57 protein-coding genes (2 of these 57 only partly in view) are annotated in these 54,753 nt (G+C 65.2%); 18 read left to right on the top strand and 39 right to left on the bottom strand.

Going from position 1 to position 54,753, the window contains the following annotated elements:
• Positions 1-124: the beginning of a quinone oxidoreductase family protein gene (locus ACEWPM_RS08980; RefSeq protein ID WP_393961332.1), read on the bottom strand. Its footprint begins 851 nt before the window's first position; 124 of the gene's 975 nt are visible here — the first part of the coding sequence; it begins with the start codon at positions 122-124; its stop codon lies off the left edge, out of view.
• A gap of 136 nt (positions 125-260) precedes the next feature.
• Complete coding sequence (locus tag ACEWPM_RS08975) at positions 261-914, bottom strand: peroxiredoxin (protein ID WP_393961331.1); 654 nt, start codon at positions 912-914, stop codon at positions 261-263.
• Positions 915-1,095: 181 nt separating this feature from the next.
• On the opposite strand from ACEWPM_RS08975, the gene ACEWPM_RS08970 reads away from it, so the two are divergent.
• The 3 genes from ACEWPM_RS08970 (at position 1,096) to ACEWPM_RS08960 (ending at position 4,374) form a co-directional block, all read left to right on the top strand.
• Entirely contained in the window at positions 1,096-2,541 is a 1,446-nt protein-coding gene (locus tag ACEWPM_RS08970; protein ID WP_393961330.1) for an aldehyde dehydrogenase family protein, read from the top strand.
• A gap of 185 nt (positions 2,542-2,726) precedes the next feature.
• Positions 2,727-3,203, top strand: coding sequence for a GNAT family N-acetyltransferase (locus ACEWPM_RS08965; RefSeq protein ID WP_393961329.1), 477 nt, complete (start codon positions 2,727-2,729; stop codon positions 3,201-3,203).
• Positions 3,204-3,318: 115 nt separating this feature from the next.
• Positions 3,319-4,374, top strand: coding sequence for a serine/threonine protein kinase (locus tag ACEWPM_RS08960; protein WP_393961328.1), 1,056 nt, complete (start codon positions 3,319-3,321; stop codon positions 4,372-4,374).
• Here the strand turns inward: ACEWPM_RS08960 and ACEWPM_RS08955 are convergent.
• Positions 4,371-5,012 carry a pseudouridine synthase gene (locus tag ACEWPM_RS08955; RefSeq protein ID WP_393961327.1) on the bottom strand — a complete coding sequence of 214 codons (642 nt, stop codon included), beginning with the start codon at positions 5,010-5,012 and terminating at the stop codon, positions 4,371-4,373. The genes ACEWPM_RS08960 and ACEWPM_RS08955 overlap by 4 nt on opposite strands.
• Positions 5,013-5,108: 96 nt before the next feature.
• Positions 5,109-5,696, bottom strand: coding sequence for a YqgE/AlgH family protein (locus ACEWPM_RS08950; protein ID WP_393961455.1), 588 nt, complete (start codon positions 5,694-5,696; stop codon positions 5,109-5,111).
• Between the two features lie 125 nt (positions 5,697-5,821).
• Between ACEWPM_RS08950 and ACEWPM_RS08945 the strand changes: the two genes are divergently transcribed.
• Positions 5,822-6,634, top strand: a complete 813-nt coding sequence (locus tag ACEWPM_RS08945) for a protein-disulfide reductase DsbD domain-containing protein (protein WP_393961326.1) — start codon at positions 5,822-5,824, stop codon at positions 6,632-6,634.
• On the opposite strand, the gene ACEWPM_RS08940 is transcribed toward ACEWPM_RS08945, so the two are convergent.
• From ACEWPM_RS08940 to ACEWPM_RS08920, 5 genes are all read right to left on the bottom strand, one after another.
• A complete protein-coding gene (locus ACEWPM_RS08940) occupies positions 6,635-10,027 on the bottom strand; it encodes an efflux RND transporter permease subunit (RefSeq protein ID WP_393961325.1) in 3,393 nt (1,130 codons plus the stop codon). It lies immediately after the preceding gene.
• A 3-nt stretch (positions 10,028-10,030) separates the two neighbouring features.
• Positions 10,031-11,500, bottom strand: coding sequence for an efflux RND transporter periplasmic adaptor subunit (locus ACEWPM_RS08935; RefSeq protein WP_393961324.1), 1,470 nt, complete (start codon positions 11,498-11,500; stop codon positions 10,031-10,033).
• 72 nt (positions 11,501-11,572) lie between these two features.
• Positions 11,573-12,115 carry a molybdenum cofactor biosynthesis protein B gene (moaB, locus tag ACEWPM_RS08930; protein WP_393961323.1) on the bottom strand — a complete coding sequence of 181 codons (543 nt, stop codon included), beginning with the start codon at positions 12,113-12,115 and terminating at the stop codon, positions 11,573-11,575.
• Positions 12,116-12,118: 3 nt separating this feature from the next.
• The gene (locus tag ACEWPM_RS08925) at positions 12,119-12,736 is read right to left on the bottom strand and encodes a LysE family translocator (protein ID WP_393961322.1); all 618 of its coding nucleotides are present in this window, start codon (positions 12,734-12,736) and stop codon (positions 12,119-12,121) included.
• A complete protein-coding gene (locus tag ACEWPM_RS08920; protein ID WP_393961321.1) occupies positions 12,736-13,500 on the bottom strand; it encodes a uracil-DNA glycosylase in 765 nt (254 codons plus the stop codon). The genes ACEWPM_RS08925 and ACEWPM_RS08920 overlap by 1 nt, the downstream gene beginning before the upstream one ends.
• 168 nt (positions 13,501-13,668) lie before the next feature.
• Between ACEWPM_RS08920 and ACEWPM_RS08915 the strand changes: the two genes are divergently transcribed.
• From ACEWPM_RS08915 to ACEWPM_RS08890, 6 genes are read left to right on the top strand one after another with little or no spacing between them, the layout of a single operon-like run.
• A complete protein-coding gene (locus ACEWPM_RS08915; RefSeq protein ID WP_393961320.1) occupies positions 13,669-14,625 on the top strand; it encodes an aspartate carbamoyltransferase catalytic subunit in 957 nt (318 codons plus the stop codon).
• 12 nt (positions 14,626-14,637) lie between these two features.
• Positions 14,638-15,186, top strand: coding sequence for a hypothetical protein (locus ACEWPM_RS08910; RefSeq protein ID WP_393961319.1), 549 nt, complete (start codon positions 14,638-14,640; stop codon positions 15,184-15,186).
• Positions 15,183-15,635 (top strand): hypothetical protein, encoded by a 453-nt coding sequence (locus ACEWPM_RS08905; RefSeq protein WP_393961318.1) that lies wholly within the window; start codon positions 15,183-15,185, stop codon positions 15,633-15,635. Before ACEWPM_RS08910 ends, ACEWPM_RS08905 begins: the two co-directional genes overlap by 4 nt.
• Positions 15,632-16,921, top strand: a complete 1,290-nt coding sequence (pyrC, locus tag ACEWPM_RS08900; RefSeq protein WP_393961316.1) for a dihydroorotase — start codon at positions 15,632-15,634, stop codon at positions 16,919-16,921. The genes ACEWPM_RS08905 and pyrC overlap by 4 nt, the downstream gene beginning before the upstream one ends.
• Positions 16,922-17,527, top strand: coding sequence for a glycerol-3-phosphate 1-O-acyltransferase PlsY (gene plsY, locus ACEWPM_RS08895; protein WP_393961315.1), 606 nt, complete (start codon positions 16,922-16,924; stop codon positions 17,525-17,527).
• The gene (locus ACEWPM_RS08890; protein WP_393961314.1) at positions 17,524-17,778 is read left to right on the top strand and encodes a hypothetical protein; all 255 of its coding nucleotides are present in this window, start codon (positions 17,524-17,526) and stop codon (positions 17,776-17,778) included. The genes plsY and ACEWPM_RS08890 overlap by 4 nt, the downstream gene beginning before the upstream one ends.
• Positions 17,779-17,788: 10 nt before the next feature.
• Here ACEWPM_RS08890 and ACEWPM_RS08885 read toward each other — a convergent pair whose 3' ends face one another.
• The 3 genes from ACEWPM_RS08885 to ACEWPM_RS08875 form a co-directional block, all read right to left on the bottom strand.
• A complete protein-coding gene (locus ACEWPM_RS08885) occupies positions 17,789-18,562 on the bottom strand; it encodes a 3'(2'),5'-bisphosphate nucleotidase CysQ (RefSeq protein WP_393961313.1) in 774 nt (257 codons plus the stop codon).
• Positions 18,549-19,895: a TldD/PmbA family protein gene (locus tag ACEWPM_RS08880; RefSeq protein ID WP_393961311.1), complete on the bottom strand. Its 1,347-nt coding sequence runs from the start codon at positions 19,893-19,895 to the stop codon at positions 18,549-18,551. Before ACEWPM_RS08880 ends, ACEWPM_RS08885 begins: the two co-directional genes overlap by 14 nt.
• A 124-nt stretch (positions 19,896-20,019) precedes the next feature.
• A complete protein-coding gene (locus tag ACEWPM_RS08875) occupies positions 20,020-21,510 on the bottom strand; it encodes a DUF2125 domain-containing protein (protein ID WP_393961310.1) in 1,491 nt (496 codons plus the stop codon).
• A gap of 164 nt (positions 21,511-21,674) precedes the next feature.
• Between ACEWPM_RS08875 and ACEWPM_RS08870 the strand changes: the two genes are divergently transcribed.
• Together ACEWPM_RS08870 and ACEWPM_RS08865 are read left to right on the top strand one after the other, a co-directional pair.
• On the top strand, positions 21,675-22,427 hold the full coding sequence (locus ACEWPM_RS08870) for an SDR family oxidoreductase (protein WP_393961309.1): 753 nt from the start codon (positions 21,675-21,677) through the stop codon (positions 22,425-22,427).
• Positions 22,428-22,435: 8 nt separating this feature from the next.
• Positions 22,436-23,053: an enoyl-CoA hydratase/isomerase family protein gene (locus ACEWPM_RS08865; protein ID WP_393961308.1), complete on the top strand. Its 618-nt coding sequence runs from the start codon at positions 22,436-22,438 to the stop codon at positions 23,051-23,053.
• A gap of 4 nt (positions 23,054-23,057) precedes the next feature.
• Here ACEWPM_RS08865 and ACEWPM_RS08860 read toward each other — a convergent pair whose 3' ends face one another.
• From ACEWPM_RS08860 to ACEWPM_RS08810, 11 genes are all read right to left on the bottom strand, one after another.
• Positions 23,058-23,444 carry an ExbD/TolR family protein gene (locus tag ACEWPM_RS08860; RefSeq protein WP_393961307.1) on the bottom strand — a complete coding sequence of 129 codons (387 nt, stop codon included), beginning with the start codon at positions 23,442-23,444 and terminating at the stop codon, positions 23,058-23,060.
• Positions 23,441-23,845 carry an ExbD/TolR family protein gene (locus ACEWPM_RS08855; protein WP_393961306.1) on the bottom strand — a complete coding sequence of 135 codons (405 nt, stop codon included), beginning with the start codon at positions 23,843-23,845 and terminating at the stop codon, positions 23,441-23,443. The genes ACEWPM_RS08860 and ACEWPM_RS08855 overlap by 4 nt, the downstream gene beginning before the upstream one ends.
• On the bottom strand, positions 23,820-24,494 hold the full coding sequence (locus ACEWPM_RS08850) for a MotA/TolQ/ExbB proton channel family protein (RefSeq protein WP_393961305.1): 675 nt from the start codon (positions 24,492-24,494) through the stop codon (positions 23,820-23,822). The genes ACEWPM_RS08855 and ACEWPM_RS08850 overlap by 26 nt, the downstream gene beginning before the upstream one ends.
• The gene (locus tag ACEWPM_RS08845; RefSeq protein ID WP_393961304.1) at positions 24,491-24,913 is read right to left on the bottom strand and encodes a hypothetical protein; all 423 of its coding nucleotides are present in this window, start codon (positions 24,911-24,913) and stop codon (positions 24,491-24,493) included. The genes ACEWPM_RS08850 and ACEWPM_RS08845 overlap by 4 nt, the downstream gene beginning before the upstream one ends.
• 96 nt (positions 24,914-25,009) lie before the next feature.
• Positions 25,010-27,457 (bottom strand): GcvT family protein, encoded by a 2,448-nt coding sequence (locus ACEWPM_RS08840; protein WP_393961303.1) that lies wholly within the window; start codon positions 27,455-27,457, stop codon positions 25,010-25,012.
• A gap of 16 nt (positions 27,458-27,473) precedes the next feature.
• Entirely contained in the window at positions 27,474-28,370 is an 897-nt protein-coding gene (locus ACEWPM_RS08835; protein ID WP_393961302.1) for a homocysteine S-methyltransferase family protein, read from the bottom strand.
• Positions 28,367-28,822, bottom strand: a complete 456-nt coding sequence (locus ACEWPM_RS08830; RefSeq protein WP_393961301.1) for a pyridoxamine 5'-phosphate oxidase family protein — start codon at positions 28,820-28,822, stop codon at positions 28,367-28,369. Before ACEWPM_RS08830 ends, ACEWPM_RS08835 begins: the two co-directional genes overlap by 4 nt.
• Positions 28,822-31,263, bottom strand: a complete 2,442-nt coding sequence (locus ACEWPM_RS08825; protein ID WP_393961300.1) for a GcvT family protein — start codon at positions 31,261-31,263, stop codon at positions 28,822-28,824. The genes ACEWPM_RS08830 and ACEWPM_RS08825 overlap by 1 nt, the downstream gene beginning before the upstream one ends.
• 21 nt (positions 31,264-31,284) lie before the next feature.
• Entirely contained in the window at positions 31,285-31,662 is a 378-nt protein-coding gene (locus ACEWPM_RS08820; RefSeq protein ID WP_393961454.1) for a GFA family protein, read from the bottom strand.
• A gap of 82 nt (positions 31,663-31,744) precedes the next feature.
• A complete protein-coding gene (locus ACEWPM_RS08815; protein ID WP_393961299.1) occupies positions 31,745-32,317 on the bottom strand; it encodes a helix-turn-helix domain-containing protein in 573 nt (190 codons plus the stop codon).
• 92 nt (positions 32,318-32,409) lie between these two features.
• Positions 32,410-32,862: a GAF domain-containing protein gene (locus ACEWPM_RS08810; RefSeq protein ID WP_393961298.1), complete on the bottom strand. Its 453-nt coding sequence runs from the start codon at positions 32,860-32,862 to the stop codon at positions 32,410-32,412.
• A gap of 123 nt (positions 32,863-32,985) precedes the next feature.
• Here ACEWPM_RS08810 and ACEWPM_RS08805 point away from each other — a divergent pair, with 123 nt between their 5' ends.
• The 3 genes from ACEWPM_RS08805 to ACEWPM_RS08795 all read left to right on the top strand — a co-directional run bounded on the left by ACEWPM_RS08805 (position 32,986) and on the right by ACEWPM_RS08795 (position 35,720).
• Positions 32,986-33,324 carry an STAS domain-containing protein gene (locus ACEWPM_RS08805; protein WP_393961297.1) on the top strand — a complete coding sequence of 113 codons (339 nt, stop codon included), beginning with the start codon at positions 32,986-32,988 and terminating at the stop codon, positions 33,322-33,324.
• A 20-nt stretch (positions 33,325-33,344) separates the two neighbouring features.
• A complete protein-coding gene (locus ACEWPM_RS08800; protein WP_393961296.1) occupies positions 33,345-33,821 on the top strand; it encodes an ATP-binding protein in 477 nt (158 codons plus the stop codon).
• A gap of 321 nt (positions 33,822-34,142) precedes the next feature.
• Positions 34,143-35,720 carry a gamma-glutamyltransferase family protein gene (locus tag ACEWPM_RS08795; protein WP_393961294.1) on the top strand — a complete coding sequence of 526 codons (1,578 nt, stop codon included), beginning with the start codon at positions 34,143-34,145 and terminating at the stop codon, positions 35,718-35,720.
• 36 nt (positions 35,721-35,756) lie between these two features.
• Here ACEWPM_RS08795 and hspQ read toward each other — a convergent pair whose 3' ends face one another.
• Positions 35,757-36,083: a heat shock protein HspQ gene (gene hspQ / locus ACEWPM_RS08790; protein WP_393961293.1), complete on the bottom strand. Its 327-nt coding sequence runs from the start codon at positions 36,081-36,083 to the stop codon at positions 35,757-35,759.
• 221 nt (positions 36,084-36,304) lie between these two features.
• On the opposite strand from hspQ, the gene ACEWPM_RS08785 reads away from it, so the two are divergent.
• Positions 36,305-36,889 carry a transglycosylase SLT domain-containing protein gene (locus tag ACEWPM_RS08785; protein ID WP_393961292.1) on the top strand — a complete coding sequence of 195 codons (585 nt, stop codon included), beginning with the start codon at positions 36,305-36,307 and terminating at the stop codon, positions 36,887-36,889.
• A gap of 74 nt (positions 36,890-36,963) precedes the next feature.
• On the opposite strand, the gene ACEWPM_RS08780 is transcribed toward ACEWPM_RS08785, so the two are convergent.
• The 4 genes from ACEWPM_RS08780 to ACEWPM_RS08765 all read right to left on the bottom strand — a co-directional run bounded on the left by ACEWPM_RS08780 (position 36,964) and on the right by ACEWPM_RS08765 (position 43,030).
• Positions 36,964-37,575 (bottom strand): LolA family protein, encoded by a 612-nt coding sequence (locus ACEWPM_RS08780; protein WP_393961291.1) that lies wholly within the window; start codon positions 37,573-37,575, stop codon positions 36,964-36,966.
• A gap of 74 nt (positions 37,576-37,649) precedes the next feature.
• Positions 37,650-38,264 (bottom strand): exopolysaccharide biosynthesis protein, encoded by a 615-nt coding sequence (locus ACEWPM_RS08775; RefSeq protein WP_393961290.1) that lies wholly within the window; start codon positions 38,262-38,264, stop codon positions 37,650-37,652.
• An 88-nt stretch (positions 38,265-38,352) separates the two neighbouring features.
• The gene (locus ACEWPM_RS08770) at positions 38,353-41,334 is read right to left on the bottom strand and encodes a DNA translocase FtsK 4TM domain-containing protein (protein WP_393961289.1); all 2,982 of its coding nucleotides are present in this window, start codon (positions 41,332-41,334) and stop codon (positions 38,353-38,355) included.
• Positions 41,335-41,701: 367 nt separating this feature from the next.
• Positions 41,702-43,030 carry an amidase gene (locus ACEWPM_RS08765; RefSeq protein ID WP_393961288.1) on the bottom strand — a complete coding sequence of 443 codons (1,329 nt, stop codon included), beginning with the start codon at positions 43,028-43,030 and terminating at the stop codon, positions 41,702-41,704.
• Between the two features lie 57 nt (positions 43,031-43,087).
• On the opposite strand from ACEWPM_RS08765, the gene ACEWPM_RS08760 reads away from it, so the two are divergent.
• Complete coding sequence (locus ACEWPM_RS08760; RefSeq protein ID WP_393961287.1) at positions 43,088-44,341, top strand: UbiH/UbiF/VisC/COQ6 family ubiquinone biosynthesis hydroxylase; 1,254 nt, start codon at positions 43,088-43,090, stop codon at positions 44,339-44,341.
• A 120-nt stretch (positions 44,342-44,461) separates the two neighbouring features.
• Here ACEWPM_RS08760 and ACEWPM_RS08755 read toward each other — a convergent pair whose 3' ends face one another.
• From ACEWPM_RS08755 to ACEWPM_RS08715, 9 genes are all read right to left on the bottom strand, one after another.
• Complete coding sequence (locus ACEWPM_RS08755; RefSeq protein WP_393961286.1) at positions 44,462-44,905, bottom strand: molybdenum cofactor biosynthesis protein MoaE; 444 nt, start codon at positions 44,903-44,905, stop codon at positions 44,462-44,464.
• Between the two features lie 4 nt (positions 44,906-44,909).
• Positions 44,910-45,158 carry a molybdopterin converting factor subunit 1 gene (gene moaD, locus ACEWPM_RS08750; protein WP_393961453.1) on the bottom strand — a complete coding sequence of 83 codons (249 nt, stop codon included), beginning with the start codon at positions 45,156-45,158 and terminating at the stop codon, positions 44,910-44,912.
• Positions 45,155-45,820 (bottom strand): CDP-diacylglycerol--glycerol-3-phosphate 3-phosphatidyltransferase, encoded by a 666-nt coding sequence (gene pgsA / locus ACEWPM_RS08745; protein WP_393961285.1) that lies wholly within the window; start codon positions 45,818-45,820, stop codon positions 45,155-45,157. The genes moaD and pgsA overlap by 4 nt, the downstream gene beginning before the upstream one ends.
• 106 nt (positions 45,821-45,926) lie before the next feature.
• Positions 45,927-47,801: an excinuclease ABC subunit UvrC gene (uvrC, locus tag ACEWPM_RS08740; protein ID WP_393961283.1), complete on the bottom strand. Its 1,875-nt coding sequence runs from the start codon at positions 47,799-47,801 to the stop codon at positions 45,927-45,929.
• A 302-nt stretch (positions 47,802-48,103) separates the two neighbouring features.
• Positions 48,104-48,883 carry an SDR family oxidoreductase gene (locus tag ACEWPM_RS08735; protein ID WP_393961282.1) on the bottom strand — a complete coding sequence of 260 codons (780 nt, stop codon included), beginning with the start codon at positions 48,881-48,883 and terminating at the stop codon, positions 48,104-48,106.
• A gap of 17 nt (positions 48,884-48,900) precedes the next feature.
• Positions 48,901-49,851 (bottom strand): calcium/sodium antiporter, encoded by a 951-nt coding sequence (locus ACEWPM_RS08730; protein ID WP_393961281.1) that lies wholly within the window; start codon positions 49,849-49,851, stop codon positions 48,901-48,903.
• A gap of 170 nt (positions 49,852-50,021) precedes the next feature.
• Complete coding sequence (locus tag ACEWPM_RS08725; RefSeq protein ID WP_393961280.1) at positions 50,022-50,834, bottom strand: S49 family peptidase; 813 nt, start codon at positions 50,832-50,834, stop codon at positions 50,022-50,024.
• A gap of 88 nt (positions 50,835-50,922) precedes the next feature.
• Positions 50,923-51,684 carry an ABC transporter permease gene (locus ACEWPM_RS08720; RefSeq protein ID WP_393961279.1) on the bottom strand — a complete coding sequence of 254 codons (762 nt, stop codon included), beginning with the start codon at positions 51,682-51,684 and terminating at the stop codon, positions 50,923-50,925.
• Positions 51,681-52,610, bottom strand: coding sequence for an ABC transporter ATP-binding protein (locus ACEWPM_RS08715; protein ID WP_393961278.1), 930 nt, complete (start codon positions 52,608-52,610; stop codon positions 51,681-51,683). Before ACEWPM_RS08715 ends, ACEWPM_RS08720 begins: the two co-directional genes overlap by 4 nt.
• A gap of 149 nt (positions 52,611-52,759) precedes the next feature.
• Here ACEWPM_RS08715 and ACEWPM_RS08710 point away from each other — a divergent pair, with 149 nt between their 5' ends.
• Positions 52,760-53,998 carry a flavin monoamine oxidase family protein gene (locus ACEWPM_RS08710; protein WP_393961277.1) on the top strand — a complete coding sequence of 413 codons (1,239 nt, stop codon included), beginning with the start codon at positions 52,760-52,762 and terminating at the stop codon, positions 53,996-53,998.
• On the opposite strand, the gene ACEWPM_RS08705 is transcribed toward ACEWPM_RS08710, so the two are convergent.
• Positions 53,991-54,494: an SRPBCC family protein gene (locus tag ACEWPM_RS08705; protein WP_393961276.1), complete on the bottom strand. Its 504-nt coding sequence runs from the start codon at positions 54,492-54,494 to the stop codon at positions 53,991-53,993. The genes ACEWPM_RS08710 and ACEWPM_RS08705 overlap by 8 nt on opposite strands.
• Before the next feature lie 240 nt (positions 54,495-54,734).
• Positions 54,735-54,753 carry the 3' end of a hypothetical protein gene (locus ACEWPM_RS08700; RefSeq protein ID WP_393961275.1) on the bottom strand. It continues 215 nt past the right edge of the window, so only the last 19 of its 234 coding nucleotides appear in the window; the start codon falls outside the window, past its right edge; the stop codon is at positions 54,735-54,737.

Genomic DNA, 54,753 nt, shown 5'->3' with positions numbered 1-54,753 from the left:
AATTCAGGCCCACGGCCTTGTGCGCGATGCGCACCTCACCTTTGCCGGGCTCGCCCACCTCGCGGTCGACCAGCTTGAACTCTTCGGGTCCGCCATGCGCTTCGATGATTGCCGTCAGTGCCATTTCTTCCTCCTCGCGGTGATTTGGCCGCAGTGAGGAGGAAATTACCGGCGCTGTCCACCACTTCCTTGGCGGCGCAGCCCCGGACGGTATGGCCCGCCGCCCAGTCATGCGCGGCGGGCGGCAGGCCTGGCTGTCCTCAGCCTTTCAGCTTGGTCATGCGCAGATAGGGCAGAACGGTATCGAACTCACCGAACTTGTCCTTGGCATCGGCATCGTTGAGAGCGGTCGGAATGACCACATCCTGACCCACCTGCCAGTCAGCGGGGGTCGCCACCCCGGCCTTCGCCGCTGTCTGCAGACCATCGAGCGCGCGCAGCACCTCTGCAAAGTTGCGGCCAACATTCATGGGATAGGTCATCGACAGCTTCAGCTTCTTGTCCGGCCCGACGATGAACACGCTGCGCACCGTGGCGCTGTCATTGGGGGTGCGGCCATCGGGCAGATAGGCCTCGGCGGGCAGCATGTCGAAGGCTTTCGAGACCTCCAGCTCCTCATCCGCGATGATTGGAAAACCGGCGGATGTGCCCGCGACCTTCTCGATATCGCCCTTCCATTTCTTGTGCTCCTCGACCCCATCGACCGACACACCGATGACCTTGGTATCGCGTTTCTTCCACTCGTCGGCCAGTTTCGCAACGGCGCCGAACTCGGTGGTGCAAACGGGGGTGAAATCCTTGGGATGCGAGAACAGGATAGCCCAGCTATCGCCGATGAAATCGTGAAAGCTGATCTTGCCCTGATCGGTCTCGGCGGTGAAATCGGGGACGGTGTCGTTGATACGAAGTGCCATGTCGGCTGTCCTTTCCTTGTTGCGTAAACGGGACTTGCACCGCGCAAGATAGGATGCGTCCGGGTGGATTGCACCCCCTCGCCAAAGCGCGGGTGACCTTGCAGGTCCGAGGGGCCGGGTCTATGTCTTGGGGCAAGGCGCGTTGGCGCCAGCAGACCACATAAAGCACGGGAGACACGACATGATCGAGAAGCGCCAATTCTACATCAACGGAAAATGGTGCGACCCTGCGTCGCCCAGCGACCACGAGGTCATCAACCCCTCCAATGAGGAGGCCTGCGCCGTTATCAGCCTCGGCGGTCAGGCCGATACCGATGCTGCCGTCGCCGCAGCCAAGGCCGCCTTCCCTGCATGGATGAACACCCCCCCGGCCGAGCGTATCGCGCTGGTCGAAAAGCTGCAGAAGGTCTACGATTCCCGCGCCGAGGACATGGCGCAGGCGATCAGCCTCGAGATGGGCGCGCCCATCGATCTCGCGCGCCAGCAGCAGGCCGCCGCCGGATCGGGCCATATCGGCGCCTTCATCAAAGCCGCCAAGGAGTATGAGTTCGAGCATGCGCACGACCCCAACACCCCCGGCAGCTATATCCGCAACGAGCCGATCGGCGTCACCGCCCTGATCACACCGTGGAACTGGCCGATGAATCAAGTCACGCTGAAGGTGATCGCCGCCGCCGTCGCAGGCTGCACGATGGTGCTCAAGCCCAGCGAGGAATCGCCTTTGTCCTCGATCGTCTTTGCCGAGATGATGGACGAGGCGGGCTTCCCGCCCGGCGTCTTCAACCTGGTCAATGGCGACGGCCCCGGTGTCGGCACTCAACTGACCGAGCATCCCGATGTCGACATGATCAGCTTCACCGGCTCTTCCCGCGCGGGCAAGCTGATCTCCAAGGGCGCTGCCGACACGCTCAAGCGCGTTTCGCTGGAACTGGGCGGAAAGGGCGCCAACCTTGTCTTTGCCGATGCCGACGCGGATGCGGTCGAGCGCGGCGTGCGCCACTGCATGAACAACTCGGGCCAGTCCTGCAACGCACCGACCCGCATGATCGTTCAGCGCGAGGTCTATGACGCCGCTGTTGAGAAGGCCGCCGCGATCGCCAATTCGATCAAGGTCGGCCCCGCCGATCAGGAGGGCGATCACATCGGCCCCGTCGTCAACAAGGTGCAGTTCGACAAGATCCAGGACCTGATCCAGCAGGGTATCGACGAGGGCGCGCGCCTTGTCGCCGGTGGCGTGGGCCGCCCCGACGGCCTCAACCGCGGCTTCTACGTCAAGCCGACGGTCTTTGCGGATGTGAACAACAACATGGTTGTCGCGCGTGAAGAAATCTTTGGCCCCGTCCTGTCGATCATCCCCTTCGACACCGAAGAAGAGGGCATCCAGATCGCCAACAACACGCCCTACGGCCTCACCGACTATCTGCAGACGCAGGACAAGGGCCGCGCCGCCCGCGTCGCCCGCGCCCTGCGTGCCGGCATGGTCGAGGTCAACGGCGAGAGCCGCGGCGAGGGCGCGCCCTTCGGCGGCATGAAGCAGTCCGGCAACGGGCGCGAGGGCGGTGCTTGGGGCATTGAGGATTTCATCGAGGTGAAATCCGTCTCGGGCTACGATCCCAAGGCGGCCTGATACCGCGCGACATGGCATTCCAAGGGGCTGGAGCGATCCGGCCCCTTTTGCATTTGTTTTTCGCGATTATCGTCTCGCGCAAATTGGTTTAGACCAGAGGGAATTGAGCCAGTATTCCACTTAGGGACTTCCGCGACTGCGAAACTCGACCTACGCTTATCTGGAAACTTGAAAGGCGCATCGAGATGTACAAGATCGTGGAGTTACCGGCGGATAAAGCAAGCATTCTGCTGCCTCTTCTCGGTCAGGTTCAACAACTCCATGTTGAAGCTCATCCCGATATCTTTCGGGACGATACGCAGCCCTCTGATCTGCGGGAATTCCTTCGGCAATTCATATCCAAGAAAGAGGTCCAGGCCTTGGCCTGTCTTTCGGATGAGGAAAATGCCATAGGATATTTGATTTACGAGGTTCAGGAGCACGGCCCGACCGCACTAAAATCGGCCTATCGCATCGGTTTTCTCCATCAGGTAGCTGTCGACGAAGCATACCGCGGCCAAGGAGTCGCATCGGATCTCATTGAGGAGATGACGCTCCGCTTGCGCACCACCGGCGTCTCGAAAATCCGTTCAGAACACTTCGCCTTCAACTTGCCGTCGGCGGCTCTAATGAACGCCGCCGGCATGCGGCCACTCAGGATCACCGTAGAAGGCGACACCTGAGAGAGCCCTCCTGTTCGGCGCGCTCCAACACATCGGGTAAGATGACAGAGTGATCCGGCCCCTTTCGCGTCTCGAAGGGCTGGGCGCACCCGCCGAAACGCTTTAGAAGGGCGCCATGAGCCTGCCCGAAACCTCCCCCGAAAGTATCGCCAACGCCGCCTTCGTTCCGAAGACGGTGCACAAGCGCGACATCTTCTCCGAGACGATTTCGGGCGATCTAGAGGGTATCCCCGACTACCCCGTGGTCCTGCGCAAGCTCGACACCGTGCCGTGGTATGCGCGGCCGATTGCCTGGGCACTGGCGCGCAAGGAAATTCGCGGCCTGCGCGCCGTGCAGGGGATCGAGGGTTGCCCCGCCCTCGTGCGCGTCGACAAGACCGGCCTTTTGCGCAGCTGGACACGCGGCACGCCCTTGCAACTGGCGCAACCATCGGATGCTGCCTGGTATCAAGACGCCAAGCGCCTCCTGCGCGAGATGCGGCGCAAAGGCGTCACCCATAACGACATCGCCAAACCGCAAAACTGGCTGATGACACCCGAGGGCCGCGCGGCCGTGATCGACTTCCAACTCGCCTCGGTCCACCGCCGGCGCGGGCGCCTTTTCCGGGTGATGGCGCGCGAGGATCTGCGCCACCTGCTGAAACAGAAACGCGCCTATGCGCCGGATCTGCTGACCCCGTCCGAGTCGAGGATGCTGGCGCAAAAAGCCCTGCCCTCGCGCATCTGGATGGCGACAGGCAAGCGCGCCTACAACTTCATCACGCGCCGCCTGATGAACTGGTCCGATGGCGAGGGCACCGAGGACCGCATCCAGCGTGATGGCCCTGCCCTGACGGCGGCGCTGATGGCGCATCCAGAGGTGACAGATGTGGCGCTCGCCACCTACGCGCTCCCGGCCAAGGGCGTCGGGCTTTACGCCTTTGTAGAAACCACGCTCCGCGCCGATGCGCTCGCAGACCTCGCGCCCCAGCCGAAGCCCGAGGCGATTCAGCCCGTCACCGCCCTGCCGCGCCACGCCGATGGCAGCGTCAGGGACGATGCGCTTGCCCTCATCGCCGCCAATCGGCTCGATGAATTGGCGCAACTGCAAGCGCGCGAGCCTGAATTGGCGGGCGCCCTCGCCCCTATCATCGCGAGCCGGCTCAACCTGACAGACCGCGTGCTGCGCTAGAACGGCGTCTTGGCGCGAAATGACATGCCGCGCCCGCTCTCGGGATGGTTGATGCGCAACTCCTCGGCATGCAGCATCATGCGCGGGTAGGCCGCGTCCGAAGCATAGAGCGGATCTCCCAGAATGGGATGCCCCATCGCCAGCATATGCACCCGCAGCTGATGCGTGCGCCCCGTCTTGGGCCAGAGCCGCACACGGCTCTCCTCGCCACTTGCCTTCAACACGCGATACTCGGTCAGCGACGGCTTGCCCGTCTCATGGCACACCATCTGGCGAGGCCGGTTTGGCCAATCCACGATCAGCGGCAGATCGACCTCACCCTTCTTGCCCTCCATGCGCCCCGCCACACGCGCCACATAGGTCTTGCGCGCCTTTCGCTCGCGGAACTGCTCGGACAGGAACCGCTGCGCATGGCCGGTAAGGCCGAACACCATCACCCCCGAGGTATCGCGGTCCAGCCGGTGCACCAGCAGCGCGGTCGGAAAGGCCGCCTGCACCCGCGTCAGAAGGCAATCGGCCAGATGATCGCCCTTGCCGGGCACCGACAGAAGGCCGTCGGGCTTCGTCACGGCCAGAACCTCGTGGTCCTCGTGGACAACGTCCAGCGGTGTCATGGGCGGATCATAAGGTGTCTGCATGGCGCCCGCTCTACCCTGCGCAGCACGGGCCGTCCAGCGCGCGCAGCCTGATTCGTCTTGGCAAGAATACTCCCGTGGGGAGCGCGGCCCGCGCTCTCAGGCCGTGCCGTGATCCGCCGAAAGGGCCAGCGGGCTGATCCCGAGCGTGGCCAGCGCCGACGCCCATTTATCGGGCGTACGCGTGCCGAAGACCAGCTTGGCGCTCGCATCGCAGATCAGCCAGCCATTCTCGGCGATCTCGCCCTCCAGCTGCCCTGGCCCCCAGCCGGCATAACCCAGCGCGATCAGGGCGCTGTCCGGCCCCTCGCCCGCCGCCATGTCCTCGAGGATATCCAGCGTTGCGGTCATGGCGAAAGCCTCGCTGACCTCCAGCGTCGAAATGGATGAGGCATATCCGGCATCGTGCAGCACGAAACCGCGTCCCGGCTCGACCGGGCCGCCGAAATGGATGGGCAGGCGACGCGCGCGGGGCCCGGCCTCGATATCCAGCTGTTCCAGTAGTTCGCTCAGCTTCAGGTCATCGGCCATCTTGTTGATCACAAGACCCATCGCGCCCTCATCCGAATGTGCACAGACGAAAATCACCGATTGGTCGAATCGCGGATCGGCCATGCCCGGCATCGCGATCAGCATACGGCCCGTCAAGTCCATGCCCGTCAGCGAGGCAGTATCGGGGGTGGTCATCATATTTTTGACAATGGCGGCTCGCCCCGGCCATTACAAGGGGCCGGGCATGCAGTCATGCGCCAAAGGCGCATCTGACCCGATTGTGAATTGGCTTTCGCCCCGGTTTCGCGCAAAGGAGAGGGATGAAACGTCTTGCCTCACGCCTCCTTGCCGCCGCGCTCTGCCTTGCCGCGCTGCCCGCCGCCGCGCAATCGCTGGATGCCGTCCAATCGGCGCGGCTGCTGCCGGGCTGGCGCATGGATGACGGCACACACATGGCCGCGCTCGAGTTGCGCCTCGCGCCGGGATGGAAGACCTATTGGCGCGCGCCCGGTGATCTTGGTATCCCGCCACGCTTCGACTGGCGCGGCTCGCGCAATCTCGCGGGTGTAGAGGTGGCCTGGCCCACGCCCGAGCGCATCGATCAGGGCGGCCTGTCCAGCATCGGATATCATGGCACGGTCATCCTGCCGCTGCATGTGCTGGCCAAATCGGGCGGGCGCAACATCACGCTCGACGGATCAGTCGATATCGGGGTCTGCCGCGACGTCTGCATCCCGCTTACGCTGGATCTTGGCGCCGATCTGCCCGCTGCCGATGCAAAGCGCGATCCGCGGATCATCGCGGCTCTAGCCGACCGCCCGATGAGCGCGGATGAAGCGGGCGTGGCGCAGGTGCGCTGCTCCGTCGCGCCGGGCAAGAAGAACGGCCTGACCCTGCGCGCCGAGTTCAGCATGCCGCCCATCGCAGCGTCCGAGATGCTTGTGATCGAGACGAGCGATCCCAACATCTGGATTGCCCCGCCCCGCACCACCCGTCAGGGCAACAGGATGGTGGCGGATACGCGGCTGGCGCATGTCGAAGGCCGGCCCTTTGCGCTCGACCGCTCGGGATTGCGGATAACTGTTCTTGGCGCCGGCCGCGCGGTCGATATCCAGGGCTGCCCCGGCGGCTGATCAGGCCCGCGCGCGAAGCGCTTGCCCAACGGCCAGCACCGCGTAGAGCAGAAATACCAGCACCACCGCGCCAAGCGAAAAGGCCAGCAGAGCGCCCGGCACCGCGCCCATTCCCGCCGCAAAGGGCACAAGAGCGGCCACCGCGCCGGGCAGAGCGCCCGCCCAGATCGCCCAGCCCATCGTCGCCGCGAACCACGCGGCAATTAGCGCCGCACCGGCCAGCATCGCGGCGCGCACACGTCCCTCCCGAAAGCGCATCCCGCGCCGCAGCGCCGCCATCTGCCGCGCGACGTCATGCTGAACCGCCATCAACGCAGGCACGACCAGCAGCACCAGGATCATGCCAAAGCCGAGGCCATAGACCAGCGTGATCACCGTGGGTTTCAGGAATTGCGCCTGCTGGCTCCGCTCGAACAAGAGCGGGGTGAGGCCCAGAACGGTCGTCAGCGTGGTCAGCAGCACAGGGCGCAGCCGGTCAGCAGCCCCGTCGATGATCGACGGGATCAGGCCACGGGTGCGGGCATGCTCGTCGATCGTGGTGACCAGCACGATCGAGTCGTTGATGATGATCCCCGTCATGCCCAGAAGGCCGACCACCGTGAACATGCTCAGCGGCACGTCCCAGGCGTGATGGCCATAGATCGTGCCCACCAGGCCGAAAGGAATGATTGCCATCACCACCATAGGCCGCGTCCAGCTGCCGAAGACCAGCGACAGCACCAGATAGATGCCGATCAGGGTCAGCATCAGGCCCAGAAGCGCGTCGTTCAGAAAATCGCTTTCCTGCTCGGCAAGGCCGGACATGGCCCAGTCGACTTGAAGCTCGGCAGCGATGCGGGGCAGGATGTCGCCGCGCACCAGCTCCTGTATCTCGGACGCGCGGGCGGGATCATCCTCCGAGATGTCGCCCGTCACGCTGATCACGCGCACGCCATTCTCGCGCCGCACGGTCGAGAAGCCGTCGCGCGTCTCGGCCGAGACGATCTCCGCCAGCGGGACATAGGCGCCGCCGGGGGTGCGCAGCTGCGTTTCTTCCAGAAAATCTGCGGTCAGGCTGCCGTCGGGCAACTCCACCCGGATCTCTGCGCTGCGGGGCCCGACAGGGTATGTTGCGGCCTCGATCCCGTTCAGCCGCGCGCGCAGCTCACGGCCCAGATCGTCAATGCCAAAGCCGAGCGCGGCGCCCTGTGGCGTCAGGTCCAGCACCAGCTCCTGCTTGTCATAGGCCAGGTCGTCCTCGACTCCGCTGACCTCGGGAAAGGCCGACAGCGCCTCTTTCAACCGCTGTGATGCGGCCTTGAGCGTCTGCGCGTCCGCGCCCGAGAATTGCACGTCCAGCGCATCGCCCCCCGGTCCGCTGCGCCAACCCCGAAAGCTGACCGTTTCGGCCAGCGGGTGGGGCACGATCCGCTCCTGCAGGTCTCCGGCGAAGGCAAAGCTGCTATAGGGACGCAAGTCCGAATCGATCAGCTCGATGGAAATGCCGCCCAGCTGATCGGGCTCTTTCATCTCGGCGCCCGAGAGGCCGCGGCCGGCATTGCCGCCGATCTCGGCGATCACATAGTCCAGCGGGCTCGCGCCATGCTCGGCCTCGTATTCCTCGGCCAATTCCTGCGTTGCGCGCTGCATCTCGCGCAGCATTTCCAGCGAATCCGCGCGCGTGGCCCCCGGCGCCATGGCGAAATTGCCGGTGACGCTGCCCTGCTCGGGCGCATTGAAGAAGCGCCATGTCACGTCGCCGCGCACGAAAAGCGCAGCCTGTGACGCAAGGATCAGGATGACCCCCGCCAGCACCGGGTAGCGCGCCCAGATGATGCCCGCCATGGCGGGGCGGAACACCCGTTCACGCGCCCATTCAAAGCCGCGATTGACCGTCCGCGATGGCGCATCATACCAGTGCCTGCGGCTGGATGCGGTCAGCGCATGGCTCATGTGGTGGGGCAGAATCAGAAAGCATTCGGCCAGCGATGCAATCAGCACCACGATCACCGTAAAGGGAATATCGGCGATCAGATCGCCGAACCGGCCCGCGATGGTGATCAGTCCACCGAAGGCGATGATCGTCGTCGCGGTGGCGGAAAAGACCGGCATCGCCATGCGGCGCGCGGCATTCTCGGCGGCGACGACGGGCGACTCGCCAAGGTTTCGCGCACGCGCATCCGCATGCTCGCCCACCACGATGGCATCATCGACGACGATGCCAAGCGTGATGATCAGCGCGAAAAGCGAGATCATGTTGATCGTGATCCCCGCCGCATACATCAGCGCGACAGCGGCCAGAAGGGCCACGGGTATCCCCGCCGCCACCCAGAAGGCCGTGCGCGCGTTGAGGAAAAGGAAGAGCAGCGTCACCACCAGCGCCAGACCCGTCGCCGCATTGTCAAGTAGCGTGGTCAGGCGGCTCGAAATCGCCTCGGACCGGGTGCGGATCAGATCGACGCTGACCCCCTCGGGCAGGGTGTTGGCCATTTCGGCGGCGACCTCTTCCACCGTTTCCTGAATGCCGATGGCATCGCCGCCTTCCGAGCGGTCGACGCGCAGGGAAATCGCCGGGTTGTCGCCCACGAAATACGCCCGCTCGCGCGCGGCGCCCAGAACGCGCACCTCTGCGACGTCGCCCACGGTGAGGCGGGTATCGCCGATGCCGCCGCGCAGGGTGATGGCGGCGATCTGCTCGGGGTCGCGCTTTTCGCTGCCGGTGCGCACGCGGGTGCCTGCGCCCTCGACATCGCCCGCAGGGTTGGCATCGACCTCGGCGGCGATGACGGCGGCGATCTCGGTGAGGGTGATATCGTGCTGTATCAGCTGCGTGGCCGGCACCTCGACGATGACCTGCGGCGCGGCAACGCCCCTCAGCGTGGTGCGCGTGACGCCCTCGGCAAAGAGGCGCGTCACCAGCTCATCGGCATAGAGCGCCAGCTGATCGGCGCCGACGGGGCCGGTAATCACCACATCCGTCACCCGGTCGGACCACGTCCCGCGCCGCACCTCGGGCTCTTCGGCAGCCTCGGAAAGGGTCGTCACCGCATCGACGGCGGCCTGCACGTCGGTGGCCGCGCGCGACATGTCCCAGCCGGGCTGGAATTCGATCGCGATGGTGCCGAAATTCTCGCGGGATGAGCCATTCGTGCTCTCGACGCCCTCGATGGCCAAGAGGTCAGGCTCCAGAACCTGCACAATGGCGGCGTCGATATCCTCGGCCCCGGCGCCATCCCACTCTACTGAAACCGTGACGCTCTGGATGATCACGTCAGGGAAGAACTGCGCGCGCATGTTGGGCACGGCGGCAAGGCCCAGCACGACCATGACGACCAGCAAGAGGTTCGCCGCCGTCGGGTGACGCGTGAACCATGACAGGATACCGCCCGTGCGCTCGCCGATCCCGCGCGCCACGCCCTAGCCGCCCATCCGGTTTTCCAGCCGTGCGACGACGCTCGCCGGCACGCGGGCCTGCGCCAACTGGTTCAGAAGGCGGGTGCGCATGGCATCGGGCATGTCGCGGCTGCCCTCGACATAGGCAATCAGGCGCGCCCGGCGCTCTGCGCTGAGGTCCATCATTTCGGAGTTCTCATCCGCAGCCTCGGCAGCATCGCCAAGGGCGCGCACCTTGATCCCCGCCCCCAGAAGCGGCGAGCGCTGGGTGACGACCCGCCTGCCCGCCAGCGTGGGCGCACCTTCGGCGGCACGGATCAGCACATCATCGCCCTGCCGGCGCAGCAGCGTCACGGCAACCGGCTGCAGCCGCCCATCTTCGCCCAGCGCAAGCACCGCGCCGTCGTTGCCCAGCGCGCTGGCGGGCAGGCGCACGACGCGCTCCAGCGGCGGCTCGGCCACCTCGACTGTGACGAAATCGCCGGGTTTCAGCCCCCGCGCTGCTTCCAGCCGAGCAAAGACCAGACGACCCGTCTGCCCCTCGCCCACCGCGGCGCTGGCGCGGGTGATCGCGCCGGGCGCGGTCAGCCGCGCGCCGGAGGCCTCGAGAACGGCGGTGACCGGAGCGCGGCGCAACTGGCCATCCTCGTCCAGCAGCCGGGCAAATTGCGCGGTCGAGACGCGGAACGCGACCTCAAGTGCATTGCGGTCGATCAGTGTGCCCAGCTGCTCGCCATTCGAGACCAGCGCGCCTTGATCCACGGTGACATCCGACAGCGCTCCCGCAAATTCGGCCCGGATCTCGGTCTCGGCCAGCCTCCGCTCGGCCTCGGCCAGTGCGATCTCGGCGCGCGCGGTCGCGGTCGCGGCCTGGTCTATGCGCGCCTCAGCGCCCAGCGCGGCCTGCCTGCGGGTCAGCACCGCCCCGCGCGCGGCGGCGGCTGCCAATTCGGCGGTTTCAACGGTAGCCGCGGTGCCCACCCCGCGCTCGGCCAGATCGCGCTGACGCTGCAGGGCGCGCTCCTGCAGATCGGCCTGATCGCGCGCGGCGGTCAGTTCGTCCTGGGCCAATTCCAACGCACGCTCCGCCTCGCGCGCCTCGGCGCGGGCATCCATCAGGTCGCTCTCCGCACGGTCGCGCGCCGCCCGCGTATCCGCCGGGTCGATCCGCACCAGGAGCTGACCGGCCTCGACCTGCCCGCCTTCCTCAAAGTCTTCGGCCAGCTCGATCACCGTGCCCGCCGCCTTGGCGCGCAGTTCCAGAGCGCGGCGGCTCTGCACCTCGCCATAGGCGGTGAGCGTGGGTGCGATGGTCTGGGGCGTGGCCAGCGCCACCTTGACGGCAAACTCGCGCTCCTCGCGCGCGCCTGCGCCCGGGGTGCGCTCCATCCGGGCCTGCACCGATGCGCTCAGGATATAGCCCGCATAGACCAGCAGACCTAATGTCAGCGACATCAGGATCAGGCCGGTCAGGCTGCGGCGCAGAAAATGCATGGCAGAGCGGTCCTCGCGGGGGTGTCATAGAGCGCTCTATATATAAGGCAGCGCGCCCGAATACCAAGCGCGCTACTTGCGGCGCCGGTGCTCGTCCAGGCGCGGCATGATCTCGACAAAGTTGCAGGGGCGGTGCCGGTAATCCAGCTGTAGCGACAGGATCTCGTCCCAAGCATCCTTGCAGGCGCCCGGACTGCCCGGCAGCGCAAAAAGGTAGGTACCATGCGCCACGCCCGCCGTTGCGCGGCTCTGGACGGCGCTGGTGCCGATCTTGGCCATGCTGACATGGGTAAAGACGGTGCCGAAGGCGTCGATTTCCTTCTCATAGACATCGCGGTGCGCCTCGACGGTCACGTCGCGGCCCGTCAGGCCCGTGCCCCCGGTCGAAATGATGGCGTCGATGCCCTCATCCTTGCACCATGCGCGCAGCTGCGCCGCGATGGCGTCCCGCTCGTCCTTCACAATGTTGCGAGCGGCCAGGACATGCCCTGCCGCCTCCAGTCGCTGCACCAGCGTATCGCCCGAGCGGTCATTCGCCTCGGCGCGCGTATCACTGACGGTGAGGACGGCGATGCGCACGGGGATGAATTCGCGGCTCTCGTCGATGCGGCTCATGGCTCAGACCCTTTCCAGAATGGCTAGTCGCGCGGCCAGCGCGGTAAAAATCGCGGCGCAGGCCCAGCCAAGGCTCCGCGCAAAGCGTGGCGATGCGGCCATGCGCCGGCCCAGCCCACCGGCAAAGACGCCAACCGCGCCATTGATGATCAACCCGCCGACGCCCATGATGGCGCCGAGGACCAAGAATTGCGGCAGAAGCGTGCGCGCCGGATCGGCGAATTGCGGCAGGAAGGCGAGGACGAAGAGGATCACCTTGGGGTTGGTCAGGTTCACCACCAGCCCCTCGCGAAAGGCACGGGCGGCGCTCATCGGGCGGCCCTTGGCCTTCATCGGCCCGGCCCGCATCGCGCCCAGCGCCAGCCACATCAGGTAGGCCGCCCCCACCCAACGGATCACGTCGAAGAGCCAGGGCGCCGCCGCCACCGCCGCGCCGAGGCCCAGCGCGGCGACCGCCGCATGCGCCAGCGAGCCGAGCGCGATCCCCGCGCTCGCAGCGATCGCCGGACGCGGTCCCGCCCGCAGACCCTGGCCGAGGCAGAACATCATGTCCGCCCCCGGCGTCAGGTTCAGCGCCATCGCGGCAGGCAAAAAGGCCAGCAAGAGCCACGGATCGATCATTACTTCCCCTCCCTCAACTTCGCCTGCACCGCCAGCAGATCGGCCCATGCCGCCCGCTTGGCGGTCGGCAGGCGCAAGAGATAGGCCGGGTGGAACATCGGCATCACCGGCTTGCCCCAGGCCTCGTGCCACTGCCCCCGCAGCTTGGTGATGCCGCGCGTGTCCAGCACGGTCTGGCAGCTGATATTGCCCATGAGGATCACGATTTCGGGCGCGGCCAGCTCGACATGGCGCTGCACGAAAGGCCGCATCATGTCGATCTCGTCCGGCTTCGGGTCCGCATTCTGGGGCGGGCGCCAAGGCATGATATTGGTGATGTAAACGCTCTCTTCGCGGCTCAGCCCGATGGCGGCCAGCATCCGGTCCAGCATCTGGCCCGCCCGCCCGACGAAAGGCCGCCCCTCGCGGTCCTCGTCCCGCCCCGGCGCCTCGCCAATGACCATCACGCGCGCGCCCGGCACCCCGTCAGAGAAGACCAGATTGCGCGCCCCGCGCTTCAGCTCGCAATGCTCAAAGGCCGCAAGCGCCGCACGCAAGCCGTCCAGATCCTGCGCAGCGCCCGCCGCCTGACGCGCGGCTTCCACCGCATCCGGCCCATCCGCCGGACGGGCGGGCGCGACAGCAGCAGCCGGCGCCGCCTTGGGCGCAGCTTCAGGCGCTTCGTAGCGATTGACCGGTGCATCACCAATCGCCTCGTCGACGCCCAATTCGACCTGCCATTGCAGGAGCGCGCGCAACCCGTGAAAATCCAATGCCGAATCCATGCCGCCAAACTACCCCCACCGTCCCACCGGCGAAAGCACCGAAAGCGCCGCAGCTTCATCTTGGCGAAGATACTCAAATTCCCGCACGCGCCCTTCGCGCCTCCGGCTTGCCGATTGAACGCCGCCCCCGCCCATGCGATAACGCGCACAGCTTATCAGGAGATGCCGGTGACCTTTGCCCACACCCACCTTCTGGGGATCGAGCCTTTGGCCCCCCATGACATCCGCGCGGTGCTCGACCTCGCCGATATCTATGCCGAGCAGGGCCGCAGCGGCGCCAAGCATGGCGATGCGCTGGCCGGTCTCACGCAGATCAACATGTTCTTCGAGAATTCCACCCGCACCCAGGCCAGTTTCGAGCTGGCGGGCAAGCGTCTGGGCGCGGATGTCATGTCGATGGCGATGCAGGCGAGCAGTATCAAGAAGGGAGAGACGCTGATCGACACCGCCATGACGCTGAACGCGATGCATCCCGACCTTCTGGTCGTGCGCCATCCGCATTCGGGCGCGGTAGACCTTTTGGCGCAAAAGGTGAATTGTGCGGTCCTGAATGCGGGCGACGGGCGGCACGAGCATCCCACGCAGGCCCTGCTGGATGCGCTGACGATCCGGCGCGCCAAGGGGCGGCTGCACCGGCTGAGCATCGCCATTTGCGGCGATATCGCCCATAGCCGCGTCGCCCGCTCGAACATCATCCTTCTGGGCAAGATGGAGAACCGCATCCGCCTCATTGGCCCGCCAACGCTGATGCCCGCAGGCATCGGCGAGTTCGGGGTCGAGGTCTATGACGATATGCAGGCGGGCCTCGAGGGGGTCGACGTGGTGATGATGCTGCGCCTTCAGCGCGAGCGGATGGATGGCGGCTTCATCCCGTCCGAGCGCGAATATTACCACCGCTACGGCCTCGACGCCGAGAAGCTGGCCCATGCTGCGCCCGATGCCATCGTCATGCATCCCGGCCCGATGAATCGCGGCGTCGAGATCGACGGCGAGTTGGCAGACGATATCCGCCGCAGCGTCATTCAGCAGCAGGTGGAGATGGGCGTCGCCGTGCGCATGGCGGCGATGGACCTTCTGGCGCGCAACCTGCGCGCCCGCGCTACCCCGACAACGGTAATGGTCTGAAAAGGTGCTGACATGAGCGACAAGATGGACATCAAGGCAAGCGAGACCGGGGTCGTGCGTGTCTTTGCCGTCGATATCCCGGCGGACCAGATCGCGGCGTTCACCGCCCGCAACGGTCGATGGCCCCTGCGCGAGGCGCTGGGGGCCGAGACGCTGGATGCCGACCATATCGAGGTGTTTGACGCCTCGGACCTTACCGGGGTGGGCCTTGCCGGCTATCTTTCCGACGGGCACGCCATTCCGGACGACCAGATCGAGCCGATGCGCGCCCAGCTCGCGGCGCAGGAGGGCACGCTAATGGTCATCACCTCGCGCGCCTTCCAGGGCACCGCGCAGGTGCTGACGCCCCGCGCGCCGCTCAACCTGATCGCCACCTTTCAGGAGCCGCATGATCCCATTACCTTCGGCGCCCTCCCCGATGCCTCGGCGCGCACGCCCGAGCACGAAGGCGACGCGCCGCGCAAGGCGCCCTCGGATGCTGCAATGTCTGGTCGCGTCGCCATGATCGTGCTGCTGGTTCTGGCGCTACTGGTCGTGGTGATGGTGTGGATTGCAGCATGAACGATCCGATTTTGCCCCCGGACACCGCGTCCACCCCGCTCGACGCGGGAGAGAGCGTGCGTGACATCTTTCGCGCCGATCGTTCCACCTATTGGCGCGATCATGCGTTGATGGCTGCTGCGGCAATGGCGGCCGGCATGGTGATCCTCGCCGCATTTGGCAATCCGCATGTCTGGACCGGCGCAGTCGGCGGGCTGGCCGCCATTGCGGTGCGGGCTTTTTATCTGTCGAGCGAAGCACTGAATGACCAGTGGCGCCTGACGGACAGCCGGCTGATTGGCCCCGGTCCTGCCACGATTCCGCTGGCACAGATCAGCGCCGTGCGCGGCATTGGCTCAGCGGTGCAGGTGATCACGCGCGCGGGCGACAAGCATCTTCTGAAATACCTCGCAGACCGTCGCCGCGTCGAGGCACGCATAGCCGCAGCCGCCGGAGTATCTCCCGCATGATTTCTACCCTCATCACCAACGCCCAGCTGATCGATCCCGAAGGCGGCACCGTCACGCGCGGCAGCGTCTTGATCGAAGAGGGGCGCATCAGCCGTGTGACGCCCGAGGGGACGGAGGCCTGCACACCCTCCGGCGCGCGCGTGATCGATGCGGGAGGCAAGCATCTGGCGCCCGGCATCGTCGATATCGGCGTCAAGGTCTGCGAGCCCGGTGAGCGGCACAAGGAATCCTTCCGCTCCGCCGGCCTCGCCGCCGCCGCCGGGGGCGTGACCACCATGGCGACGCGGCCCGACACGCTGCCCGCCATCGACAGCCCTGAAGTGCTGGAATTCACGCGCCGCCGCGCGAACGAGGCGGCGCCGGTCAATGTCCTCCCCATGGCCGCCCTGACCAAGGGGCGCGAGGGGCGCGAGATGACCGAGATCGGCTTTCTCATGGATGCCGGCGCCGTGGCCTTTACCGATTGCGACCATGTTGTGCGCGACACCAAGGTCTTTGCCCGCGCGCTGACCTATGCCCGCGCGCTCGGCGCGCTGGTCATCGCCCACCCCCAAGAGCCGGGACTCTCCGCGGGCGCCGCCGCCACGTCAGGCAAGTTCGCCTCGCTCTACGGCCTGCCCGCCGTCAGCCCCATGGCCGAACGGATGGGCCTCGACCGCGATATTGCTCTCTTGGAAATGACCGGCGCGCGCTATCACGCGGACCAGATCACCACGGCCCGCGCGCTGCCTGCGTTAGAGCGCGCCAAGCGCAACGAGCTGGACATCACCGCCGGCACGTCGATCCATCACCTCACGCTGAACGAGCTGGACCTTTCGGGCTATCGCACCTTCTTCAAGGTCAAGCCACCACTGCGCAGCGAAGAGGACCGCCAGTCGATCATCGAGGCGGTCCGCACCGGCCTGATCGACACGATCAGCTCGATGCACACGCCGCAGGACGAGGAGTCGAAACGTCTGCCCTTCGAGGAGGCCGCATCGGGCGCGGTCGCGCTGGAAACGCTGCTGCCCGCCGCGCTGCGTCTGTTTCACTCGGGCGAGCTGGAACTGCCCGTGCTTTTCCGTGCACTGTCGCTGAACCCGGCCAAGCGTCTGGGGCTGCAATCGGGACGGATGGCTGTCGGCGCGCCCGCCGATCTGGTGCTGTTCGATGCGATGAAGCCCTTTGTGCTGGACCGTTTCGCGCTCCGCTCGAAATCCAAGAACACACCATTCGACGGCGCCCGCATGCAGGGCCGCGTGCTGGCGACCTATGTCGGCGGCGCGGCCGTTTACGAGGCCGAATAGATGCCGATAGTGGAAACCTCCGCCGTCGTTCTGATCCTCTGGGCCGTCATCGGCTACCTTCTGGGTTCGATCCCTTCAGGCATGATTTTGGCCCGCGCGATGGGGCTTGGTAACCTGCGTAAGATTGGATCAGGCAATATCGGCGCGACCAACGTGCTGCGCACCGGATCGAAAAAAGCCGCAGCCGCGACGCTGCTGCTGGATGGCCTCAAGGGCGCGGTGGCGGTGCTGCTGGCGCGCTGGATTGCGGGCGAGGACGCGGCACAGCTTGCGGGTCTCACTGCATTCCTCGGGCATTGCTTTCCCGTCTGGCTGGGCTTTCGCGGGGGCAAGGGGGTGGCGACCTTCCTGGGCCTGATTCTGGCGCTGGCATGGCCGGTGGGGCTGCTGGCTTGTGTGACTTGGCTGGCGACGGCGGCAGTGATGCGCATCTCGTCGCTCTCGGCGCTGGTGGCGGCAGTCAGCGCGCCGGTTTGGATGTTTTTGCTGGGCTATCGGTCGATGCTGATGTTGGGCATGGTATTGGCCGTGCTGATCCTCTGGCGGCACCGCAGCAACATCGCGCGCCTGCGTGCCGGAACCGAGCCGAAGATCGGCGCCAAGTGAAGCCGTTTCTGGAGGCGTGGGATGCGCTTCCCCTTGGCACGTTTCAACGGGTGGCGGAGGGACGACGATATGTCGTCACCCGCAGCGACTTTTCCGGCGGAGCGGCGCAGAAGCTGGTCGCCGAAGAGCTGGGTGGCAACGATTACATCAGCATGAATGTATATCGCCTGGCCTCGGGGCCGCTGCTGAAGCCCTGCGAGATGCCCGAAGGGAAGGTGGTGCGCTTCGTCCTGGCGCTAAGGCAGGCCTGAGCCATCGCAATCACGACAGTTCCTTAACGATCTCGCGATGCAAGAGCGGCCCTGCCGCCACCATCCCGTCCACCTGCGGAACCGGGTTGTTGAAGCGCAGCGCATTGCCGCGCCGGTCCGTCGACAGCGCCCCCGCCTCGCGCAGAATCAGATCGCCCGCGGCCACGTCCCATTCCCACGTCTTGCGCAAGGTGAGCATCGCATCGAACCGCCCCTCGGCCACGAGGCTGAGGCGATAGGCGAGTGACGGGCGATGCTCGCGCTTGAAGGCAGGCACCGCGCCGCGCCAGTGCCGCGCCTCCAGCATGGGGCGCGCGGCCAGCAGGGTCGCGCCTTCGGCCCGATCCATCGCGCTGGCGCGGATTGGCGCTCCGTTCAGCGTTGCGCCCTCGCCCAGCGCGGCGGCATACATCAGATCAAGCATGGGCAGGTAGACGACGGCGGCGGTCACCTGGCCCTCATCCACCACGGCCAGCGCGTGTGCCCAGGCGCGGCTGCCGTCGATAAAGCTGCGCGTGCCGTCGATTGGATCGATGATGAAGGTGCGCGGCGCTGCGGCGCGCAACGGATCATGCGCGCTTTCCTCGCTGAGCCAGCCATAGGCAGGCCGCGCACCGCGCAGCTTGGTCTCCAGCGCGTCGTTCACGGCCAGATCCGCCTCAGTGACCGGGCCGGCTTCCTCGGGCTTGTCCCAGCGCCGCACGCTACCGCCGATAAAAGACGTCGCCACCTCGCCGGCCTTGTGGGCCGCGTCGATCAGAAGGGGCAGATCACGTGCCGGCAAGTGTCATCCCCTCGACCAGAAGCGACGGCACGACCGAGCTGAGATGGGTCCGCGCGTCATTGGCGGGCGTCAGGCGCATCAGCATGTCATGCAAATTGCCGGCGATGGTCAGCTCGTTCACCGGATAGGCGATCTCGCCATTCTCGATCCAGAAACCGGAGGCGCCGCGCGAATAATCCCCGGTATTGGAATTGATCGTCGAGCCGATCATCGACGTCACCAGCAGACCGGTGCCCATGTCCTTGATCAGATCCTCGCGGCTGGCGCTGCCTTGGGTCAGCGCGATGTTCCAGGTGCCGGGGCGCGGCGGGCCGGACATGCCGCGCTTGGCATTGGCGGTCGATTGCATGCCCAGCTGCCGCGCGCTGGCGAGGTCCAGAATCCAGCCGGTGAGAATACCGTTTTCCACGATGGCCCGGCGCTGAGTCGGCAGGCCCTCGCCGTCATAGGGGCGCGATCCGGCGACGCGGGGCCGGTGCGGATCCTCGACGATGCCGAGGCTTTCCGGCAGCACCTGCTGGCCCAGCTTGTCCCGCAGCCAAGTCGCGCCGCGCGCAACGGCCGCACCATTTGCAGCACCCAGCAGATGGCCGATCAGCGAGGTCGAAATCCGCTCGTCAAAGAGCACCGGATACGCGCCCGTCTTGGGGCGGCGTGCGCCAAGGCGCTCGGTGGCGCGCTCGCCCGCACGGGTGCCGATATCGGCGGCATCGCGCATATCGGCGTCCCAGATGCGCGCATCGCCGTCCGAGTCGCGCTCCATCCCCGCGCCCGTGCCGGCAATGGCGGCGCAGGAGACATACCAATCTGTGCGCGTGTGCCCGGCGGCGAAACCGTTGCTGGCGGCCAGCCAGATACGCCGCCGCTCATACCCCGCGGTCGAGGCCTGCACCTGGCTGACCCCATCCACGGCAAGAGCCGCCGCCTCGGCCTCGGCGGCGCGGCGCTGTAGCTCGGCAGGTTCGGGCTCGGGCGCGGGATCGGCCAGCTGCAACGCCTCCATGTCCCAATCGCGGGCAAGCTGGTCTGCATCCGCGAGTCCGGCATGGGGATCCTCGGGCGCCTCGCGGGCCATGGCGACTGCACGCTCGGCCAGGATGTCCAGCGTCTCGCGCCGGATGTCGGAGGAGGACACATTCGCCTGCCGCTGCCCGACCAGCACGCGCAGGCCCAGATCGGTCGCCTCCGACCTCTCGGCCTGCTCCAGCGCGCCGCCGCGCACGTCGATCACCTGGGAGGCGCCTGTGGCGACGATCGCATCGGCACTATCCGCGCCCGCGCGGCGCGCCGCCGCCAACAGGGCCTGCGCCAGATCATCATGGGTATGCGTCATAAAATCAGCCTTTCGAATGCACCTCGTGAGGTAGTCCGCCCCGGCCCCCGGCACAAGGGCGGGCGGCAAACGCAAAACGGGCCGGAGGATACCCCCGGCCCGTCTGCAATCCGCCTGAGCGGTGTTACTTCAGCCGCTGACCATTGGCCACGATCCCGCCATCCTCGGTAAACTCGATGTCGGATTTCAGCACATCCTCGCCCTCGCCGGGAACGGCGGCCATGCCCAGCATCATGCGTGCGCCCATGGCCTGATCCTGTTCCAACAAGCCCATCGAGATCAGCTTGTCCATCAGCGTGTTGGCGCCCGTCAGGACGAAGGACAGGTTGCCCACTGGCTTGGGCTGACCGCCATAGCTGACCGTATCGCTGTTGTCGAAGGTGACATTTCCCTGCCCGGTCAGTTCGGCCCCGGCAAGGCTGATCAGAAGGCGGTTCAGCGTTAGCGCGTTCAGCTCGGCGGGGACGGCCGCGTCATCCGAGTCCAGCTCGGCCATAGCGGCGGCGTCCATGATGTTGACAAAGACGCTCGCCTCGCCATCCAGATCCAGCGCGACCGTGGCCGGATCGCGGGGCAGCACGCCCTCGGGATCGAAGAGCCCCCAGACATTGTCGCCCAGCGTCAGCCCGCCCAGCAGGAAGGTCAGGCCGAAATCCTGCGGCTCCTGCCCTTCGGCCAGCGGGACGAGCAGATCGAAGGCGCTCTCGTCCATTTCCATCGACAGTGCGAAGGGCATCTGGGGCACCATCGCCTCGACTGCGGTGCCCTTGGTCGTGCCGCCATAGGCCAAGCCCGTCTTGTCCATGCGGATGGTCAGCTGACCACCCTGGCTGGAGGAGCTGCCGGTGGTCACATCGCCCTCATCGGTGAACTCGAAGCGGCTGTTGCCGGGGCCAAAGACATAGCCGCCATCCATGGCAAAGCCCGCCTCCAGCGCAGCGGCCATATCATTCATATCGACGGCGTCAGGGATGATGACATTGCCCATCATCTCCAGCGTCTCGAACTCACCCGAAAGGGCCACGGCTCCGCCTTCGGGGTCAGCGAAGTTCACGGTATAGGTTGCAGGACCGGAGCGCACCGTCTGCTCGGCGGCGCGGCCGTCCTCCAGCATCATCACCGTCTGGCCCACGACATCGCGCATGTCAAAACGGATATCGCCCAGATCGACAGCCTCGCCCTCGGCGGTCAGACTGCCCATGGTCATGCCAATATTGTCGGCCGTGTAGTCATAGCTCATCCGGGTGGCATTGCCCGACACGACGCTGTCCATGCCTTCGGTGCGGTAGAGCAGCTCCAGCGTATAGGCCTCGGGCGCGTCCGCCGCGATGGTGATCGGCATCTCGCCGGGATAGACGATGCGCACTGTGCCCGTGCCATTGTCATTCAGCGCGATCTGCGGAACCGTGATCGTGGTCTCACCCCCCTCATCGGGCAGGGTCTGGGTCAGGACAATGTTCGTCAGTTCCAGCCCCGATGCCGTCTGCGCCTCATCTGCGGTCACGGCAAAGCCGAAGCCGGTCAGGTAGTCCTGCCAGTCGGCCCAGACGTCTGCGGGAGTGACATCGGCCATTGCCGCGCTGCCGGTGACCATCAGCGCCATAGCGGCGGTCATGGCCCTGTGCGTGCCATAGAAATTCATTTGGGACCTCGTTTATCCGGAAACTTTGCGCTCAGCTTCGGGCCAATAGGGGCCAGCGTCAAGAGCCGCAGACTGGACCATGGCGTTACCCGGCGCTACTCAGGTCCGAGAGCCTATCATTACCGCAGGAGAGAGCCATGACATCCGCCCCAGACATGACCGGAAAAACCGTGCTTATCACCGGCGCCAGCCGGGGCATTGGCGCCGAGGCCGCACGCGTCTTTGCCGAGGCGGGCGCAAATCTGGTGCTCATGGCCCGCTCGGAAGACGCCCTACGGGAGGTTGCCCGTCCGCTGGACGCGCTGGCCGTCACCGGCGACGTGGCCCGCTACGGCGATGTCGCGCAGGCGGTAGAGCGGGCGCAGGAGCGGTTCGGCGCCCTGGATGTGCTGATCGGCAATGCGGGCGTCATCTCGCCGATTAGTCCGATGGACAGCGCCGATCCGGATGATTGGGGCCGCGCCATAGATATCAACCTCAAGGGCGTCTTTCACGGCATGCGCGCGGCCATGCCGGGCATGCGGCAGGCCGGGGGCGGCACGATCTTGACGATCTCCTCCGGAGCCGCGCATAGCGCGCTCGAAGGGTGGAGCGCCTATTGCGCGTCCAAGGCGGGCGCGGCCATGCTGACCGCCTCGGCCCATGCCGAGGGCGCGGATTTCGGCCTGCGCGCGATGGGACTGTCGCCCGGCACGGTCGCCACGGACATGCAGCGCGACATCCGCGCCAGCGGGATCAATCCGGTCAGCCAGCTGGACTGGTCCGACCATATTCCGGCGGACTGGCCTGCGCGCGCGCTGCTCTGGATGTGCGGCGCGGGGGCGGATGCCCATCTGGGCCAGGAAATCTCGCTACGCGACCCGGTGATCCGCAAGGCCATCGGGCTGTAGGGCGCGCCATGATCACGCTGGACGAGCAGGGCGGCATCTGGACCGTCACCATCGACCGCGCCGCCAAGGCGAACGCGCTGAGCGAGGACATGCTGACCCGGCTGGCCGAGATTGCCGAGGCCGCAGGCCGCCCCGGCGCCGCGCGCCTGCTGATCCTGACCGGCGCGGGCAAGGTCTTTTCCGCCGGTGCCGACCTGGCCGCGGTGGAGAGCGGACTTGCCACCCATCCGGTGTGGGAGCGGCTGTCATCGGCCATCGCCGCGCTGCCCTGCCTGAGCATCGCGGCGCTGAACGGCACCGTTGCGGGCGGTGCGATGGGCATGGTGCTGGCCTGCGATTTTCGCGTCGCGGTGCCCGGCGCGCAGGTTTTCTACCCGGTGATGAAGCGCGGATTTCTGCCGCAGCCCTCCGATCCCGCGCGCCTCGTGGCGCTGGTGGGGCCGGGCCGCGCGCGGCGCATCCTTCTGGCTGGTGAACGACTGGAGGCGCAGACGGCGCTGGAGTGGGGCCTTTTCGACCGGATTGCAGAGCCCGAGGCGCTGATGGAGGCCGCGATGGGCCTGGCTGAACACGCCCTGTCAGCGACGCCCGAACATGCGGCCACGATCAAGCGGCTGATCCGCTGAGCGCCTAGTTCAATCCGCGCTCGGTCACGATCACGATGCGGCCCGCCCCCGCTGCGCGCAATTCGCGCGCGATGCGCACCAGTTGAGCGGCCGGCAGGTCGCGGTCGGGCACCAGACGGACCTCGGGGTTGGCCTCGGCCCCGAGGCGCGGCAGCAGCGCGCCCGCGGACGCCATCTCTTCGCCCCGATAACTCAGTGTGGCATCGGCCCGGATCACCAGCGCATCGGGTGGCGGGCGCCCCTCCAGCGCATCGGTGCGCACCAGAGTCACGTCATTGTCCATCGGCCGGGCCAGCGTTCCGGCGACCATGAAAAAAACCAGCATCAGAAAGACGATGTTGATCAGCGCGATCGTCGGCTCGCGCCGCGAGGAGGGACGCGAACGTCTCATGCGCCGCCCAGAACGGTCGGAGAGATGCCGGGGATGCCGCGCAGGGTCACCAGCAGATCGGTCAGGCGCTGCGCGGTGACGCCGTCGCCCAGCGCAATCAGCAAGGGTTGCGCCTCATCGGCGGCAGGGCGCGCGCGCAGCGTCTCGGCCAGTGCCTCCAGCGGCAACGCCTCGCCATTGAGTGTCAGATCATCGCTGCGGAGTTGCAAGAAAAGAGGGGGCTGACCGCTCTCTTGCGCCGCGCCCCCGGTCGCCGCGCTCAGCTCAACCTCGGAGAATTTCGAGAAGGTCGAGCTGAGCATGAAGAACAGCAAGAGCAGGAAGATGACGTCGATGAGCGAGGTCATCGACAGCCGCCGCCGCACCCGGCGCCGTCTAGGCACGTTGCGGCGCCGCCTCATCCGCCGCCGCATCTTCAGCCGGGCCGGCCTCGTGGCTGCGGGGGCCGCGCGGGTGAAGGATGGTGGCCAGCGCCCGCTCGGCGGTGACGCGCTCGGCATCCATGCGGCCCTCGAACCAGCTGAGGACAAGGGCGGTGGGCATCGCCACCACCAGCCCGACAGCCGTCGTCAGAAGCGCGACCCAGATACCGCCTGCGAGGATCGACGGATCGACCTGCGCGCCCGCATCCTGCAGCGCCTGAAACGCCTCGATCATGCCCAAAACCGTGCCGAACAGGCCCAGCAGAGGCGCCAGTTGCGCCACCGAATCCAGCAGGCGAAAGCCACGCTCCAGCCTGGCAAAGCGCGTCTCGGCCTCGGCTTCCAGCCGCTGTGTATCGGCTGGCCCGGAGGTGAAGGCCATCTCGACCACCGGGGCCAGGTAGCTGCGCGACCGGGCCAGCGCGGCGCGCGCGCCCTCGCGGTCGCCATGATCCCACGCGGCCACGGCCTCCTTGAGCGCGGTGTGCCGCCCCACACCCGCCGCCGAAAACTGCCATATCTTGTAGAGCATCACGGCCAGTGTCACGACCGACACCGCAATCAGCAAGATGACGACCGGCCCGCCGATCTCGGCAATCTGGCGGAACGGATCAAGAAGAGTGTTCATCCCATCACCTCGATGTCGGTGCGGCTGGAGAGGATCAGACCCCGCTCGCAGGCACCCTCGGGCAGGCCAACGCCGCTACAGGTCTGCGCCCCGTTAATGAGGATGCTCCCGATCCCCTCGCAGGTCACCGCCGCCACCGAGAATTGGCGAACGCGGGGCCGGCCAGGCGGCAGGCTGCCCAGATCGAAAAGGGTCAGCCGGTCGACCTGCCCCGACACATCGAAAAGGACAGTCTCGTAGATGGCCTGATCGATCTGCACGTCATGGCCGTTCTGCACCAGAAATGACAGCGTGCAGGCCCCGTCCACCGTTTTGGCCGCGTTCAGCTCGATCGAGACGGCGGCGCCTTTGGAAACCTCGGCCATGGCGGGCACGGCGGCAAACAGGGCAATAGTCGCCAAAATCGGGCGGAGCGCCATGAATCGTCTCTCCCTCATTGCGGATACGCCCCAGCTTTTCACCATATGGGGCGCATCATGGCAATGAAGGATCGCCTTGTCCGTCGGGACGCGCCGCTACATGCGCACCCGCTCGCTCTTGGGATCATAGATGGGCTTAAGGCTCGCCTCGGCCCGCACCCGCGTGCCCGCAACGTCGATCTCGTAGGCCGAGGCCAGCACCTCCTCGGCGCTCTCCCCCTTGCAGGGAACGTACCCCATCCCGATGGCACCACCCAGATGGTGGCCGTAATTGCCCGAGCTGACATAGCCGACGATCTCGCCATTCCGCAGGATCGGCTCGTTATGATATAGCAGCGGCTCGGGGTCGGTCAGGCGGAATTGCACCATGCGCGCGGCCAGCCCCTCGTCCTTCTTGCGCAGAACCGCATCGCGCCCGATGAAATCCGGCTTGGCCGTCTTGACCGCAAAGCCCAGACCCGCCTCCAGCACGTGATCCTCCGTGGTGATATCGTGGCCGAAATGGCGAAAGCCCTTCTCGATCCGGCAGCTGTCCATGGCGTGCATCCCGCAGAGCGTCATGCCATGCGCGCGGCTCGCCTCGCGCAACACCTCGAACGCATGGCCAGCCATATCGGCGCTGACATAGATCTCCCAGCCCAACTCGCCCACGTAAGAGACGCGGTGCGCACGGGCGAGGCCCATACCCAGTTCGATCTCCTGCGCGGTGCCGAAAGGGTTGGCCGCATTCGTAAAATCGGCAGGCGACACCGCCTGCAACACCTTGCGCGCGTTCGGCCCCATGACCGCGAGCACACCTTCGCCCGCCGTCACGTTGGTGATGACGACATTATGCGCACCCTTGTGACGCTCCATCCAGGTCTGATCGGCGAGGCGCGTGGCGCCAGGGGTGACGACCAGATAAGCCGTCTCGGAAAGGCGCGTGACGGTCACATCCGCCTCGATCCCGCCGCGGCTGTTCAGAAATTGCGTATAGACGATGCGCCCCACCGGAACGCTGAAATCGCCGCCACCGACATGGTTGAGGAACGCCTCGGCATCCGGCCCTTCGACGCGCAGCTTGCCGAAGCTGGACATATCGTACATGCCCACATTCTCGCGGATCGCGCGGTGCTCGGCGGCGGAATTCTCGAACCAGTTCTGCCGCTTCCAGCTATAGCGATACTCGCGCTCCTGCCCCTCGCGCGCGAACCAGTTGGCGCGCTCCCATCCCGCCGCCTCGCCCATGACGGCGCCCTGCTCCAGCAGATGGTGGTGGAAGGGTGTGCGGCGGATGCCGCGCGCCGTGGCCTTTTGGCGGTGTGGGAAATGATCGGCGTAAAGAAGGCCCAGCGTTTCCTTGGACCGCTCGAAGAGATATGTCTTGTTGCCCTGAAAGGGCTGCATCCGCGCGATGTCGACCCCGCCCAGATCAAATGGCTTTTCGCCGGTATCCATCCACTGGCTCAGCGCGTGGCCCGCCCCGCCCGCCGACTGGATGCCGATCGAGTTGAAGCCCGCCGCGACCCAGACGTTATCCATCTGCGGCGCGAGGCCAAGGTGATAGGCATCATCGGGGGTAAAGCTTTCGGGGCCGTTGAAGAAGGTATGGATGCCCGCGCTGGCCAGCATGGGCAGGCGGTTGCAGGCGGCCTCGAGGATCGGCTCGAAATGGTCGAAATCCTCGGGCAGCTGGTCGAATTCAAAGGTGTCGGGGATGCCGTTCATGCCCCAAGGCTTGGCCAAAGGCTCGAACGCGCCGACCAGCATCTTGCCTGCGTCCTCCTTGTAATAGGTGCACTCATCCGGCACGCGCAGGACGGGAAGCTGGGTCAACCCCTCGATGGCCTCGGTCACAATGTAGAAATGCTCGCAGGCATGGAGCGGAACGTTGATGCCCGCCATGCGGCCCACCTCGTGCCCCCACATCCCGGCGCAGTTGACGATCATGTCGCAGGCGATATGGCCCTCGGAGCTGCCATCGTCGGCGGCCCAATCGACGCCGGTGACGCGGCGACCCGCCTTCTGGATGCCGGTGACGCGCACCCGCTCCTGAATGCGCGCGCCGCCCTGCCGCGCGCCCTTGGCCAGCGCCAGCGCGATATTGGCGGGATCGGCCTGCCCATCGGTGGGCAACCAGATGCCGCCCGTCACGCCATCCAGATTGAGATGGGGGTAATGCTCCTTGATCTCGCTGGCCGACAGTTCCTCGGCGGGCACGTCGAAGGCGCGCGCCATGGCCGCCGCGCGGTAGAGCTCCTCCAGCCGCTCGGAGGTCAGCGCGGCCGAGACCGACCCGACCTGCCGGAAGCCTGTGGCGACGCCGGTTTCCTCCTCGAGCGTGGTGTAGAGACCGGCGGTATAGCGCGCGAGCTTGGTCATCGTGTTCGAGGTGCGCAGCTGCCCGATCAGGCCCGCCGCGTGCCATGTCGTGCCGCTGGTCAGCGCCTTGCGCTCCAGCAGGACGATATCGGTCCAGCCGAGCTTGGCCAGATGATAGGCGACCGAACAGCCGACGACGCCGCCGCCGATGATGACCACGCGGGCCTTTGTGGGCAGATCCATGAGAACGCTCCTTGCGTTAAACGATGGTGTGACCGGCGGCGCGCAGACGCGCGGCTAGCTCGGCGATGTGATCGGGGCCGACCTCGCAGCAGCCCCCGACGATGGTGGCCCCTTGCGCGATCCAGCCCATGGCGAAATCGGCATAGAGCTCGGGCGTGAGATCGCGGCGCGCTTCCAGCGCGTCGACCGTGGGCGCATCCTTGAGAAAGCCCTCGGTGATATGATCGAAGCCGTTGGCATAGGCGCCGAAGGGCAGGCCAAACTCGCGCAGGCCGATAAGGCCCGCGCCAACCACCTCGGGACGGGTGCAGTTTATGAGGACAGCTTCGGGTTTGTGCCGGGCAATCGCATCCGCCAGTTCATCGACCCGCTCGCCCGAGCGGAGGCGATTGCCGTTGTCGTCCATCACCGTCACGGCCAACCAGACGGGCACATCCGCATCCTTGCAACCCATCAGCGCCCCTGTAGCCTGCTCGACCGAGGCCGCGCTTTCGATCAGCAGGATGTCGACATGGCCCCGCATCATCGCCACTAGCTCGGCATAAAGTGGCGCGGCCACCTTTGGCGCAGGGCAGATATCGGGGCGGTAGGACGCGCCCAGAGGGCCCAGCGTGCCCGCGATACGGCCGCTGCCATGCGCCGCGCGCGCGGCTTCGGCCTCGCTCAGGGCGCATTCGACCAGCGCGGGAAAATCAGCCTCGAGTCCCGCGCGCCTTAGCCTGTCGCGGTGAATTGGGTAGGTATTGGTGCTGGCAACGGTCGCTCCCGCGTCGAAATAGGCAAGATGCACCTCGGCGGTGAGGCCGGGCCGATCCCGCATCACGCTGGTCGACCAGAGCGGCGTCGGCCTGTCCCCCGCGCGCTTAACCAGCTCCTGCCCGATCGAGCCGTCGAGAAGGGTGATCTCGCTCATGGGTAGATCTCCGCGAATTTGGCCTTGTAGGTGGCGATCATCGCCTCTTCGGTGATGCCGTCATCATAGGGCGGCGTGGTGATGTGGCGCGCAGCCTCAATGTCGATCAGCACCAGATCAGTGATGCGCCCTGCCAGATCGCCCCAGACCTCTTCCCAGCGCTCAATCAGCGCGCCAAACGCCTCGCCGCCCTTTGCCAGAACGCGCACCGGGCCCGCCACGCGCAGGGCCTTGCGCGCGAAGGGGTCAATGAAATTCACCTCGGCATAGGGCGCTCCCGCGAGGTTGCGCAGGGTGCCCGGCGAGCGGATGTTGCCGAAGCCGACGCAGGCGTCACCCACCACGAGGAATGTGCCCTTCGGGCTGACCGCGGGCCGTCCAGCCTCCGTCACCGTGGCAACGAAGCCCAGCGGGAAATACGCAATGATCCGTTTTGCGCCCGCGTCCAGCATCAGGCGCGGATCCGCTCGTTCTCGGCGTCCCAGAGCGGCGCGTCGGGCTGCACCGTGGCCGGGAAACGTTCGCCATAGATCTCGACCTCCAGCGCGGTCCCGGTCTCGGCCAGGTCGGCGCGGATCATGCCCAGCGCGACCGAGGCACCCACGCGGTGGCCCCAGGCGCCCGAGGTCGTCTCGCCCACGATCTCGCCGCCATGCCAAAGCGTCGACATATAGGGCGCGTCGGCCTCGCCTGCCTGCACGGTCAGCGTGACAAAGCGTTTCTTGCTTCCTCGCTGCTTCTCGTTCAAGAGCGCCGCCTTGCCGGGGAAATCCTGCGGCTTGTCGAATTTGACAAAGCGCTCCAGCCCGCCCTCGAGCAGGGAATAATCGGTGCTCAGATCGCCCTTCCACGCACGGTAGCCCTTTTCGATGCGCAAGGAATTGAGCGCATACATCCCGAAGGGCTTGGCGCCCGCGTCCAGAATTGCGCGGTAGATCTCGGGCATGTCCTCGTTGGCGGCATGGACTTCCCAGCCCAGCTCTCCGGCAAAGCTGACGCGGATCAGGAACGCCTTGCGCCCTGCGACCGTGCAATGCTGGTGGCTCAGCCATGGCAGGGTCAGATCGCCATCGGTGAGGGGCGCGAGGATGCTCCGGCTCTCGGGGCCGGTGACGATCAGCGCTGAACGCTCATTCGTCGTTTCCTCGACGGTGACGCCTTCCGGCACAGCCCGGCGGATCAGCTCGCCATCATGCCATTGCGCGGTCGCGGCGGTGATCAGAACGAAGCTGTCCTCGGCTAGCCGGATGCAGGAAAGCTCGGTCAGGATGCGGCCGCGATTGTCGGAGACGTAAACGAGGTTCATGCGCCCCACCTTGGGCAGGCCGCCCGTCACCCAGCCGCGCAGCCAGTCGTCGGCGCCCTGCCCCCGCACCCAGAAGCGGGAGAAGCCGGGCAGATCGAGCACGCCGCAATGATCCCTGACCGCCTCGCATTCCTCGCGGATGCGCTGCTCCCACGGGCCAGCGCGATTCCAGGTCTGGGTCGCCTCCTCGCTCAGATCATCGCCGGGTTTGGCGAACCAGTTGGCGCGCTCCCAGCCATTGTAGGCACCCATGACGCCGCCCAATTCGCGCACGATGGCATCATTTGGCCCCAGCTTCTTGTCCCGGCCAGCGGGCCATTCGTGCCACGGAAAATGCATGCCGTATTCGTGGCCATAGACCTCCATCCCCTTGGCGATGCAGTAGTCATTATCGGTGTAATCGGTGTAGCGGCGCGGATCGACCGACCACATGTCCCATTCGGTGCCGCTTTCGGTGATCCACTCGGCCAGCACCTTGCCCGCGCCGCCCGCCTGCGCGATGCCGAAGGTGAAAACGCAGGCCTCGAACGCATTGGGCACGCCGGGCATGGGGCCGAGCAGCGGCAGGCCATCGGGCGCGTAGGGGATGGGGCCGTTGATGACCTTGTTGATTCCCGCCTGTCCCAGCAGTGGCACGCGCGCCATCGCGTCCTCGATATACCATTCCAGCCGCTCCAGATCGTCGGGATAAAGCTGGAAGCTGAAATCCTCGGGGAATGGGTCGTCGGGCGTGATCCAATGCGCCTTGCAGTTCCGCTCATACGGGCCGAGGTTGAGGCCGGTTTTCTCCTGCCTGAGGTAGTAGGAGCTGTCGACATCGCGCAGGAGGGGCAGCTTGCCGTGCTGGGCGGTATGCTCGGCGATCTCGGGGATCTCGTCGGTCAGCAGGTATTGATGGCTCATCACCATCATCGGCACGGTGCGACCGCCATAGGGACGGAACCATTCGCCGACGGTCTGCGCATAGTATCCGGCGGCATTCACCACGTATTCGCAGCGGATATCGCCCTTGTGAGTGTGCACGATCCACTCTGTCCCATCGCGCGTGACGCCGGTGGCGGGGCAAAACCGCTCGATCCGGGCGCCCAGATCGCGCGCGCCCTTGGCCAGTGCCTGCGTTAGCTGCGAGGGGTCGATATCGCCGTCATTCGGATCATAGAGCACACCCTTCAGATCATGCGTTTCGAGGAAGGGGTACATCGCCTTGGCCTCCTCGGGCGTCAGCATCTGCATGTCCATGCCCTGAGAGCGCCCCATGCCGCAGGCGCGCTGAAATTCCTGCACACGCTCCGCGCTGTGGCCCAGGCGCAGCGAGCCGGTGACGTGGTAGTTCATCGGGTAATCCACCGCGTTCTCCAGCCCGCGATAAAGCTCGGCGCCGTAGCGCTGCATGTTCATGATCGCCCAGGACGTCGAGAAGGTCGGCACATTGCCCGCCGCGTGCCAGGTACTGCCCGCCGTCAACTCGTTCTTTTCCAGAAGGACGCAGTCTGTCCAGCCCGCCTTGGCCAGATGATAGAGGCCGGACGCGCCCACCGCGCCGCCGCCGATGATGACCACGCGGGCCGTGCTGGGGAAGTTGCTCATGGTTTCGTCTCCCGTCTATTGTCAGCTGCGCGCCAGTTGCGGCAAGCCATCCTCAATGTCGTAGTAGTCGCCCTTGTCCTCACAGAAGATATGCTTCTCCAGCCGCAACCCGGTCGGCGTGTCCAGCGCGCCGAGCGAGAAGCTGATCGTGTCCTCGTCATGCGCTTTCCAGAAAAGGAAGCTGCCGCATCGCGCGCAAAAGCCGCGCTTGGCCACGCTGCTGGCGGCGAACCATTCGGGCGCGCCGGTAATGGTCAGATCGGTCTCGGGCACATAGGCCGAGGCCCAGACATGGCCCGATTGCTTGCGGCACTGGCCGCAATGGCAGGCCGAGACGCCGCACGGCGTGCCGCGCAATTCGAATTTCACATCGCCGCAAAGGCACTGACCGGTCCGCATTGTCATATCCTCCATGCTACGGCCTGAAAGCCTGAAAGCGCAGTGCAGATATCCCAGCCTTCGCAGCTCATCGCGCCCCCGTTCAATAGACCGGCGGCGCGATGACCCAGATCGCGACGGCGGGTTTCGGATAAGGGTTGCGCCAGGAGAAGGCCTCGCCCCGGATGCGGAAACTGTCACCCGCGCGGGCGGTAAATTCCCGATCCGCGATGGTTAGGTCCAGCTGACCCGAGACGATATAGCCCACCTCCTGCGTGGGCCGGGTGACGGTCTCGGGCGCAGTGGCGCCGGGCGCGAAGGTCGAGTGGATCATCTCGAAATCATCGGTGAGGTCGGGCGACAGCAGTTCTTCGGCAAGGCCCGGCCTGCCCGCGTCGATGGGACGGCGCGCGTGCCGGCGCACGATATAGCCCGCCTCATCCTCGGGCGCTGCCGGCTGCGCCATCAAAAGCGATGGGGGCACATCCAGCGCCTCGGCGATCAGGCCCAGATCGGCGCCGCTGGGTTGCGACAAGTCCCGCTCGACCTGGCTGAGCCAGCCGACCGAGCGCCCCAGCCGTTGCGCAAGATCCGTCAGTGTAACGCCCCGCGCCCGGCGCAGGGCACGCAGATCGGCCCCCGAGGCATGCGGCGCAGTGATCTGGGACTGAAGCATTTGGCGACTCGACGTGAAATTATGTTCTGCATTTTCACGCTGCGTCCGCATAATGAAAAAAGCAAGGATAATTTCACGCCGGAGATCTGCCCCTAACCGCCGAAGGTTTGCCTTAACAAGCGGTTCAGCCCCTCTGCATCGCTGGCGTCAAAAGCCGCGACGCGGTCGCTGTCGATATCCAGCACGCCCACCACGTCACCCGCTCCGTTTCGCACTGGCAGCACGATCTCGGACCGGGTGCTGCTGGAGCAGGCGATATGCCCTTCGAAAGCCTCGACATCATCGACCAGCTGCACCTCGCCCGTGCGCGCGGCAGCGCCGCAAACCCCGCGTGAGAAGGGAATCACAAGGCACCCATGCCCGCCCTGATAGGGGCCGATTTTCAGCAGCTCGGGCTGGGTCACACGATAGAACCCAGTCCAGTCAAAGCGCGAATCAGCATGATGCAGCTCGCATGCCATCGTCGCCATCAAGGATACGGTATCGTCCTCGCCCTCGGTCAGTGAGGCCAGCACCCTGGACATCTCGTCATAATCGATCCGCATGGCTCATCGTCCCTTTCGCTGCGTCTTTGCCTGTCCGTCTAACTTTTTCGGAAGGCGGGAACCAGATGGTAACGAATTGGCCCTAGCGTGGAGCGGAGCAAAAGGGTTTTAGCGGAGCGACACATGGATCTGACAAGCAACAGGCAAGGCGCCTACCAAATCATCACAGTCAACGCACCGCGCATCGACGCGGCGGCGGCCATCGCGTTCAAGGAGGCGCTGCGCGCGCAAACGGCGGACGGGTCCGAGGATGTGCTTTTGGATCTCGGCGCGGTCGAGTTCATCGATTCCAGCGGCCTCGGGGCCATTGTGGCTGCGCTCAAGTTGGTCGGTCCGGGTCGCCGCCTCGATCTGGCGCGACTGACGCCGGATGTGGAAAAGGTGTTCCGGCTTACCCGGATGAACACGATCTTCACAATCCATGAGGCGCTCGAGGATGCGGCTCCCCGGCGCGCCGGGTAGCCGGATGGATTAGAGATGCCATGACGGCTGCAACCAATCGCGCAGCACCGGGGCGCACGCCGCGTCCCGGGCGCCTGCTCCTGACCATCAGCGCATCGCCAAGCGCCGTTCGGGATGGGCTGGTCCAACTGCGAGACTTCCTGCGCGCGGCACATCTAAGCGCCGATGCCTGCGGCACGGCCGAGATCGTCCTGGCGGAAGCCCTTAACAACGTGGCCGAGCATGCCTATCCTGCGGATAAACCGGGCCGGATCCAGATCGAGGCGGGGCTTGCCGAAACCCAGCTCATCGTCGACATTATTGACGAGGGCGCGCCTTTGCCCGGCCTCCGCCTGCCTCCGAGGTGCTCACCGCAAATCGACAAGCCAAAAGCCGAAATGCCCGAAGGCGGGTTCGGGTGGTTCATGATCCACAGCCTGACAACATCGCTTGGCTACTGGCGGCGAGATGAGCGCAATCATCTCCATCTTGTGCTTGACGTGACCAGTCAGGACTGAGCATTTCCTCGCCGCCGATTGCTCCGGCGCGCCCGGCACAACCACCCGAGCATCACCGCAGGAATCTCGTGCCGCAAACTTGCCGCTTTACGTTCTTAATCATGACAGACTGCGCAGCCACAACATTTCTGTAGCTGCAAAAGCTTCCCTCGGCGCCGTGTTTAACAGCCCCCACCCAGTGCGCGGCGTCGAGGCCCCCCTTGCATGCGTCAGGCATCCAATCGGATATGCAGCTTCCTTCTCCCTGCTATAGGCGCCGGACTCTTGGCAATCGCGCAACCGCGTCTTACCCTGTCGGCAAATCCAGAAGCAGGAGCCTTCATGCGCGATTTTCATCTGCCCGGCCGCTCGCCCGTCCTTGCCTCCAATGGCATGTGTGCCACCTCTCATCCACTGGCCGCCAAGACTGCGGTCGGCATTTTGGAACAAGGGGGCAACGCAATGGATGCCGCCATCGCAGGTGCCGTCCTCTTGGGGATTTGCGAGCCGCAGATGACCGGCATCGGCGGTGACTGCTTTGCCCTCTTCACCACGCCCGGCAAGGAGGGCGTGCAGGCGTTCAATGGCTCGGGCCGTGCGCCCGCAGCCGCCAGTGCCCAGGCCCTGCGCGAGCGCGGTCTGGATGCGGTGCCCTTGCGCAGCGCCGACGCCGTGACCATCCCTGGTGCGATCCACGCCTTTTGCGAGCTGAGCGCAGAGCACGGCAAGCTGGGCCTCGATGCGATCCTTGCCCCCGCTATCCGCTATGCGGATGAGGGCGTGCCCGTCGCGCCGCGCGTCGCTTGGGATTGGGCGAAGTCGGCCCCCGCGCTCCAAGGTCACGCGCTGGCGCACTACCTGCCCGGCGGCACGCCGCCCGAGGTGGGCACGCTGTTCCGCGCGCCCGGTCAGGCCGAAGTGCTGCGCCGCGTCGCCGCCAAGGGGGCCAGCGCATTTTACGAGGGCGAGATCGCCGAGGATATGCTGGCCGCACTCGGCGCCGCCGGAGGGGTGCATACCGCTGCTGATTTCGCCGCAAATCGCAGCGATGCGGCAGGGCCGGTCAGCGGCAGCTACAAGGGCCGCGAGCTGGTCGAGCATCCGCCCAACGGGCAGGGCGCAACGGCCATCCTCATGCTCAACATCCTCGCGCAGTTCGACGTGGCCGCGATGGACCCGCTGGGCGCAGAGCGCGTCCACCTGGAGGCCGAGGCGACCAAGCTGGCCTATGATACTCGCAGCCGCATTATCGCCGATCCCGATCACACCTCGCGGACCGAATTCATGCTGAGCATGGACACCGCGAAGCGCCTTGCCGCGATGATCGATATGAAGCGGGCCATGACCTCCGCCGCGCAGATGACCGAGGCGATGCACCGCGATACCGTCTACATCACCGTGGTCGACAAGGACCGCATGGCCGTGTCGCTGATCTACTCGATATTCCATGGCTTCGGCTCGGGCATCGCGTCCGAAAAATACGGGATCCTCATGCAGAACCGCGGCGCGGGCTTTACGCTGAGTGAGGGGCATCCGAACGAACTGGCGGGCGGCAAGCGCCCGTTCCACACCATCATCCCCGGCATGCTGTGCAAGGACGCCCGCGCCGTCATGCCCTTTGGCGTGATGGGCGGCGCGTATCAGTCTACCGGACACGCGCGATTCGTCTCGAATCTCGCCGATTTCGGGATGGATCCACAGACCGCCATCGACGCGCCGCGCGCCTTTGCCGACAAGGGCGAGATGCGGGTCGAGCGCGGCTACTCCGACGCCGTGCGCGCCGATCTGGCCGAGCGCGGACACAAGGTAGTGATTCCCCAAGAGGCGATCGGCGGCGCGCAGGCGATCGAGATCCGCGAAGATGGTGTGCTGGAGGGTGCATCGGACCCGCGCAAGGATGGCTGCGCGCTGGGATACTAGGCGCCGGGCCGGGCTGCCCTGCCCACGCGGGCGGCCCTAGTTCAGCTGGAAATGCAGCGGATAATGGCCATCTTCGAACGGGCCGAACAGGTCGTCGATATCGGGATGCTCGACCGGCTCGCCGGAATAGTCAGCGATCAAATTCTGCTCGCTGACATAAGCCACATAGTAGCTTTGCTCATTCTCGGCCAGCAGATGATAAAAAGGTTGATCCTTGACCGGGCGGTTCTCCTCCGGAATGGAGGAATACCACTCCTCGGTATTGGCAAATTCCGGATCAACGTCAAAGATCACACCGCGAAAAGGATGGTTCTTGTGACGGACGATCTGCCCGAGATGATATTTTGCACGTGTTTTCAGCATAGCTCGCAGCCTTTAAACGTTGAGAGTAATGGTTTCAAGTATGGTTTGTCCAATGAACTTGCATGTTTGGGTGGAAACAGTCTGTCAGCTATGAAAGCTGCGCATCGCCAGCTGTGCGCAGCCCGCGAAATTCGTGATTTCCCATTTGCGCGAAATTGGGTAAACTGGCTCAATAAACGAAGGCAGCGCAGACTGCCGCAAAAACGAGAGCAGAGGCAGCTATGAGCAGACAGCTTCGCGCGCTCCTTCTTTTGGTGCTGGTCGCGGCCTGCGGGCGCGGTGGCAGCTACGGGGAATCTCCCCGCCAGATGGAGGATGCTTGCGCAATCTTGCGGGAACGCCCCGAATATAGACGCGCCTTCCGTGCCGCCGAGCGGCGCTGGGGCGTGCCCACCCATGTCCAGATGGCGACCATCTATCAAGAGAGCAAGTTCGTCTCGGATGCGCGCACCCCATACCGCTATACGCTGGGCGTGATCCCGATGGGCCGGCAAAGTTCGGCCTTTGGATACAGTCAGGCGTTGGACGGCACTTGGGATGAATATGTCGCCGAGTCCGGCTCACGCCGGGCGCGGCGGGACAATATCCATGACGCAACCGATTTCATGGGTTGGTACATGTCCAAGTCCCGGGAGTCGCTGAACATCCCGATGTATGACGCGCGCAACCACTACCTGGCGTATCACGAGGGCCGCACGGGATATTCGCGCGGCAGTTACAACAGCAAGGCGTGGCTGGTCCGCGTTGCCGGCACGGTCGAGGAGCGCGCGGCGCGTTATCAGGCCCAATTGCGGCGCTGCAACTGACGTCATATGCCTTGGGTCCAAGTGCAAAGGGCGATGCATTGCATCGCCCTTTGCTGCTCTGAGGCTGTAGCGCCTCAGCGGTCCCCCGTGCTCCCGGTCCCGATGCCGGGAATGATGAAGCTGTCATTGCCGATGCTGACGCCCATGGTCAGATCTCCCAAGATGACCGTCGTTCGGCTGCCGCCGGAATCGTTGATCACCCATTGGCGCAATTCGGTCGGGTTGGACGTAAAGACCAGATCGATGCTGCCATAGTCCGGGTTTTCGGGATCCTGCGCACGCACCGTGGTCGTGGTGCCATCGCTGCTATGGCCGGTAACCATGCGCGCCCGGGTCAGATCCACATTGCGCGCAAGAATGATCGACAGGGGCGTACGGTTCAGCGGATAGCCCTGCGGGCCCTCGTTCGATTTGCCGTCAATGATACCGACCGTGTCGCCATCGGCGACAACCAGCATGTCCTCGGGGGGCTTGTATTCAAATCGCACACGCCCTGGTCGCTTGATCAGGATGCGGCCCTCGCTGATGGTGCCGTCATCGTTGATCTGGGTAAATGCGCCGCTGGCCGTTTGAAAGCTGTTCAGATAGCGCGACAATTCTGTCAGAGGCAGCTTCTGGGCCGCAGCGGGTAGCGCGGTTGCAACGGTCAGCGCCACGGCAGCGGCGATATGTCGAATTGGATGCATGGGGTTGCCCCTGTCCTTGATAATTTCATTGTCGCTTGTCGCAGGTTTCGCGATGATATGCGATAACATCCCTGTCACCCACCGGCCCCGCTGCCTGCAAGAAACCAATATACCGCGACCGAAGCCATGGCCGCCCCCGCAAAGCCCAGCAGCATGAGCAATCCGTCGCGCACCGTCATCGCGAGGCCGAGAAAGGCGATGGAGAGCATCGGCACCGAACTCGCCCATGGAATCAGCTCCAGCGGCGGCACCGTCAGGCAGAGGGCGAGAATGGCGATGCCCGCGACCCGCGCGGCAACCGGCCCAGCCAGAGCGTCCAGCCGCCGTCCGAAATGACGGTCCATCCACTCCGCAATCCCGCGCAGCGATGAGACGGCATTGCGCACCTTCTGCGCGCTGACCGAGCGATTCTCGATTAAACCGGGAAGCCAGACATGCTTGCGGCCCATGACGAGCTGAATGGCAAAGACCCCGCAGATCGTCGCGATGATGGTGGGCACCCCGGGAATGGCGCCGATGGGGGTTTCCTCAAACAGCGCAGGCACGAACAGAAGCGGGCCAAAACCGCGCCCGCCGATCGCATCGGCCACATCCCCGATGGAGACGTCCTCTTTGCCGTCCTGTTCCGCCAGGTCGCGGATGTTGTCGAGGACATCCTCGACCGCACTTGTTTTTCGCGCTGCTGCCATGCTGACCCCTCAAGCTCGTGGTCCAACGCGGCGGGCATCAGTGCAGTTCCGGCCTGCGCGAGGCCCGGATAGGCCCCGCGAGTGGCAACTACTGCTCGGGCACGAGGATCTCGCGCTTGCCCACATGGTTGGCAGCCGAGACCACGCCTTGATCCTCCATCTGCTCGACCAGGCGCGCCGCCTTGTTATAGCCGATGGCCAGCTTGCGCTGGATGTAGGAGGTCGAGCACTTGCGGTCCGTGATCGCGATCTGCACCGCCTGATCGTAGAGCGCGTCCTCGCCATCCGTATTGCCGCCTGTCGAGAGGCCCAGAACGGCGTCGATATTGCTCGCCTTGTCCTCGTCCGGGCCTTCGAGAACGCTGCCGACATAGACGGGCGGGCCTTGGCTCTTGAGGTGGTTCACGACATCCTCGACCTCTTCGTCACTGACAAAGGGACCGTGGCAGCGGGTGATCTTGGCGCCGCCAGCCATGTAGAGCATGTCGCCCATACCCAGGAGCTGCTCGGCGCCCATTTCGCCCAGGATGGTGCGGCTGTCGATCTTGGACGTCACCTGAAAGCTGATGCGCGTCGGGAAGTTCGCCTTGATCGTGCCGGTGATGACGTCGACCGAGGGGCGCTGCGTCGCCATGATGATATGGATGCCACTCGCCCGCGCCATCTGCGCAAGGCGCTGGATGCAGGCCTCGATTTCCTTGCCCGCGACCATCATAAGGTCAGCCATCTCGTCAACGATGACGACGATGTAAGGCATCTTTTCCGGCGCGAATTTTTCCGTCTCGAACACCGGCTCGCCGGTCTCGTCGTCAAAGCCGGTCTGCACCGTGCGGCTGAACATCTCGCCCTTTCCCAGCGCATCGGCGACGCGGCTGTTGTAGCCGTCGATGTTGCGCACGCCCATCTTGGACATCTTGCGATAGCGCTCTTCCATCTCGGCGACGGTCCATTTCAGCGCCACGACCGCCTTTTTCGGGTCCGTCACAACGGGGCTGAGCAGATGCGGAATACCATCATAGACGCTGAGTTCCAGCATCTTGGGGTCGATCATGATCATCCGGCAATCATCCGGCGTCAGCTTGTAAAGCAGGCTGAGGATCATTGTGTTGATCGCCACGGACTTGCCCGAACCGGTCGTACCCGCGATCAGAAGGTGGGGCATCTTGGCAAGGTTCGCGATCATCGCGTCGCCGCCGATATCCTTGCCCAGCGCCAGCGGCAGCTTGTGATTGCCATCGCCGAAATCGCGGTTCGACAGGATCTCGCGCAGGCTGACCATCTCGCGGTTGTCATTGGGCAGCTCGATCCCGATCACGGTGCGCCCCGGCACGGTCGAAACGCGCGCCGAGAGGGCCGACATCGAGCGCGCGATATCGTCCGACAGACCGATGACGCGGCTCGCCTTGAGGCCGGGCGCAGGCTCCAGCTCGTACATGGTGACGACGGGGCCGGGGCGGACGCTGACAATCTCGCCCTTGACGCCGTAATCGTCCAGAACGACCTCCAGCATCCGCGCGTTTTCCTCCAGCGCCTCATCGCTCAGGTGATAGCGTGTGATGTTGTCAGGGCTCGACAGCAGGCTCAGCGGCGGCAGCTCATACTCGACGGTGGGCGTCTCTTCGAATTGCAGGGCCGGCTGCGCCTCGGCGGCGGCACGGGCCGACGGCGCGGGCGCTTTGCGCTGAAGGTGCTGAACCACTTTACGCGACTCAGGCGCTTGGGCGCGCGGCGCAGGTTGCGGCGCGGCGGGCGCGCTCTCATCGAGGATGACGGCCTCGTCCATATCATCGGCAATGTAGGCGTCGTCCAAACTGTCATGTTGCGGCTGTTGTTCGGGCGCGCGGGGCGCGACCTCAGCGCGGGGCGCGGTCAGGCGCGGCTCGGGCGGCAGCGCGGCGGCACCTGCCGTCAGCGGCGGCTCCGGCGGAAAGTTGCCCGGCCGTGACGTATCCAGAACCAGCGGCGTCGGTCCACGGCGGCCACTCCGTCCGATGGCCGCAGCGGCAGCCTGCTGAACCGGGGCGGCAGGGCTCGAACGCACGCGCGACTTGATGATATCGGCGATCTTTTCCTTGATGCGGTCTTCGCCCGGCATGGCGTAATCGCCCGCTATGGATTGCGGCTCGACGAGCTCGGGGGTCGGCATCGCCTCGGGCTTCCGCGCCAGCGGGTTGATCCGCCCCAAGAGCCCGCCCTGTTTTTCCGGCGCGCGCGGTGCGGTACGCTCCGGCGCATGAAGCGATTGTGCAGGGGCGCGCGGCGCATAGATCGGCGGCTCGGCAGCCTCGTCATAGACCTTGGCATGGGCGCTGCGGCTGACGCGCGGCGCCTCGATCGCGCCCTCGGCCATCGCAGGTTCAGCCCGGCGCGCTTGCGCCGAGGCGCGCGCATTCCGCGCCGCACCTGCGGCCCCTGCTGCGCCGCGCGTGGCAAGGCCGATAACAGCCGAGTAAGCCATGACAACTCCGAGGATCATCCAGCGCAGGCCACGCCGAATTTCGCTGCGCTCGAACCCGGTGACGAAGGCGCCCAGCGCCAGCATGGCACCGCCCAGAACCAGCGACAAGAGCTTGAGACCAGCCGCAGCTCCAATGGGCAGGATGCCCAACGCCGCACCCATGACCGTATCACCGAAAATTCCGCCAAGACCAAAGCTGTGGCTGGCATACCACTCCGCACCCGGCGTCAACGACGCGGCATATAGCGACACGACCGCGACCCAGATCGGCGCAAAGATGATGCGGGCCATCACGCGTTCCTGCCCGCGATGCAACACGAAGCGCACACCCCACGCCGCCAGCACGACCGCGACGCCCCAGCCGCCAAGACCCACCACCATGAAGAGTGTGGCTGCGATGGTCGCGCCGGTCTGCCCCATCCAGTTCTGCACAGGCGTCTCGACCGCCGACAGCCAGCTTGGATCATCAGGGCTGTAGGAGGCGAACATCATCGCCGCCAGCACCGCCACGCCCAAAAGGCCAAGCCCCAGAAGCTCCTTGCCGCGTTTCTCGATGGCCAACGCCATATTGCTGTCCAGAAGAGGATCGCGCCCACGTGTCTGATATGCCATTTCGTCCCTCGTCCCTACGCCCTGCAGAAGCCGCGCACTGCGCCGCCCTGCCCGGCCCCAAGCACGCATGCGCGCGCGGCCCGGCTGATTTCAATTTTGACCTGAGAAAAAGGAGTTTGCGCCTCGGCATGCCCGGTTTGCGCACCTGCCTCATGGCAAGGGCGCACCACAGAAGGGGCCGCAAGGTTCGAAAACCGCTCGGAATACATGTCTACTGCCTCAGGTTCGGGATCGTTTTCGCCCCGTATCCCGCAAAACTACGCGCTCTGCCCGCGTCCGTCCAGCGAAACCATATTCGCAGCCGTGCGATTGTGGCATTTTTGGCAAGGATGGCTTTTTCTTGGGGAAAATACCCAATTCCAACGGCTTAGCCCAGCGCTGCCTCCGCCGCTTTGGCGACACGCAGCAGGCGCTCTTCACCCATCGCCGCGCCGCACAGCATGATCCCGCAGCTGGGCACGCCCGTTGGCAGGGTGATGGCCGCAACGCCCATCAGGTTGCCAACGCGGGTATTGCGCAGGGTCAGAAGGTTCTCGGTGACATAATAGTCACCGTCTTCCATCAAGCGCGCGGCATCGGGCGGCAGATTGGGCGCGCTTGGCATCAGCACGGCGTCAAAGCCGGCCACACGCTCGGCCCAGGTGGCTCGGTAGCCGTCCAGCCGCTGCCAGGCGGCGACGAATTGCGGCGCGGTGACGTAACGTCCGCCCCGGAACCGATCGCGGATGGGGTCGAACATCTTGTCCGGATCCGCCTCGATCATGTCGCCCCAAGTGCCGTAGGCCTCTGCCGAGAAAAGCGTGGCCGATAGGTCCATCGCCTCGTCCACCTCGGGCGCGGTCAGAGGTGTCAGCGTGGCGCCCGCGGCCTCGAGGCGCTGGCAGGCCTCTGCATAGGCGCGCGCGGGCGCGTCGCGCAGATCGTCCATCACCGTGCTTTGCAGCGTGGCAAAGCGCATCCCCGTCAGCGAGGCCCCCCGAAGATCGACAGGCGTGCGGCCCTCCAGCACGGCCAGCAGCAGCGCTGCGTCCTCGACAGTCCGTGTCAGCGGCCCGACCGTGTCGAACCGCGCGGCCAGCGGCACGGTGCCTTTGCATGACACCCGCCCTGCGGTGGTTTTCAGCCCCACCAGATCGTTCCAAGCCGCGGGCACCCGCACCGAGCCGCCCGTATCGCTGCCGATCCCTGCCGCGGCCAGCCCATGCGCCACGCTGGCCGCCGCGCCCGAGGAGGAGCCACCCGCGACCGCCTCGGGATCATGTACGCAAGGGGGCGTGGCCGTCATCGGATTGAGGCCGAGGCCGGAAAAGGCCAGCTCGCTCATATGCGTCTTGCCTAGGCAGACAAGGCCGGCGGCGGTGGCATTGGCCAGCACCTCTGCGTCACGCGCCGGCACGCGGCCCTCCAGCAGGCGGCTGCCCGCCTGCGTCACGGTGCCCGCACTGTCGAAAAGGTCCTTCCAGCTGATCGGCACGCCATCGAGCAGACCGCGCCGCTCGCCCTCCCTCGCGCGGCTGGCGGCGGCCTTCGCCTCGGCGCGGGCGCGGTTTTGGGTGACGGCGGAATAGATGCGCGGCGCGGCGGGATGCGCGGCAATCGCCTCCAGAAAGGCCTCGGTCAGATCGACCGCATCAATGCGACCCGCGCCGATCGCGCGACCCACATCCGCCGCGCTCATGATAAGCCAGTCCTGCATCGCTCGTCTCCGCGTGACCCGTTTGAAATCGGACAGACCGTAGCGGCAGGGTAGCGCATGGACAATCCCGCATTCGCGGCCATATTGAGGGCCATGGAAATGGACAGTGATATCGTGATCGTCGGCGGCGGCCTGGGTGGCCCCGCCTTGGCATTGGCCTTGGCGCAGAGGGGGCTCGGCGTGACCGTCGTCGACGCGCTGCCGCGCGAGGGCCGCGCTAATAGCGATTTTGACGGACGCGCCTATGCGCTGGCGATGGCGTCGGTGCGCCTGTTGCGCCGTCTGGGCGTCTGGGCCGGGATCGAGGACCGCACCCAGCCGATGCTGGAAATCAAGGTCAGCGACGGGCGCGCAGGCGCCGGGCCGCTGACCCCCTTTGCGCTGCATTTCGACCATGCCGAGCTGGAGGAAGGCCCGATGGGTCATATGTGCGAGGACCGTGTCCTGCGCCCTGCCCTGCTGGACGCGATGGATGCCGAGGGCCGCATCACCACGATTTCCGGCGATGCCGTCACCGCGCAGCAGGTGGACAGCACCGGCGCGACACTGACGCTGGCCTCGGGCCGCAGCCTGCGCACGCGGCTGATCGTCGGAGCCGACGGGCGCGCCTCGGGCACCGCACAGCGGGCGGGAATCACACGCACCGGCTGGAGCTATGGGCAGACCGCGCTGGTCTGCGCCGTTGCGCATGAGTTACCGCATCACGGCATCGCGCATCAGTTCTTCATGCCGTCCGGCCCGCTGGCCATCCTGCCGTTGCCCGGCAATGTCTCGTCCATCGTGTGGAGTGAGCGCGCCAGCACCGCCGCCGCCTTTGCCGCGCTGGATGACGAGGATTTTCTGGCCGTGCTACAGCCCCGGTTCGGCGATTTTCTGGGCGATATCTCGATCAAGGGAAAACGCTACACCTATCCGCTCGGCCTGAGCCTGGCGAACAGCCTGATCGCGCCGCGCCTTGCGCTGGTGGGCGATGCAGCGCACGGGATGCATCCCATTGCCGGGCAGGGCCTGAACGCGGGCCTGCGCGATGTGGCCGCCCTGGCCCAGGTTCTGGGCGAGGCCCGCGAGCGCGGCGAGGATATCGCCGATGCGGGCGTTCTGGAGCGCTACCAGCGCTGGCGCAGATTCGACATCGCGGCGCTGGCGGCAACGACCGATTTCAGCAACCGGCTTTTCTCAAACGACAATCCGCTGCTGCGGGGGGTGCGCGATCTGGGCATGGGGGCCATTCAGGCCGCCGCCCCCCTGCGCCGCGCGATGATGCGCGAGGCGGCAGGCCTGACAGGCGATTTGCCTGAACTGATGCGTTAAAGCGTTTCGCCTTTAGCCTGAGACATCAGATAAAGACGAAACGCGCGCAGCATTGAAGCGTGGCACGCGCTTCGCGAAAATCAGTGATCCAGGTTTTTCGCGAAACGCTTTAGGCGTGTCTCACTCCCAATCCTTGAGCGCGTCCTCGTCTTCGTCGCGCGCCGCGACCCATGCGGCATCGCCCCCGGCCACTTCTTTCTTCCAGAAGGGTGCGCGGGATTTGAGGTAGTCCATCAGATACATCGCGGCCTCAAATGCATCCTTGCGGTGACGCGAGGCGGTAGCAACCATCATGATCATGTCATCGGGGCTCAGGTTGCCATAGCGGTGGATGATCAGGCTATCGCCCAGATCCCAACGGGCGTGCGCCTGCTCGGCAATGTCTTGCAGGGCCTTTTCCGTCATGCCGGGATAATGCTCGATCAGCATGTGATCGAGACCGCCAGCCAGATCGCGCACGATGCCGGTAAAGGTGACGACAGCGCCCATGCGGGTCTGGCGCGCAGCGAAAGCATTAGCCTCGGCCCCGAGGTCAAACGCCGATTCCTGCACGCGCACGTCCATCGCCTTAGCCCCCGGTCATGGGCGGAAAGAACGCGACCTCGCGCACACCTGCCAGCGGGGTGTCCCATTCGGCCAATTCCTGATCCACTGCGACGCGCAATGCGGCAAGATCGCTGAACGCCATGTCGTACCGTTCCTCACGGGCCCTCAACTCATTCACCAGATCCTGCACCGTGGCGGCATCCGTTGTCAGCGTCTCGCGCGGCAGACCAATCCGCTCGCGCACCCATGCGAAATAAAGCACATCCATCAGCGATCATCCTTCAGATAGGGCAATGCCTTGACCATGTAATCCCAGCCGGTCACCAGCGTCAGCGCCGCCGCCAGCCACAGCAAGACGACACCGCACCACCATGTGATCATGGCGGCGTAGTAATTCCAGACCAGCCCGACACGGTCTGCCACCCGGCCCGCCATGATATCATCGACCATGGCCGTATCCATGCCCCGGGTCCGGTCGAGTATATTATGCTCGAAGACGCCGGTCGAGAATAGCACAGCGATGGCAACCATCTGCAATGTCGTCTTCCACTTGGCCAGCTTCGTGACCGTCAAGAGCCCCGCAGTATCGCCCAGAAACTCACGCAGCCCCGAGACGAACACTTCGCGGAACATGATAACCGTTGCAGGCAGCAGGAACCACGCATTCATCCCCGAAAACCCGGTGATGACCATCAGCGCAATAACCACCATCGCCTTGTCCGCGATGGGATCCAGCATCGCACCCAGACGTGTTTCCTGCTTCCACGAGCGGGCCAGATAGCCATCGAACCAGTCCGTGATCGCGGCGGTGACGAACAGCAGCAAGGCGAACCAATCCGCATAAGGGCGCGTGAAATAGAGGAACATGACCGCCACGCCGGGGGCGGCCAAGAGACGCAAAAGCGTCAGCAGATTGGGGATCGTCCAAGTCATGGCCTATCTCTACCCCGCCAGCCCCGCCTGCGAAAGCCCCGCTTTGGCCAGCGGGCGGCTGTTTTCCGCGCGGAAAACAGCCCGGAATATTTGAATATTCCGGTGCTCAGCCCTTGTCGTGAAAATAGTCATAAACCTTCTGCGCCAGCGCCTCACTGACCCCGTCCACTGCCTTGAGATCGGCGAGGTTTGCGCGGCCCACGGCCTTGGCGCTGCCGAAATGCGCCAAGAGCGCGCGTTTGCGCGCGGCGCCGACGCCGGGCACGTCATCCAGCGGCGTGGCGCTGACCGCCTTGGAGCGCTTGGCGCGGTGCGTGCCGATGGCAAAGCGGTGCGCCTCATCGCGCAGGCGCTGGATGAAGTAGAGCACCGGATCATTGCGCGGCAGGGCGATGGGGCGCTGGCCGGTGCGGTGAAACTCCTCCTTGCCCAGATCACGGTCGATTCCCTTGGCGACGCCCACCATCGGGATGTCGCCCACGCCCATCTCGTCCATGATGCCGCGCACGGCGCTGACCTGCCCGGCGCCGCCGTCGATCAGCAACAGGCCCGGCCACATGCCCTTGGTCCGGTCCGGGTCCTCCTTGAGCAGGCGCTTGAAACGGCGCGTCAGCACCTCCTTCATCATGCCGAAATCGTCGCCGGGGGTCAGGTTGTCGCCGCGGATATTGAACTTGCGATACTGGTTCTTCAGCATCCCCTCGGGGCCCGCCACAATCATCGCGCCCACCGCATGGGCGCCCTGAATATGACTGTTGTCATAGACCTCGATCCGCTCGGGCGGGCCGTCCAGACCGAAGGCATCTGCAACGCCCCTGAGCAATCTAGCCTGCGTCGCGCTCTCGGCCATCTTGCGCGCAAGGCTCTCGCGCGCGTTGCGCAGCGCAGACTCCACCAGCTCGGCCTTCTCGCCGCGCTGCGGGACGGTGATCGTCACCTTGCGGCCCAGCTTGCCGCTCAGCGCCTCGGCCATGAGATCCGGGCTTTCGATCTCGTTCGATAGGATCAGCTGGCGGGGCGGCTCCTTGGTGTCATAGAACTGGCCGATGAACGCCTCCAGCACCTCGGGCGCCTCGACATCAGCGCCGACGCGGGGGTAGAAATCACGGTTGCCCCAGTTCTGCCCGGCGCGAATGAAAAACACCTGCACGCAGGCCTGCCCGTTCTCCAGATGCAGCGCGATGATATCGGCCTCGTCCACGCTGCGCGGGTTGATGCCCTGCGCGGTCTGCACCTGGGTCATCGCCTTGATCCGGTCGCGCAGGGCGGCGGCGCGTTCGAATTCCATCGCCTCGCTGGCCTCGGCCATCTGGGCCGCCAGCTTCTCTTGGATCTCGGTCGACTTGCCGCTGAGATACCGCTCGGCATCACCTACCTGTGCGGCATATTCGGCCTTCGAGATATAGCCGACGCAAGGCGCCGTGCAGCGCTTGATCTGGTATTGCAAGCAGGGCCGCGTGCGCGTCTCGAACATCGAATCGCTGCAGTTGCGCAGCTGGAACACGCGCTGAAGCTGCGCCAGCGTCCGGTTGACCGCGCCGGCGCTGGCGAAGGGGCCGTAATAGGCGCCCTTTTCGCGCTTGGCGCCGCGATGCTTCTTGATCATCGGGTAGTCATGCGACTTGGTCACGAGGATATTGGGGAAGGATTTGTCGTCGCGCAGCAGCACGTTGTATTTCGGCTTGAGCTGCTTGATGAGGTTCTGCTCCAGCAGCAGCGCCTCGGTCTCGGTCGCCGTGGTCAGGAACATCATCGACGCGGTCGCGTCGATCATTCGCATGATGCGCCCCGTATGCCCCGTCGGCCGCGCATAGCTGCTGACCCGCGCCTTGAGATTGCGCGCCTTGCCCACGTAGAGAACGCGCGCCTGCGCATCCAGCATCCGGTAGACGCCGGGCGATGCATCCAGCGTGCGCAGATAGGACTGGATCACCTTGTGCCCGGTAGGTGCGGGGGCTGATTGCGGGGTCTGGTCGGTCATGGGCCTATAGATATGATTCTGCGCTCGGGCTGCAATCTGCGACGGGCGCGCACAAGGGAAATCCTTTCCACCATTTCTGTGGATAACTCTGCGGGTAACTTTCTTGCACCGTTAAATTTCCCTTTTGCGCCGCAGGCTTCGCCGATTTGCCTATTTTTTAGGCGAGTTAGCAAGTAACTGATATCACTTATATTTTTTTACGCTACAACGCAATATGCTGATATCGCTAGGCTTTTTGTAACGCCATCGTGACCGCTCATCCAGCGGTGCAAAACTTTCACCTGAGGCGCCGCGAAACGGCCTTATTCGACGCCCAGAACATCGGGGGTCTGCCAGCACAGATGCTGCCCGCCATCGATGCAAAGAAGTTGCCCAGTGACCGCAGGCGCGTTCAGGAAATAGCTGAGCGCTCCGGTGATGTCCGATGTATTCGCCCCCCGTTTCAGCACCGTTGCGGCGCGCTGGGACGCAAAATGCTCGCGGCTCTGCCGCGCGGCGCGCAGTGTGGGACCGGGGCCGATGCCGTTCACCCGCACGCGCGGAGCCAATGCCTGCGCGGCGGTCTGGGTGAAGGCCCAGAGGCCCATCTTGGCCAAGGTATAGGTCATGAATTCGGGCGTCAGCTTGCGCACGCGCTGGTCGATCATATTGATGACAAGGCCCTGAGCCATTGGCTCGCCATTCTCGTCGTTCACGGGGTCCGGCACTTGCTCGGCCAAGGCCTGAGTCAGCACGAAGGGCGCGCGCAGGTTGCTTTCGAAATGGCTATCCCAGCTGTCCCGCGTCGCACTGGCCAGGGTGTCGTGGTCAAAAATCGACGCGGAGTTGACCAGTACGGTCATTGGTCCTCCCAGCGCCTCGGCGGCGTGCGGGATCAGCGGCGTGACCTGGTCCTCGGAGAGCATATCTGCCCGAAGGGTGACCGCCTTGCGGCCCAGATCGCGTATCTCACCCGCGACCGTCTCGGCCTCATCTTCCGAGCTGTGGTAATGGATAGCCACGTCATGGCCCTGCTGCGCCAACTCGATCGCCATCGCGCGGCCCAGCCGTTTGCCTGCCCCGGTTACCAATGCTCGGCCCATGCCAGCCCCCTCTGCTGTCAAAACAATATAATGGTGACATAGGCCAGATAGGCCGCCGTCAAGAGAGCGCCCCAGACGCGGCCGATATCCACCCGGAAGAAGACGAACGGGATCAGCGCCAGCGACGCGGCCAGCATGACCCACAGATCAAAGGTCAGGAATTCGCGCCCTACCGGGATCGGCCCGATCAGCGAGGTGATGCCGATGATCGCCAGTAGGTTGAACATGTTGGAGCCGATGACATTGCCCAGCGCCACATCCGCCTGCTTGCGCAGCGCGGCCATGACCGTCGTCGCAAGCTCGGGCAGGGATGTGCCCAGCGCCACCAGCGTCAGGCCGATCACGCTGTCACTGACGCCATAGTGGCGCGCGATGATCGACGCGTTATCGACCAGAAGGCTTGCGCCCAGTGGCAGACCGACGAGGCCCAGCACGAGAAACACTGCGATGCGCCACCATGGCATGTCGGGATCAGCGCCCTCGACCTCTTCCTCGACGGGGCCCGCACGCTCGGCCCGGCGATGGCGGGTCGCATCGCGCGCCGCATCGAACAGCATATACGCCAGCGCCGCCAGCAGGATCAGACCGGACCAGAAGGTGAAGATGCCAAAGAAGGCCAGCGCGATGAACAGCACCGATGCGATCAGCATGAAGATATAGGTCTTGCGCGTTTCGCAACCGCTGGTGTGCAGCACCGACAGGATGGCGGGAATACCCAGAACCAGAAGGACATTCGCCGTGTTCGAGCCCACCACATTCCCCAGCGCCAGCCCCGGAATACCCCTCAGAACAGCATCGATCGAGATCAGAAGCTCGGGCGCGGAGGTACCGAAGGCGACGATGGTCAGACTGATGATCAGCGCCGGGATGCCCACCCGCAGGCTGAGGTTGACCGCGCCTCTGACCAAGGCGTCGCCGGCCAGAAGCAGGATGACCAGACCAAGGCCCGCAAGCGCCCAGACCATCATTTGCCAATCCCCTTCCGGCAGGAGCATGGCCCCTTGCCGATCCTGTATTTACCACATTTCGGGCATTTCGCCGCCGCCAGCCGTTTCTGCCCCGGAAAACGCAGTTTTCCGAACATGGCCAGAACGACCATGCCGACAAGGAAAAGCGAGACGATCTTGACGATCACGGGCTACAGCCCGAAGCGCGCGAACTGGGCGCGGTCCTCGACGGCGGCGATGGCATCCTCGGCAATAGTGGCTCCAAAGCGGCCAAATAGCCCCTTTCTCAGGCCATAGCGCATCAGGCGCACTTCCTTGCCGTACAGCTCTTTCAGCTTGGGCATCATATGGGCCTCGCCATCGACCAGCCCCAATTTGGCCGCGCGGCGGCCCAGCCAGAACTCGCCGGTGAAAATGTCGGGATTATCGGCCAGCTTGCCCCCGCGCCGTTCCTTGACATAGGCGATGAAGCCGCTGTGCAGATCCTCGAGAATATCTTTCAGCCGCGCGACGTCTTCGTCTTTTTGGGGCAGGAACGGGTCCAGCGTCGATTTGGACTTACCCGACGTATGCACGCGCCGCTCGATTCCCTGACGCGCCAGAAAAACCGGCGCGCCGAAACCGGCCGAGATGACTCCGATGGACCCCACGATCGAGCCGAAATCGACCCAGATGTCATCTGCCGACGCTGCCAGCCAATAGCCGCCCGATGCTGCCACATCCTCTACGAAGGCGTGAACCGGCACGTTCTTTTCCTCGGCCAAACGCCGGATGCGCGCGGCGATGAGCGAGGATTGCACTGGCGAGCCGCCCGGCGAATTGATGATGAGCGCGACCGCCTTCGGCTTGCCCCGCTTGAACGCCTTTTCCAGAATGGGCGCCAGCGCCTCATCGTTCAAGGCCATGCGGCTGGTGCCGATGGTGCCTTTCAGCCGGACGACCGCGACACGCGGGCGGGACTTGAAGAAAGGCAGGCGGGATTTGAGCGCGGACCATTTTGTCATTCCGGGGATGTATAATCCCCAAGGGGCCGAGACAAGGCAGCGGGGCCAGATCGCGTGCTCCTGTGATGAAAAAGGTAGGGCAGAGCGCTCAGGACTTGATCCGGTAGCCAGTCTTGAAGATCCACCAGACGATGCCCATGCAGATCCCCGTAAAGGCCGCGATGGCCAATAAGGACCAGCCCACGCTGACATCCGCGACCCCGAAGAAGGACCAGCGAAAGCCCGAGACGAGATAGACGACCGGGTTGAACAGCGCCACGGTCTGCCAGCTTTCAGGCAGCATCGAGATGGAATAGAACGCACCCCCGAGGAAAATCAGCGGCGTGATCACCAGAAGCGGGATCAGTTGAAGTTGCTGAAAATTCTCGGCCCAGATGCCGATGATGAAACCGAAGAGGCTGAAACTGATGCAGGTCAGAAAGAGGAAGGCCAGCATCGCCCATGGATGCAAGACCTGGATTTCGACAAAGAAGCCCGCCGTGATCAGGATGACGATACCGATGATCAGCGATTTCGTCGCCGCCGCGCCGACATAGCCCAGCACGATTTCAAGGAAGTTCACCGGGGCCGAAAGAAGTTCAAAGATCGTGCCGATGAATTTCGGGAAATAGATCCCGAAGGAGGCGTTGCTGATCGACTGGGTCATCACGCTCAGCATGATCAGGCCAGGCACGATAAACGCGCCATAACTCACGCCCTCGACCTCATCGATGCGGCTGCCGATGGCAGCGCCGAAGACCACGAAGTAAAGCGAGGTCGAGATGACAGGGGACAGCAGGCTCTCCATCAAGGTGCGGAAAAACCGTTTCATCTCATAAAGATAGATCGCCCAGATTGCCGGCAGGTTCATGCCTCGCCCTCCTTGATGAGGCCTACGAAGATCTCCTCGAGGCTGCTTTGCGTGGTCTGGATATCGCGCAGCGCCAGACCCTCGGCCGCGATCGCCTGCAAAAGGCGCGTTATGCCCGTGCGCTCGCCCCCGGCCTCGTAGGTATAGCTCAGCGAATGGCCGTCCTCGGCCAGCGTCAGATCATACTCGGCTAGCGCCGCGGGAGCCGCGTCCAGCTTCTGCATCAGGTCGATGCGCAGAGTCTTCCGGCCCATTCGCGCCATCAGGTCGGCGGTTGGCTCGACCAGCAGGATCTGACCCTTGTTGATCACGGCGATCCGGTCGGCAATCGCCTCGGCCTCTTCGATGTAATGGGTGGTCAGGATGATCGTGACGCCGGACTTGCGCAGTTCTTCGACCACTTGCCACATGTCGCGGCGCAGCTCCACGTCAACGCCTGCGGTGGGCTCGTCGAGGAAGAGAACGCGCGGCTCGTGACAGAGCGCTTTGGCGATCAGCACGCGGCGTTTCATTCCGCCCGACAGCTCACGGATGCGCGCGTGGCGCTTGTCCCAAAGACTGAGCTGGCGCAGGATCCGCTCGATCAATGCATCGTCGCGCCCCTTGCCGAACAGCCCGCGCGAGAAGCGGACCGTGTTGATCACCTTCTCGAACGGCTCCAGCGCGATTTCCTGCGGCACCAACCCGATCATCGCGCGCGCCTTGCGGTAGCCGGTGACCACGTCATGCCCGCCCACCGTGGCGCGCCCGCTGGTTGGCGTCACGATCCCGCACAGCGCAGAAATCAGCGTTGTCTTGCCCGCCCCGTTGGGGCCAAGCAGCGCGATGATCTCGCCCTCCTTGATCTGAAGCGATACGCCGCCAAGCGCGGTGAAGCCTCCGTCATAGACCTTGCCCATGTTTTGCACGTCGACGATGGCCGTCATGCTTCCCCCTATCTGATGATCGCTGCGAACCTAAAGCATTCGCGCCCGGAGGCAATCGCGCATCCGCCAAGGGTGAGGTCTGCGCTGGCGCACAGGCTTGCCGCGGTCTGCGCCGGGTGTATGCTGCGCCGGACAAAGGGAGCAGGGGCATGGACAGGCATGACATCATCATCGTCGGCGCGGGTGCGGCGGGTATCGGCGCGGCACTGGAATGCGCGGCGCGCGGCATCCCCTATATCGTGCTAGAGGCGGCAGACCGCGTCGGCGGGCGAGCCTGCACGGCAGCCGCTGGGCTGCCGACGCCATGGGATCACGGTTGTCACTGGCTGCATTGCGCGGACGAGAATCCGCTGGTCGCCTGGGCCGACAAGGTGGGCGCGCGATATGCAAAGCAGGCCACCCTCAGCGATGCTTTCAGCGTCTGGGCGGGAGGCGCGTTTCTGGATGCCGAGGGCGTGCGCGCCTGCGACGATGCGGTGAACCGCGCCTTCGAGGCAGTCCACACCGCAGGTCGCGACACCGCCATTCCCGATGTGCTGCCCGATGCGGGCCGCTGGACGCCCACCGTGCGCCTGATCCTCGCGCTAATGGCCGGCGACGATGCCGAAGACGTGTCAGCCTCGGCCTATGCCGACTATCGGGACACCGATCACAACTGGCCGGTGCTCTCGGGATATGGCGCGCTTGTCACCGCGATGGCGGAGGGGCTGAACATCCGCACCGGCCTACCAGTGCGCGCGGTCCACCAGCGCACGGACGGCGCGACGGTCGTCACCGATGAGGGCGAGATGGACGCGGCGGGCGTGATTGTCACCGCCTCGACCAACGTGCTGGCGCGCGGCGGCATTCATTTCAGCGATGGCCCTGCCGCCGACTTGGCCTTCGCGCTCGATCGCGTGCCGTGCGGTGTCTACGAAAAGGTCGCCTTCGCGATGGACGCCATTCCAGAGGAGCTGGCCCAGACACGCTTTCTGACCGTGCAGCGGGATCGAGACGGCATGGCGACGAATTTTCAGGTGGTGCAGGGCGATGCGCCCATGATGCTGTGCCACATGGCGGGCAAGAAGGCTCATGCGCTGGTCATGGCCGGTCCTGATGCGATGACCGACTATGCGCAAAGCGCCCTGGTTCAGGTATTTGGCGCAGACATAACGGGCCGTATCATTGGCAGCGCCACGACCAACTGGACCAATGATCCGCTCGTCCTCGGTTCTTACTCCCACGCGCGGCCCGGCTCGGCGAATTTCCGGCGCGAGATGATCGCGCAGGACACGGGCCGCGTCGCCTTCGCGGGCGAGGCGTTCTCGCCCCAGTGGCAGGCCACGGCACATGGCGCCTATGCCAGCGGGCGGGATACGGCGGCGCAGATGGCCGCAAAAATCAGCTGATCAGCTTTTTCAGCCAACCCTTCTTTTCGGCCTCGGGCGCTTCGTCCTCTTCCTTGGGGCCCTCGATGACTTCCTCAAGGCGGACAAAGAACTGATCGGCCATCTTCTTGGCAAAGCCATCGACGATGCGGCTGCCCAGCTGGGCCAGTTTACCGCCCACCTTGGCTTCGACATCGTAGCTTAGCGTGGTGACGCCATCCGCCTCTTCAAGGCGCACATCGGCGCTGCCCTTGGCAAAGCCTGCGGCGCCACCCTTGCCCTCGCCGGTCAGGGTCAGGCTCTCATGCTCGACCATGTTGCTGACAGTGACCTGCCCGCGAAAGGTGGCTTTCACGGGACCGACCTTTTGCGTAACGACCGCCTCGAAGCCTTCCTCTGGGTTGCCGGTGACCTCGGTCGCGCCGGGCACACATTCCTTCAGAACCTCGGGGCTGAGCAGCGCCGCCCAGACGGTGGCCTTGTCTGCCTCGATCGTTCTTGTGTCACTCATCTGCATGTCGGCATCCTCCCCTGGCCCATGTTCGGGCGAGGTTAGCGCAAGGCGTCTGCCCCGCCAAGCTGGCAAACAGCGAGGCCGGGCGCGCAGTGCCAGATTGAAAAAGACGGCCCGGATGGGCAAGCCCCTTTACCAGAGGTGCGGCAGCCTCGGGTTGACTTGGCAGAAACCGTTCGACCCGGGTCTATCTTTGCTCTCGCGGAATTCTGCGAGAGCACCTGAGTACATTGGCCCGAACATTCATCGCTCCATGGCCTCT

This window comes from Roseovarius maritimus (assembly GCF_043355895.2).
Classification (GTDB): domain Bacteria; phylum Pseudomonadota; class Alphaproteobacteria; order Rhodobacterales; family Rhodobacteraceae; genus Roseovarius; species Roseovarius maritimus.
Note: the sequence above shows the minus strand (reverse complement) of the source record. Positions and strands in the feature narration are given on the sequence as shown.

Bases quoted from the DNA above. Each gene is read 5' to 3' on its own strand.
- ACEWPM_RS08975 (WP_393961331.1), bottom strand. From the start codon at position 914: ATGGCACTTCGTATCAACGACACCGTCCCCGATTTCACCGCCGAGACC.
- ACEWPM_RS08970 (WP_393961330.1), top strand. From the start codon at position 1,096: ATGATCGAGAAGCGCCAATTCTACATCAACGGAAAATGGTGCGACCCT.
- ACEWPM_RS08965 (WP_393961329.1), top strand. From the start codon at position 2,727: ATGTACAAGATCGTGGAGTTACCGGCGGATAAAGCAAGCATTCTGCTG.
- ACEWPM_RS08960 (WP_393961328.1), top strand. From the start codon at position 3,319: ATGAGCCTGCCCGAAACCTCCCCCGAAAGTATCGCCAACGCCGCCTTC.
- ACEWPM_RS08955 (WP_393961327.1), bottom strand. From the start codon at position 5,012: ATGCAGACACCTTATGATCCGCCCATGACACCGCTGGACGTTGTCCAC.
- ACEWPM_RS08950 (WP_393961455.1), bottom strand. From the start codon at position 5,696: ATGACCACCCCCGATACTGCCTCGCTGACGGGCATGGACTTGACGGGC.
- ACEWPM_RS08945 (WP_393961326.1), top strand. From the start codon at position 5,822: ATGAAACGTCTTGCCTCACGCCTCCTTGCCGCCGCGCTCTGCCTTGCC.
- ACEWPM_RS08935 (WP_393961324.1), bottom strand. From the start codon at position 11,500: ATGCATTTTCTGCGCCGCAGCCTGACCGGCCTGATCCTGATGTCGCTG.
- moaB (WP_393961323.1), bottom strand. From the start codon at position 12,115: ATGAGCCGCATCGACGAGAGCCGCGAATTCATCCCCGTGCGCATCGCC.
- ACEWPM_RS08925 (WP_393961322.1), bottom strand. From the start codon at position 12,736: ATGATCGATCCGTGGCTCTTGCTGGCCTTTTTGCCTGCCGCGATGGCG.
- ACEWPM_RS08920 (WP_393961321.1), bottom strand. From the start codon at position 13,500: ATGGATTCGGCATTGGATTTTCACGGGTTGCGCGCGCTCCTGCAATGG.
- ACEWPM_RS08910 (WP_393961319.1), top strand. From the start codon at position 14,638: ATGAGCGACAAGATGGACATCAAGGCAAGCGAGACCGGGGTCGTGCGT.
- ACEWPM_RS08905 (WP_393961318.1), top strand. From the start codon at position 15,183: ATGAACGATCCGATTTTGCCCCCGGACACCGCGTCCACCCCGCTCGAC.
- pyrC (WP_393961316.1), top strand. From the start codon at position 15,632: ATGATTTCTACCCTCATCACCAACGCCCAGCTGATCGATCCCGAAGGC.
- plsY (WP_393961315.1), top strand. From the start codon at position 16,922: ATGCCGATAGTGGAAACCTCCGCCGTCGTTCTGATCCTCTGGGCCGTC.
- ACEWPM_RS08880 (WP_393961311.1), bottom strand. From the start codon at position 19,895: ATGACGCATACCCATGATGATCTGGCGCAGGCCCTGTTGGCGGCGGCG.
- ACEWPM_RS08875 (WP_393961310.1), bottom strand. From the start codon at position 21,510: ATGACCGCCGCTATGGCGCTGATGGTCACCGGCAGCGCGGCAATGGCC.
- ACEWPM_RS08870 (WP_393961309.1), top strand. From the start codon at position 21,675: ATGACATCCGCCCCAGACATGACCGGAAAAACCGTGCTTATCACCGGC.
- ACEWPM_RS08865 (WP_393961308.1), top strand. From the start codon at position 22,436: ATGATCACGCTGGACGAGCAGGGCGGCATCTGGACCGTCACCATCGAC.
- ACEWPM_RS08860 (WP_393961307.1), bottom strand. From the start codon at position 23,444: ATGAGACGTTCGCGTCCCTCCTCGCGGCGCGAGCCGACGATCGCGCTG.
- ACEWPM_RS08855 (WP_393961306.1), bottom strand. From the start codon at position 23,845: ATGAGGCGGCGCCGCAACGTGCCTAGACGGCGCCGGGTGCGGCGGCGG.
- ACEWPM_RS08850 (WP_393961305.1), bottom strand. From the start codon at position 24,494: ATGAACACTCTTCTTGATCCGTTCCGCCAGATTGCCGAGATCGGCGGG.
- ACEWPM_RS08845 (WP_393961304.1), bottom strand. From the start codon at position 24,913: ATGGCGCTCCGCCCGATTTTGGCGACTATTGCCCTGTTTGCCGCCGTG.
- ACEWPM_RS08840 (WP_393961303.1), bottom strand. From the start codon at position 27,457: ATGGATCTGCCCACAAAGGCCCGCGTGGTCATCATCGGCGGCGGCGTC.
- ACEWPM_RS08835 (WP_393961302.1), bottom strand. From the start codon at position 28,370: ATGAGCGAGATCACCCTTCTCGACGGCTCGATCGGGCAGGAGCTGGTT.
- ACEWPM_RS08830 (WP_393961301.1), bottom strand. From the start codon at position 28,822: ATGCTGGACGCGGGCGCAAAACGGATCATTGCGTATTTCCCGCTGGGC.
- ACEWPM_RS08825 (WP_393961300.1), bottom strand. From the start codon at position 31,263: ATGAGCAACTTCCCCAGCACGGCCCGCGTGGTCATCATCGGCGGCGGC.
- ACEWPM_RS08820 (WP_393961454.1), bottom strand. From the start codon at position 31,662: ATGCGGACCGGTCAGTGCCTTTGCGGCGATGTGAAATTCGAATTGCGC.
- ACEWPM_RS08815 (WP_393961299.1), bottom strand. From the start codon at position 32,317: ATGCTTCAGTCCCAGATCACTGCGCCGCATGCCTCGGGGGCCGATCTG.
- ACEWPM_RS08810 (WP_393961298.1), bottom strand. From the start codon at position 32,862: ATGCGGATCGATTATGACGAGATGTCCAGGGTGCTGGCCTCACTGACC.
- ACEWPM_RS08805 (WP_393961297.1), top strand. From the start codon at position 32,986: ATGGATCTGACAAGCAACAGGCAAGGCGCCTACCAAATCATCACAGTC.
- ACEWPM_RS08800 (WP_393961296.1), top strand. From the start codon at position 33,345: ATGACGGCTGCAACCAATCGCGCAGCACCGGGGCGCACGCCGCGTCCC.
- ACEWPM_RS08795 (WP_393961294.1), top strand. From the start codon at position 34,143: ATGCGCGATTTTCATCTGCCCGGCCGCTCGCCCGTCCTTGCCTCCAAT.
- hspQ (WP_393961293.1), bottom strand. From the start codon at position 36,083: ATGCTGAAAACACGTGCAAAATATCATCTCGGGCAGATCGTCCGTCAC.
- ACEWPM_RS08785 (WP_393961292.1), top strand. From the start codon at position 36,305: ATGAGCAGACAGCTTCGCGCGCTCCTTCTTTTGGTGCTGGTCGCGGCC.
- ACEWPM_RS08780 (WP_393961291.1), bottom strand. From the start codon at position 37,575: ATGCATCCAATTCGACATATCGCCGCTGCCGTGGCGCTGACCGTTGCA.
- ACEWPM_RS08775 (WP_393961290.1), bottom strand. From the start codon at position 38,264: ATGGCAGCAGCGCGAAAAACAAGTGCGGTCGAGGATGTCCTCGACAAC.
- ACEWPM_RS08770 (WP_393961289.1), bottom strand. From the start codon at position 41,334: ATGGCATATCAGACACGTGGGCGCGATCCTCTTCTGGACAGCAATATG.
- ACEWPM_RS08765 (WP_393961288.1), bottom strand. From the start codon at position 43,030: ATGCAGGACTGGCTTATCATGAGCGCGGCGGATGTGGGTCGCGCGATC.
- ACEWPM_RS08760 (WP_393961287.1), top strand. From the start codon at position 43,088: ATGGACAATCCCGCATTCGCGGCCATATTGAGGGCCATGGAAATGGAC.
- ACEWPM_RS08755 (WP_393961286.1), bottom strand. From the start codon at position 44,905: ATGGACGTGCGCGTGCAGGAATCGGCGTTTGACCTCGGGGCCGAGGCT.
- pgsA (WP_393961285.1), bottom strand. From the start codon at position 45,820: ATGACTTGGACGATCCCCAATCTGCTGACGCTTTTGCGTCTCTTGGCC.
- uvrC (WP_393961283.1), bottom strand. From the start codon at position 47,801: ATGACCGACCAGACCCCGCAATCAGCCCCCGCACCTACCGGGCACAAG.
- ACEWPM_RS08735 (WP_393961282.1), bottom strand. From the start codon at position 48,883: ATGGGCCGAGCATTGGTAACCGGGGCAGGCAAACGGCTGGGCCGCGCG.
- ACEWPM_RS08730 (WP_393961281.1), bottom strand. From the start codon at position 49,851: ATGATGGTCTGGGCGCTTGCGGGCCTTGGTCTGGTCATCCTGCTTCTG.
- ACEWPM_RS08725 (WP_393961280.1), bottom strand. From the start codon at position 50,834: ATGACAAAATGGTCCGCGCTCAAATCCCGCCTGCCTTTCTTCAAGTCC.
- ACEWPM_RS08720 (WP_393961279.1), bottom strand. From the start codon at position 51,684: ATGAACCTGCCGGCAATCTGGGCGATCTATCTTTATGAGATGAAACGG.
- ACEWPM_RS08715 (WP_393961278.1), bottom strand. From the start codon at position 52,610: ATGACGGCCATCGTCGACGTGCAAAACATGGGCAAGGTCTATGACGGA.
- ACEWPM_RS08710 (WP_393961277.1), top strand. From the start codon at position 52,760: ATGGACAGGCATGACATCATCATCGTCGGCGCGGGTGCGGCGGGTATC.
- ACEWPM_RS08705 (WP_393961276.1), bottom strand. From the start codon at position 54,494: ATGCAGATGAGTGACACAAGAACGATCGAGGCAGACAAGGCCACCGTC.